The 57,671-nt window shown below is 38.0% G+C and carries 56 protein-coding genes and 1 pseudogene (1 of these 57 running past the window's edge); 44 read left to right on the forward strand and 13 right to left on the reverse strand.

All coding sequences use genetic code 11. The features are described 5' to 3' along the window. Positions 1 to 599 precede the first annotated feature (599 nt). The 3 genes from RWN13_RS16640 to RWN13_RS16650 all read left to right on the forward strand — a co-directional run bounded on the left by RWN13_RS16640 (position 600) and on the right by RWN13_RS16650 (position 1,987). Entirely contained in the window at positions 600 to 800 is a 201-nt protein-coding gene (locus RWN13_RS16640) for a helix-turn-helix transcriptional regulator (protein WP_314065917.1), read from the forward strand. Between the two features lie 3 nt (positions 801 to 803). Further along, positions 804 to 1,061: a hypothetical protein gene (locus RWN13_RS16645; RefSeq protein WP_314065919.1), complete on the forward strand. Its 258-nt coding sequence runs from the start codon at positions 804 to 806 to the stop codon at positions 1,059 to 1,061. A 266-nt stretch (positions 1,062 to 1,327) separates the two neighbouring features. Continuing rightward, positions 1,328 to 1,987, forward strand: coding sequence for a CPBP family intramembrane glutamic endopeptidase (locus RWN13_RS16650; protein WP_314065921.1), 660 nt, complete (start codon positions 1,328 to 1,330; stop codon positions 1,985 to 1,987). 460 nt (positions 1,988 to 2,447) lie between these two features. Here RWN13_RS16650 and RWN13_RS16655 read toward each other — a convergent pair whose 3' ends face one another. Further along, positions 2,448 to 3,023: a TetR/AcrR family transcriptional regulator C-terminal domain-containing protein gene (locus tag RWN13_RS16655; protein ID WP_314065925.1), complete on the reverse strand. Its 576-nt coding sequence runs from the start codon at positions 3,021 to 3,023 to the stop codon at positions 2,448 to 2,450. 100 nt (positions 3,024 to 3,123) lie between these two features. Here RWN13_RS16655 and RWN13_RS16660 point away from each other — a divergent pair, with 100 nt between their 5' ends. The 3 genes and pseudogenes from RWN13_RS16660 (at position 3,124) to RWN13_RS16670 (ending at position 6,186) form a co-directional block, all read left to right on the forward strand. Then, positions 3,124 to 3,750 (forward strand): hypothetical protein, encoded by a 627-nt coding sequence (locus tag RWN13_RS16660; RefSeq protein WP_314065928.1) that lies wholly within the window; start codon positions 3,124 to 3,126, stop codon positions 3,748 to 3,750. Next, on the forward strand, positions 3,743 to 4,885 hold the full coding sequence (locus RWN13_RS16665; protein WP_314065931.1) for an ArgE/DapE family deacylase: 1,143 nt from the start codon (positions 3,743 to 3,745) through the stop codon (positions 4,883 to 4,885). The genes RWN13_RS16660 and RWN13_RS16665 overlap by 8 nt, the downstream gene beginning before the upstream one ends. Before the next feature lie 395 nt (positions 4,886 to 5,280). Beyond that, positions 5,281 to 6,186 (forward strand): annotated as a pseudogene (locus RWN13_RS16670) (magnesium transporter CorA family protein). Between the two features lie 154 nt (positions 6,187 to 6,340). Here RWN13_RS16670 and RWN13_RS16675 read toward each other — a convergent pair. Next, a complete protein-coding gene (locus tag RWN13_RS16675) occupies positions 6,341 to 7,273 on the reverse strand; it encodes a YafY family protein (RefSeq protein WP_314065933.1) in 933 nt (310 codons plus the stop codon). Between the two features lie 113 nt (positions 7,274 to 7,386). Here RWN13_RS16675 and RWN13_RS16680 point away from each other — a divergent pair, with 113 nt between their 5' ends. Next, on the forward strand, positions 7,387 to 9,615 hold the full coding sequence (locus RWN13_RS16680) for an excinuclease ABC subunit UvrA (RefSeq protein WP_314065936.1): 2,229 nt from the start codon (positions 7,387 to 7,389) through the stop codon (positions 9,613 to 9,615). A gap of 424 nt (positions 9,616 to 10,039) precedes the next feature. Then, positions 10,040 to 10,351 carry a hypothetical protein gene (locus tag RWN13_RS16685; protein ID WP_314065938.1) on the forward strand — a complete coding sequence of 104 codons (312 nt, stop codon included), beginning with the start codon at positions 10,040 to 10,042 and terminating at the stop codon, positions 10,349 to 10,351. Positions 10,352 to 11,123: 772 nt separating this feature from the next. Here RWN13_RS16685 and RWN13_RS16690 read toward each other — a convergent pair. The 4 genes from RWN13_RS16690 to RWN13_RS16705 form a co-directional block, all read right to left on the reverse strand. After that, positions 11,124 to 11,834, reverse strand: coding sequence for a class I SAM-dependent methyltransferase (locus RWN13_RS16690; RefSeq protein WP_314065940.1), 711 nt, complete (start codon positions 11,832 to 11,834; stop codon positions 11,124 to 11,126). A gap of 777 nt (positions 11,835 to 12,611) precedes the next feature. After that, complete coding sequence (locus RWN13_RS16695; protein WP_314065943.1) at positions 12,612 to 13,001, reverse strand: GNAT family N-acetyltransferase; 390 nt, start codon at positions 12,999 to 13,001, stop codon at positions 12,612 to 12,614. A 553-nt stretch (positions 13,002 to 13,554) separates the two neighbouring features. Beyond that, on the reverse strand, positions 13,555 to 14,046 hold the full coding sequence (locus RWN13_RS16700; RefSeq protein WP_314065946.1) for a GyrI-like domain-containing protein: 492 nt from the start codon (positions 14,044 to 14,046) through the stop codon (positions 13,555 to 13,557). Between the two features lie 39 nt (positions 14,047 to 14,085). Continuing rightward, a complete protein-coding gene (locus tag RWN13_RS16705) occupies positions 14,086 to 14,475 on the reverse strand; it encodes an AraC family transcriptional regulator (protein ID WP_314065949.1) in 390 nt (129 codons plus the stop codon). Between the two features lie 333 nt (positions 14,476 to 14,808). Between RWN13_RS16705 and RWN13_RS16710 the strand changes: the two genes are divergently transcribed. The 7 genes from RWN13_RS16710 to RWN13_RS16740 all read left to right on the forward strand — a co-directional run bounded on the left by RWN13_RS16710 (position 14,809) and on the right by RWN13_RS16740 (position 20,878). Continuing rightward, positions 14,809 to 16,269: a PRD domain-containing protein gene (locus RWN13_RS16710; RefSeq protein WP_314065952.1), complete on the forward strand. Its 1,461-nt coding sequence runs from the start codon at positions 14,809 to 14,811 to the stop codon at positions 16,267 to 16,269. Between the two features lie 2 nt (positions 16,270 to 16,271). Continuing rightward, a complete protein-coding gene (locus RWN13_RS16715; RefSeq protein ID WP_314065955.1) occupies positions 16,272 to 16,748 on the forward strand; it encodes a PTS sugar transporter subunit IIA in 477 nt (158 codons plus the stop codon). After that, positions 16,745 to 17,071, forward strand: coding sequence for a PTS fructose transporter subunit IIB (locus tag RWN13_RS16720; protein ID WP_314065957.1), 327 nt, complete (start codon positions 16,745 to 16,747; stop codon positions 17,069 to 17,071). Before RWN13_RS16715 ends, RWN13_RS16720 begins: the two co-directional genes overlap by 4 nt. 15 nt (positions 17,072 to 17,086) lie before the next feature. Further along, a complete protein-coding gene (locus RWN13_RS16725; protein WP_314065960.1) occupies positions 17,087 to 18,166 on the forward strand; it encodes a PTS fructose transporter subunit IIC in 1,080 nt (359 codons plus the stop codon). 13 nt (positions 18,167 to 18,179) lie between these two features. Further along, positions 18,180 to 19,028 carry a class II fructose-bisphosphate aldolase gene (locus RWN13_RS16730; RefSeq protein ID WP_314065962.1) on the forward strand — a complete coding sequence of 283 codons (849 nt, stop codon included), beginning with the start codon at positions 18,180 to 18,182 and terminating at the stop codon, positions 19,026 to 19,028. A 31-nt stretch (positions 19,029 to 19,059) separates the two neighbouring features. After that, positions 19,060 to 19,953, forward strand: coding sequence for a ketose-bisphosphate aldolase (locus RWN13_RS16735; protein ID WP_314065965.1), 894 nt, complete (start codon positions 19,060 to 19,062; stop codon positions 19,951 to 19,953). A gap of 286 nt (positions 19,954 to 20,239) precedes the next feature. Next, positions 20,240 to 20,878, forward strand: coding sequence for an SPASM domain-containing protein (locus RWN13_RS16740; protein ID WP_314065967.1), 639 nt, complete (start codon positions 20,240 to 20,242; stop codon positions 20,876 to 20,878). Positions 20,879 to 20,985: 107 nt separating this feature from the next. On the opposite strand, the gene RWN13_RS16745 is transcribed toward RWN13_RS16740, so the two are convergent. Then, on the reverse strand, positions 20,986 to 21,378 hold the full coding sequence (locus tag RWN13_RS16745) for an ATP-binding protein (RefSeq protein ID WP_314065968.1): 393 nt from the start codon (positions 21,376 to 21,378) through the stop codon (positions 20,986 to 20,988). Positions 21,379 to 21,607: 229 nt separating this feature from the next. On the opposite strand from RWN13_RS16745, the gene RWN13_RS16750 reads away from it, so the two are divergent. The 4 genes from RWN13_RS16750 (at position 21,608) to RWN13_RS16765 (ending at position 23,623) form a co-directional block, all read left to right on the forward strand. Next, on the forward strand, positions 21,608 to 21,739 hold the full coding sequence (locus RWN13_RS16750; RefSeq protein WP_314065971.1) for a hypothetical protein: 132 nt from the start codon (positions 21,608 to 21,610) through the stop codon (positions 21,737 to 21,739). Positions 21,740 to 21,912: 173 nt separating this feature from the next. Continuing rightward, complete coding sequence (locus tag RWN13_RS16755; RefSeq protein WP_314065973.1) at positions 21,913 to 22,281, forward strand: BlaI/MecI/CopY family transcriptional regulator; 369 nt, start codon at positions 21,913 to 21,915, stop codon at positions 22,279 to 22,281. 5 nt (positions 22,282 to 22,286) lie between these two features. After that, entirely contained in the window at positions 22,287 to 23,393 is a 1,107-nt protein-coding gene (locus RWN13_RS16760) for a M56 family metallopeptidase (RefSeq protein WP_314065975.1), read from the forward strand. A gap of 8 nt (positions 23,394 to 23,401) precedes the next feature. Beyond that, positions 23,402 to 23,623 (forward strand): hypothetical protein, encoded by a 222-nt coding sequence (locus RWN13_RS16765; RefSeq protein WP_314065976.1) that lies wholly within the window; start codon positions 23,402 to 23,404, stop codon positions 23,621 to 23,623. A gap of 549 nt (positions 23,624 to 24,172) precedes the next feature. On the opposite strand, the gene RWN13_RS16770 is transcribed toward RWN13_RS16765, so the two are convergent. Beyond that, on the reverse strand, positions 24,173 to 24,805 hold the full coding sequence (locus tag RWN13_RS16770; RefSeq protein ID WP_314065978.1) for a hypothetical protein: 633 nt from the start codon (positions 24,803 to 24,805) through the stop codon (positions 24,173 to 24,175). Positions 24,806 to 25,061: 256 nt separating this feature from the next. Between RWN13_RS16770 and RWN13_RS16775 the strand changes: the two genes are divergently transcribed. The 3 genes from RWN13_RS16775 to RWN13_RS16785 all read left to right on the forward strand — a co-directional run bounded on the left by RWN13_RS16775 (position 25,062) and on the right by RWN13_RS16785 (position 26,572). Continuing rightward, on the forward strand, positions 25,062 to 25,670 hold the full coding sequence (locus RWN13_RS16775) for a hypothetical protein (RefSeq protein WP_314065980.1): 609 nt from the start codon (positions 25,062 to 25,064) through the stop codon (positions 25,668 to 25,670). Positions 25,671 to 25,700: 30 nt separating this feature from the next. After that, positions 25,701 to 26,069, forward strand: coding sequence for a type II toxin-antitoxin system PemK/MazF family toxin (locus RWN13_RS16780; RefSeq protein ID WP_314065982.1), 369 nt, complete (start codon positions 25,701 to 25,703; stop codon positions 26,067 to 26,069). Positions 26,070 to 26,200: 131 nt separating this feature from the next. Continuing rightward, positions 26,201 to 26,572 (forward strand): FtsX-like permease family protein, encoded by a 372-nt coding sequence (locus RWN13_RS16785; protein ID WP_314066083.1) that lies wholly within the window; start codon positions 26,201 to 26,203, stop codon positions 26,570 to 26,572. A gap of 179 nt (positions 26,573 to 26,751) precedes the next feature. On the opposite strand, the gene RWN13_RS16790 is transcribed toward RWN13_RS16785, so the two are convergent. Beyond that, positions 26,752 to 27,642 carry a MurR/RpiR family transcriptional regulator gene (locus RWN13_RS16790; protein ID WP_314065984.1) on the reverse strand — a complete coding sequence of 297 codons (891 nt, stop codon included), beginning with the start codon at positions 27,640 to 27,642 and terminating at the stop codon, positions 26,752 to 26,754. Positions 27,643 to 28,511: 869 nt separating this feature from the next. On the opposite strand from RWN13_RS16790, the gene RWN13_RS16795 reads away from it, so the two are divergent. From RWN13_RS16795 to RWN13_RS16850, 12 genes are all read left to right on the forward strand, one after another. Further along, positions 28,512 to 29,522, forward strand: coding sequence for a D-isomer specific 2-hydroxyacid dehydrogenase family protein (locus RWN13_RS16795; RefSeq protein WP_314065985.1), 1,011 nt, complete (start codon positions 28,512 to 28,514; stop codon positions 29,520 to 29,522). A gap of 4 nt (positions 29,523 to 29,526) precedes the next feature. After that, on the forward strand, positions 29,527 to 30,630 hold the full coding sequence (locus RWN13_RS16800) for an iron-containing alcohol dehydrogenase family protein (RefSeq protein ID WP_314065989.1): 1,104 nt from the start codon (positions 29,527 to 29,529) through the stop codon (positions 30,628 to 30,630). An 11-nt stretch (positions 30,631 to 30,641) separates the two neighbouring features. Next, the gene (locus tag RWN13_RS16805; protein WP_314065991.1) at positions 30,642 to 31,466 is read left to right on the forward strand and encodes a PTS sugar transporter subunit IIC; all 825 of its coding nucleotides are present in this window, start codon (positions 30,642 to 30,644) and stop codon (positions 31,464 to 31,466) included. Then, positions 31,453 to 32,334, forward strand: a complete 882-nt coding sequence (locus RWN13_RS16810) for a PTS system mannose/fructose/sorbose family transporter subunit IID (RefSeq protein ID WP_399553694.1) — start codon at positions 31,453 to 31,455, stop codon at positions 32,332 to 32,334. The genes RWN13_RS16805 and RWN13_RS16810 overlap by 14 nt, the downstream gene beginning before the upstream one ends. A 19-nt stretch (positions 32,335 to 32,353) precedes the next feature. Then, positions 32,354 to 32,860, forward strand: coding sequence for a PTS sugar transporter subunit IIB (locus RWN13_RS16815; RefSeq protein WP_314065997.1), 507 nt, complete (start codon positions 32,354 to 32,356; stop codon positions 32,858 to 32,860). Between the two features lie 76 nt (positions 32,861 to 32,936). Continuing rightward, a complete protein-coding gene (locus RWN13_RS16820) occupies positions 32,937 to 33,800 on the forward strand; it encodes a hypothetical protein (protein WP_314065999.1) in 864 nt (287 codons plus the stop codon). Between the two features lie 89 nt (positions 33,801 to 33,889). Next, on the forward strand, positions 33,890 to 34,330 hold the full coding sequence (locus tag RWN13_RS16825) for a PTS fructose transporter subunit IIA (protein ID WP_314066001.1): 441 nt from the start codon (positions 33,890 to 33,892) through the stop codon (positions 34,328 to 34,330). Between the two features lie 170 nt (positions 34,331 to 34,500). Beyond that, a complete protein-coding gene (uxuA, locus tag RWN13_RS16830) occupies positions 34,501 to 35,565 on the forward strand; it encodes a mannonate dehydratase (RefSeq protein WP_314066002.1) in 1,065 nt (354 codons plus the stop codon). Between the two features lie 115 nt (positions 35,566 to 35,680). Then, positions 35,681 to 36,310, forward strand: coding sequence for a bifunctional 4-hydroxy-2-oxoglutarate aldolase/2-dehydro-3-deoxy-phosphogluconate aldolase (locus RWN13_RS16835; RefSeq protein WP_314066004.1), 630 nt, complete (start codon positions 35,681 to 35,683; stop codon positions 36,308 to 36,310). 26 nt (positions 36,311 to 36,336) lie between these two features. Next, positions 36,337 to 37,011 (forward strand): HAD family phosphatase, encoded by a 675-nt coding sequence (locus RWN13_RS16840; protein WP_314066006.1) that lies wholly within the window; start codon positions 36,337 to 36,339, stop codon positions 37,009 to 37,011. A 286-nt stretch (positions 37,012 to 37,297) separates the two neighbouring features. Then, positions 37,298 to 37,780: a hypothetical protein gene (locus RWN13_RS16845; RefSeq protein WP_314066008.1), complete on the forward strand. Its 483-nt coding sequence runs from the start codon at positions 37,298 to 37,300 to the stop codon at positions 37,778 to 37,780. 192 nt (positions 37,781 to 37,972) lie between these two features. Continuing rightward, complete coding sequence (locus RWN13_RS16850) at positions 37,973 to 39,175, forward strand: multidrug effflux MFS transporter (RefSeq protein WP_314066009.1); 1,203 nt, start codon at positions 37,973 to 37,975, stop codon at positions 39,173 to 39,175. Positions 39,176 to 39,302: 127 nt separating this feature from the next. On the opposite strand, the gene RWN13_RS16855 is transcribed toward RWN13_RS16850, so the two are convergent. After that, positions 39,303 to 39,485 (reverse strand): hypothetical protein, encoded by a 183-nt coding sequence (locus tag RWN13_RS16855; RefSeq protein ID WP_314066012.1) that lies wholly within the window; start codon positions 39,483 to 39,485, stop codon positions 39,303 to 39,305. Between the two features lie 835 nt (positions 39,486 to 40,320). Between RWN13_RS16855 and RWN13_RS16860 the strand changes: the two genes are divergently transcribed. The 3 genes from RWN13_RS16860 to RWN13_RS16870 all read left to right on the forward strand — a co-directional run bounded on the left by RWN13_RS16860 (position 40,321) and on the right by RWN13_RS16870 (position 45,562). After that, positions 40,321 to 43,974 (forward strand): immunoglobulin-like domain-containing protein, encoded by a 3,654-nt coding sequence (locus tag RWN13_RS16860; RefSeq protein WP_314066015.1) that lies wholly within the window; start codon positions 40,321 to 40,323, stop codon positions 43,972 to 43,974. Between the two features lie 578 nt (positions 43,975 to 44,552). Beyond that, on the forward strand, positions 44,553 to 44,699 hold the full coding sequence (locus RWN13_RS16865; RefSeq protein WP_314066016.1) for a hypothetical protein: 147 nt from the start codon (positions 44,553 to 44,555) through the stop codon (positions 44,697 to 44,699). A 377-nt stretch (positions 44,700 to 45,076) separates the two neighbouring features. Then, positions 45,077 to 45,562 (forward strand): hypothetical protein, encoded by a 486-nt coding sequence (locus tag RWN13_RS16870; RefSeq protein ID WP_314066018.1) that lies wholly within the window; start codon positions 45,077 to 45,079, stop codon positions 45,560 to 45,562. Positions 45,563 to 47,478: 1,916 nt separating this feature from the next. Here the strand turns inward: RWN13_RS16870 and RWN13_RS16875 are convergent. Further along, positions 47,479 to 47,787: a hypothetical protein gene (locus RWN13_RS16875; RefSeq protein ID WP_314066021.1), complete on the reverse strand. Its 309-nt coding sequence runs from the start codon at positions 47,785 to 47,787 to the stop codon at positions 47,479 to 47,481. Positions 47,788 to 48,010: 223 nt separating this feature from the next. On the opposite strand from RWN13_RS16875, the gene RWN13_RS16880 reads away from it, so the two are divergent. Then, positions 48,011 to 48,802, forward strand: a complete 792-nt coding sequence (locus RWN13_RS16880) for a hypothetical protein (protein ID WP_314066022.1) — start codon at positions 48,011 to 48,013, stop codon at positions 48,800 to 48,802. A gap of 124 nt (positions 48,803 to 48,926) precedes the next feature. Next, complete coding sequence (locus RWN13_RS16885) at positions 48,927 to 49,178, forward strand: hypothetical protein (RefSeq protein ID WP_314066025.1); 252 nt, start codon at positions 48,927 to 48,929, stop codon at positions 49,176 to 49,178. A gap of 226 nt (positions 49,179 to 49,404) precedes the next feature. Here RWN13_RS16885 and RWN13_RS16890 read toward each other — a convergent pair whose 3' ends face one another. Then, positions 49,405 to 50,271: a helix-turn-helix domain-containing protein gene (locus RWN13_RS16890; protein WP_314066027.1), complete on the reverse strand. Its 867-nt coding sequence runs from the start codon at positions 50,269 to 50,271 to the stop codon at positions 49,405 to 49,407. Between the two features lie 310 nt (positions 50,272 to 50,581). Continuing rightward, complete coding sequence (locus RWN13_RS16895; protein ID WP_399553693.1) at positions 50,582 to 50,722, reverse strand: hypothetical protein; 141 nt, start codon at positions 50,720 to 50,722, stop codon at positions 50,582 to 50,584. A gap of 20 nt (positions 50,723 to 50,742) precedes the next feature. Between RWN13_RS16895 and RWN13_RS16900 the strand changes: the two genes are divergently transcribed. From RWN13_RS16900 to RWN13_RS16920, 5 genes are all read left to right on the forward strand, one after another. Continuing rightward, positions 50,743 to 50,994: a hypothetical protein gene (locus RWN13_RS16900; protein ID WP_314066028.1), complete on the forward strand. Its 252-nt coding sequence runs from the start codon at positions 50,743 to 50,745 to the stop codon at positions 50,992 to 50,994. A 173-nt stretch (positions 50,995 to 51,167) separates the two neighbouring features. Then, entirely contained in the window at positions 51,168 to 54,191 is a 3,024-nt protein-coding gene (locus RWN13_RS16905) for an ATP-binding protein (protein ID WP_314066031.1), read from the forward strand. A gap of 138 nt (positions 54,192 to 54,329) precedes the next feature. Then, the gene (locus RWN13_RS16910) at positions 54,330 to 54,986 is read left to right on the forward strand and encodes a hypothetical protein (RefSeq protein ID WP_314066034.1); all 657 of its coding nucleotides are present in this window, start codon (positions 54,330 to 54,332) and stop codon (positions 54,984 to 54,986) included. A gap of 144 nt (positions 54,987 to 55,130) precedes the next feature. Beyond that, entirely contained in the window at positions 55,131 to 57,455 is a 2,325-nt protein-coding gene (locus RWN13_RS16915) for an AbiH family protein (RefSeq protein ID WP_314066037.1), read from the forward strand. 29 nt (positions 57,456 to 57,484) lie between these two features. After that, positions 57,485 to 57,671, forward strand: partial view of a type I restriction-modification system subunit M gene (locus RWN13_RS16920; protein WP_314066040.1) — the 5' portion only. 1,415 nt of this gene lie beyond the right edge of the window; the window shows 187 of its 1,602 coding nt (coding positions 1-187); the start codon lies at positions 57,485 to 57,487; its stop codon lies off the right edge, out of view.

A 57,671-nucleotide genomic window follows, 5' to 3' on the forward strand; every position in this document is an offset into this window, starting at 1 on the left:
GATTGTCAATTAGTCACGAACATGGGCTCCAATTTCATTTTTTTGCCATAACAAACTTCCCTTCCTACTTGCTTAAAAGGATGAGAAATGACGGAATAATGAGAATAACAATACCTTCCTCTCTCAAAAAGGAATGAAAACACTCAGTTGACAAGTTAGCAAAATCACACCGTTGTTTTCTTACGACAATCAAATGGCCAATTCTCAATTGCTTTATCTAGAATAAACAGTTATTTAGAAACGATAGATTGTCAATTAGTCACGAACATGGGCTCCAATTTCATTTTTATTGGATAACGAACTTCACAGGTAGTTTACTTGAAAAGTTGTGTATATACTTAACGAAGCTAAGTCCCTGAGTGGCTTTTTTGATTGGATAATCTACCATGAGAAGCGCCAAATGGTTTTACTTTATTGTAGCGCTAGCCGGTTGCTAAAACTAACAATTGGGTCAAACCTATAGTGGTGACTGAAATCATAAACCAGTAAAGCTGGAGACATTTAGAATGATTTAGCCAGAAATGTAAAGGTAGCTTTACATTTCTTAGTTCTTGATTTATAATAAAAGTAAAGGAAGCTTTACGTAGAGGAGAGAAGTTATGGCAGTAGTCAATCAAATAAAGAGACTGCGTGAACAGGGGAATATTAAACAAAAAGATGTGGCGGATGCGCTTGGGGTTTCAAGGCAAACGATGACCGCTATTGAAACTGGTAAATACAACCCGAGTTTAGAATTAACCTTGAAAATAGCTAAGTACTTTAAGAAACCTGTAGAAAAAATTTTTAGTTTGGAGGAATAGTGAATGAAAGTTGAGTTTTTTATGCCAATCGTTTGGATACTTAATGGGCTTTTTTTGGTTTCAATGATTAATTTTTTTAGATTAGTTAAGACTCTCATAAAGAAAATGACACACCAACTTGATGAATTAGAACAAAAAACACTGGTTGATAGCCTCGCTATCAGTATGCTAGTGGTTGTAGTGCTTCACATCTTACAGGTTATCATCGGTGTTTTCACTTTTTCAAACGGTATCAAATACACGCCGGTTATTGCTCCCTAGGCGTTTATCGGACGCTTATCAATTAATTTTAGCAGGGACCCTTTTTTTGTCAGAATTGATAGCCTAACATTTGATGTGTTTGTCATTGGCCTAGTCTATTTATTCACTCAATTAAACTATCGATTAATCACGAAAAAACAAGCATTTAAGATCTATGGTATCCCAGCAGTGATTCTTGCGGGAATCATCGGAGGTGTTTCCCTGTTAATGAGATGAGATAAGTTGCTATTAATTTTTTTGTAATTACGTTGAGGAGGGCCGAGCTGATGTGTAAAATAACTAAAAAGGCAATCGTGCCAATGATGGTTGTCGTTTTCTATCTCATTTATTTGTATGTACTAATGGCCTATTTTTGGCAGAACGGTTGGGTGATTAGAGGATCAGAGCTCACAGCAAGTAATCTTAAGTTAAGGTTTTTATTCGATTTTGCTGGATATTTGGTAATGGTATTCGTGTTGATTTTAGTGACAGTTGTTCAAGAAAAGTCCACTAAAAGTTTAGGGTTGACATCACAAAACAACTACTTAACTGGAGGGTTACTGCTGCTTTATTTGGCAATGTTTGTAGGCAACCAAGATTTCACATTAAAAGGTTTTTATCAAGCTTTTTTCTATTTAGGTGTGGTTGCGTTCTCGGAAGAAGTTATTTTTAGAGGGTATTTGTACGGCAAGATAGAAAAGGAGTATGGCTTTTTGAGTGGTGTTATCATTAGTGGGATTTTTTTTGGAGTAGTTCACGCATTTTTACCTTCAATAATGGAAAATGCGAGCATCGGCGTGCTTGTTAGGGAGATGTTAAGTGAGGTAATCGGCCAAGGAATACTAGGTGGTGCTGTATTTGTTATCTTATACAAAAAGAGTGGCACGTTATATGTCCCAATTTTGGTTCATGGGCTAATCAATTATTCGGGTGTCCTTTTAAATTAGTGATGGATATATCCGTCACTGACTGTTTGGCTAAAAGAAAGTCAAAGTCGAGATATGTAGGGCTTTCATCGGTGAGATTGAAAAGAATTTAAGTGAGAAATTGCCAAGCCTTCACGCCCTTGTCTCGAAGGTCTAAGCCCGTAAGAATAGTGGCTGCAATTAGAGACAAGGGACAGCGAAGCGCCGTTGTTCTTATTGCTTTACTACGTTGACCCTTATTTCTAAGCGGTAAACCGCTAAGAATAACGGCAGCAATTAGAGACAAGGGACAGCGAAGCGCCGTTGTTCTTATTGCTTTACTACGTTGACCCTTATTTCTAAGCGGTAAACCGCTAAGAATAACGGCAGCAATTAGAGACAAGGGACAGCGAAGCGAGCAGATTTTTAGAGTGCGTCAATCGCTCAATATTCATAAAAGTATCGGAGGCTAGGACGATTGTCTTAGCCTCTTTAGCTGTATTTATGACACCATAAAGTCATTGATTGTTTGGCTGATGTCCTTAACAGTTAAAGGTAAGTCATTCAATAACCACCATTGAATAAGACTGCAGATACCTCCAGTAAGGAAAATGACACGTGATTCCAATAAGTGGTTATTCTGTTCTTCATTTAGAATAGCTTTCGTTTCTAAAAATTCCTTAATATCATCATTAATCACACTTTCTAATAAACGACGTAACTCACTACCATTTTCAAAGGAGACTAGTGAGCGGAAAAATGCTTGATGAGAAACAATGTACGCTAAAAAACGCTCAAAGAGCATCCGGTCTTTGTTAAAGTCTAATTTATTTTGTAATTCAACTTGGGGAATTGACTTAAGGTAAAACAATAACAAGTGATACTTATCGTCAAAATGATTGTAAAAATTTGAACGGCTAACAGCGGCTTCGTCACAAATCTCTTTGACTGAAATAGTGTCAAAAGGTTGCTTGGCAACCAAGTGATAAAGAGCCTTAGCTAAGTGCTTATGACTATTGGTGATAGGCATATCTAAATTATAGGGAGGAATTATGTACAATTTATCTAAAGTGTCCAAATTTATACCACATGTCCTTTCTGTCTCTATTTTTGTTTACTCCCATATTGTACTATAAGATGTGTTAAGCAACTAATAAAATATGAAAGAAGTGTTCCAAATGAAAAATGTGATAATTACATTATTTAATACAGAGAGCAACACTTATGAAGCATTATCTCAATTAAAACAAAAGGCAGAATCCCTTTCCATTATTGCCTCAGGCATTATTCAGAATAATCAAGGGTCACTTGAAATTAAAGATGGCTTCGATTTTACTGCAAATGAGGAGAATTGGGCAACAGGAGGGTTAATAGGTGGGCTTCTGGGAGTAATAGGTGGGCCAGTTGGCATTCTTTTAGGAAGTGGATTAGGTATGACTATAGGCTCTGGCTTTGATTTAGATGATATAGAGGATCACAAAAGTATTTTGATACAAGTATCCAAAGAATTAAAAGGGAACAGACTGGCTTTGATAACGATTGCAGAAGAATCTGATAACCAATTAATAGATAAATTACTAATGGAAACCGGTGCCCAAAAAATTATTAGAAAAAGTTATGTTGACGTTCAAACGGAGATATTTGAAAATCAGGAACTGGAAAATCACTTAGCCAAAGAAGCGCGCGCCCAGATGAAACAAGAAAAAAAAGCCAAGTGGCGTGCTATGGCAGAAGCCAAACAGCAAGAATTAACAGATAAATTAAAAAAAATGACCATTCACAACAAGGAGAAAAATAATGCATAGAGACGAACAAATCAGTATCTTACAAGATATCATCAAAATTAAATCAGTCAATGGCAATGAACGAGAGGTGGCTCTTTATTTGCAACGATTATTAGCTAATCATGGTATTCCGTCTAAGCTAATTGACTACGCTGAAAATCGTAGTAACCTAGTTGCGGAAATTGGCCAAGGAGAGCGGGTGCTTGGATTTACGGGGCATATGGACGTGGTTGACCCCGGCGACCAGGACCTTTGGACCTATGAGCCATTTTCTGCGCAGATTGAGGGCACTAAATTATATGGTCGAGGATCGACTGATATGAAAAGCGGTTTAGCAGCCATGGTGATTGCCATGATTGAATTAAAAGAAGAGGGGGCTCCCCTTGAAGGCAAGATCCGACTCTTAGCCACAGTGGGTGAAGAAGTAGGGGAACTAGGCGCAGAGCAATTGACCAAAGCTGGATATGGGGATGACTTGTCTGGACTAATAATCGGCGAGCCAAGCAACTATAATCTCATATACACCCATATGGGGTCCATAAATTATACTGTGACATCCATCGGGAAAGAAGCCCATAGCTCAATGCCAGTTCAAGGGATAAACGCCATCAACAACTTAATGGCATTTATGGTTGAAATCAATCGGCAGATGACAGCTATTACTGAAAAGTATCAAGATGAAGTTTTGGGTCGAACGATTCATAATTTGACGGTCATTAATGGCGGCAATCAAGTAAACAGTATCCCCGGAGAAGCGACTGTTCAAGGAAACATCCGCTCATTGCCAGAATTTGATAATGATCAGTTAATTACTATCTTGGAAAAGACTGTCGCTCAATGTAATCAAGAGAAAGACACCCAATTAAAATTGGTGATTGATTACAATAAGATCCCTGTTAAATCACCAAAAGAGTCTCATTTAATCCAAACAATCCAGTCCGTTCACCAACAAAAAACAGGTGAAACCATGCCACTTCTAGGCGTTGCCGGAACGACCGATGCAGCGGAATTTACGAAAAGTCATCACCATTTTGATTTTGTGGTTTTTGGCCCAGGGCAACCTGATTTACCTCATAAAGTAAATGAATACGTGGAAATTGATAATTATTTGGATATGATCGATACCTATAAATTAGTAGTTAGACAGTATTTATAAACAAAAGAAGGTAACCTATTAAACAAAATTGTCGCTACCATTAATATGTTAGCCGATCCCTTGGAAAAAAGGGCTCAAACTGACAATAAAACCAAACACATCTATGGACAAGAAAGGCGATTCGCGACATCAGAACAGTCATTAGAAAAGCCAAAAAAGTCAATGAGGAAATCATAAGTATCGTCGATGATCTTATCTATAAGACCGATAAGGACCCAAGATTAACTCAACAAATCAATCGACGATAACAGTGTCTGCCAGCTAAAAACTGACAGGCATTTTTGGTTTGATTATCTGTTCGAAGATTGATTAAGGTCAATAATCAGGATATAATCAAGGTTGCGTGGCATTTGCCTAAAATAAGAAGACTAATTATAAACCGAGGAAGTGAATCAATGATAACTGAAAAAATAATCAATACTCAACAAGATAAGTGGCTTAATATCAATACAGATAATAAAAATGAGCTAAAACAATTTTTTGATCACTAGGCAATTGATAATGAATTTGTGGCTTATTCTCTCGATCGAAACGAACGGGCTCACATCGATGTGGACCAAGAAACCGAGACATTTGTGTTAATCTTCAACGTACCTAATAAAGTCAAGAGCGATAACCACTATGAAACAATTCCCATGACCTTTATCATCAAAGACCGTCAGCTGATTACGGTAACCAATAATAGCAATTACTACATTTATTTGGAGATGGAGAAATATCTGGCTAAAACAACAGACATCACGTTATTCAATTTGCTTTTTGATAGCTTGTTTCTGATTTTGGATCGTTTTTTTCCTTACATTGAAGAAATGGATAGGGAAAGAAAACATATGAACAGCAAACTAAAAGAGAAGACGACCAAACAACGTTTATTACTGCTGTCAGATCTTGAGACAGGCATTCTCTACTTCGTTTCAGCTTCTAAGCAAAACGCTGTACTCTTAGACAAAATTAAGACTCATTCCATTTATCATACGTTGAATGAAAGTGAAAAAGAACGTTTAGATGATGCGATTATTGAAGTGCAACAACTTGTGGAAATGACCCAGCTATCTTCGCAGATCTTGCATCAGCTTTCTGGGACGTATAATAATGTGTTGAATAACAATATCAACGACACCATGAAGTTGTTAACGGTATTGTCATTATTACTGACAATACCGACGATAATTACTGGCTTTTTTGGCATGAATATGCCATTGCCCTTAGAACATAATATGTTTGGCTGGCTGATCACTATTGCAATCAGCACCGTTCTGTGGTTTACCTTAGCGTTAATCTTACGAAAATTAATGAAATAAGAGACCTAATTAGATCAGCAAATCCATTGCTGATTTTTTTTGTGAGGTAAAAAAGGGTCTTGACGATTTGTTCTTAACTGATAAAATCTGCCCAGATAGTGTCGCTCATTCATCCTCACATGATAATAAACTGAATCATTAACACTATGATTACTTATTGATAGATCTTTAGAAGAGTGTTGGTTTTGTCTAGGAGCCAATCAATCATTTCTCTAGGCTCAATCACTTTTGCTTCGGCACCTAGTTGGAGAACAAACTCAGCAGTATAGCTTAAATCCGATGGAGATAAGCGACCATCAATATAGCCGGTTCCATCTTTGTTAATCACAAGAGAGTCTCTCAAATAAGGCGTCTCAAGACATTTATTGACCCCGTTTTCTCCTAGTTCAACCACTAATTTTATCGTTTCTTTAGGATGATAATCAGTTTCCATCATTTTAAGCGGGACACTATTTTCAACGAGTTCCATCAATGGTGTCACTGAAAGGAGTCTGTCGATTCGATAATACCTTAAGTCGTTTAGAACCAAATCCCTAGCATATAAGTACCATAAACCGTTGCTTGCATAGACGCCCATGGGTTCAAGTGTTTTTTCGGAACGCTTGGTTTGGGAGTGATAGGTCACAAACAGTCTATTTTTAGACAAAGCTGCCGTCATTATCTCAGATAAAAAAGGCGTTGTAACTGTTTGTGGCGGTTGTCTTAACTGAAAAACGTCTGATAATTTTTCTAAGCGATTGCGCAGAGAGAGTGGGATGACAGACAATAGTTTTTCACGAGCCGCAGTGACATTTAGTTGAAAAGGAAAATCTTGAAAATCGTCTAAAGACGACATGGCAAAAAATAAGGAAACAATCTCGTCTTCTAAAAAAAGGACGGGTGGGAGTAACTGATTATCTAAGATCTGAAACCCCCCATAACGGCCTTGCTTGGATTCAATATACAGCCCCATATCTGCCAAATCTGATAGATAACGATACACACTGCGAAGAGATAACGAAAACTCATCTGCTAATTCCTGAGCAGTAAATTTCTTTTTAGTTTGAACATACCATAACATGTCATATAATTTTTGTGTCCGACTCATCTCACGTCCTCCTTTAATGGTTTATTTAAATCAGGTAGTTGGCGATAACCTGACAAGTTTTGTCATGATATGAGTATATCATGAAGTTATCACTAATAAAAAGGGGTATGCAGATGACAAAATCAATTATCATTAAAGGCGCTACAACTAATAATTTAAAGGAGGTTAATTTATCCATCTCTAAAAATCGGATCACGGCTTTTGTTGGCGTCTCAGGTTCAGGAAAGACGTCTCTAGTCATTAATACGATTGCAGCCGAAGCACAACGACAACTGGCTGAAACCTATCCTAGTTTCCTGCGCAATCGCTTGCCTCACTATGGCAAACCAGAGGTGACTTCGATTGAAAATCTTTCCCCTGTTGTAATGGTGAATCAGAAATCTTTAGGTGAAAATAACCGATCAACCGTAGGGACGGCGGCGGATATTAATCCTGCATTAAGACTGCTCTATTCGCGTTTTGGTCAGCCTTGTGTTGGTTTTTCAGATCGTTTTTCATTCAATAATCCAGCTGGTATGTGTCCTCATTGCGAAGGACTTGGTCGGGTTCATTCCTTTAAAATCGCTGAACTAGTCGATCGGTCCAAATCATTAAATGACGGGGCCATCAATTTTCCGACGTTTGAGCCAGGTAGTTATCGCTGGAAACGGTATGTGGATTCAGGGCTGTTTGATAATGAGAAAAAACTAGTGCACTACACGCCAGAAGAGATGGAGGTACTCTTATATTCGCAACAGATGAAACCACCACATCCGAATAAAAACTGGTATCGCTCTAGTCTTTATGAAGGCCTTATCCCTCGTATTCAGAGAACGTTCATCAAAAATCCGTCCAAAGGCTATCAGAAATATCAACCAGCTATTGAGCGAATTAGTCAATCTGAGGTGTGCCCTGAGTGTCACGGCTATCGTTTAAATCGGGAAGTTTTAACTTGTAAGATAAATGGTTTACACATTGGTGAGTGTCTTGAGATGGAATTACGGGAGTTACAACAATTTATGGGGCAGCTAAAGAACTCGGAAGCAAGGTCTATTGTTGAGCAACTTCAGAGACAAATAAGCTTTCTCTGTCAAGTTGGCTTAAGTTATTTAACTCTTGCTCGGGAGACTAGCTCCTTATCTGGTGGAGAGTCTCAACGGATTAAGCTTGTCAGATATATTGGGAGTAGCCTAAGCGATATGCTATACATACTCGATGAACCAAGTATTGGGTTACATCCTTACGATATTCAAGCAATCTGCCAATTAATTACGGCCATTAAAGATAAGGGCAACACTGTTTTGCTTATTGATCACGATGAAGAAATTATTCAACTGGCTGAGACGATTGTTGAAATTGGACCAGAGGCAGGTCTAAAGGGGGGCGAAATTGTCGGAGTAACAGATTACCTAAGTTGGTTAACCAATCAAAAACAAGTAGCGCATCTTAAACGTAGAAAAAGGAAAATGACAGTATCACAGTCCTTTGAGGTTCATCATGTGACATTGAATAATTTGAAGCATGTCTCTGTCTCAATTCCTAAAGAGGCCTTAATCGCTGTTACCGGTGTTGCAGGTTCGGGGAAAAGCTCTTTTGCAAAAGAACTAGCCAAAGCTTATCCCGACGAGACAGTCTACGTCGACCAAAAGAGCATTCGGGGAAACCGCCGCTCAACAATTGCCAGTTATATTGAATTGTTTGAGTCGATTCGTCAGTTATTTGCGAAAGCCAATCAAGTGAAAAGTGGGCTTTTTAGTTTTAATGGGGGTGGTGCTTGTCCTAAGTGTAAAGGGAAAGGCTTTATCGAGATAGAGTTGGCGTTTATGGAACCAGTCAGAAGTCGATGTGAGGTTTGTCAGGGTAAACGCTACAGTCAAGAAGCGTTGAGCTATCGCTATCGTGGCTTAGCTATCGATGAAGTTCTATCCCTAACATTGACAGATGCCCAACCATTTTTTGAAGATCAGCCAACGTGCGTCAACCTACTAATCTGGCTAAATAAAATTGGATTGGGCTATCTCACATTAGGGCAAACATTGGACACTTTATCAGGTGGCGAACTTCAGCGACTAAAGCTTGCATTAGAACTAACCCATGAATCCAAGCTGTTTATTTTAGACGAGCCAACAACAGGACTTAGTCGAAAAGACACAGTCGCCTTGTTTACCATTTTTGATGAATTAATTGAAAAAAAGAACACGGTCATCGTGATTGAGCATCAACTAGATGTCATTAGAGAAGCCGATTGGATGATTGACTTCGGCCCAGGCTCTGGAAAAGAAGGGGGGAAAGTGCTGTATGAAGGAAAGCCGGAAGAGGCTTCACTGTGTGCAGAGTCAGTGACAGGTCAGTATTTGGTTTAAATTTTGTGAAAACGAAAATGGATTAATAAGTAAGTCAGTAACGACAGTCAAAAACTCAACTGTGGTGTTGGACGTAAAAGAGTGGAAAAAAGACAAAGGAGTAGCCCTCAGTTGGAGGCTGAGGGCTAAGGAGATGATTAATTATCTTTGAGATAACTAATCGAATGAAAAAGTTTTGTTAGGGTTGTTTGTTGGTATACTAATATCATAACGGGAAAATATGAAGAAGTTATGAGCATATTTGATGGATAGTTGGACTTTTTTGTTAAGGAAGGTAGCTGGTTGGGAAATGATGGGTGCTATTAGCGTGGCTTTTTTAACAAAAAGAGGCTAAAAAGTATCGATAGGACAAAATGATCAAGAGTGTTCCTTGACTATTAGAACAAATGTTCGTATAATTGTAATTACTAAGGAAGTGAGCAATATGACGATTGACGAGTTTACCGAGTTGATGGAATCATTAATGAGCACAAAGGATTCATTTTACATTAAGTTTACCGAACGGGAAAACAATCTGAATGATCAACGAATGACAGCTCAACAATGGAACGAGACACAAATTGAACGAGCAGTGGATAAGCAATGGAAATTATTTATGGGTAATATTTATGATCAAGTTGCTACGAAAGTAAAAGTAACCACACCTGCTGATAAAGGTTGGCTTGAGTTTATCACCGCCGAAGAGTTTATCAGTTCCTTTGATGAGTCTATACACGAAATGACTTTTGACGATTAATACAACAAAACAGAGCGTGTCTGATCAGACACGCTCTGTTTTGTTGTATGAGTATAACCACACCTGAAATCTGGTCGTGAAGGGAATTGGTTTGGTAAAAGAGGTTCATTAATTATAAAAAAAGATGAGAGACACTAATCTCTCAGGCTCCAGTCGTGATAGGGCTAAGATGGCAACAGTGCTCGCACACGCTGAAATGAAGTCCTCTTCCTTCGTTGACATGCTCTAAAAAATCAAGAGCGCCTTGGTGTGTGTCATGGCTCTGTGCATTCACCCTGTTATCTAGCGAAGGGAGATAATCGCATTCTAGATTATGGACAACGTAAGCACCTTGCTCATTAGCATTTTTACTACAAATATAATCTGGCAATCTTTTCACCTCATTAAGTTATTCAATTGACTTTTTTTGATAACTCAATTATATCAAAATTTGATGAAAGTGTAACCAAATATACATTATCGTACGTTAAACATACCTTTTAAAAGTCGTTTGACCTTGACCTACAGTCTATGAATGTTCTCATAAGAGACAATAAAAGCTGTTTTTCCATAACTCAATCGGATGTGATTCTATCAAAAGCAGTCACATAACAGATAGCTGATGTAAAAAGGGCAGGGCCAGCATAATAAAGTTGATGCAAAGAATACAGATAAACTGAATAGATACCAAGTAGCACACACACTGAAAGTAAAAAGATAGTGGTAAAATCAATTTTAGTCATTAAGTAACCGCCTTAGTCGTTAAATTTATAGAAAGAAGCTCAGTTTAAAGCTAGCCATCATTTTGAGCAACAAACGTAATGGCGCTAGTCTTCATTTCCGTTAACCCAATTCGTCGCTCGATTGTATAAGAGAGGGCTTTGACCTCGCTGTCGATAATCGTCCATCCACTAAAAATATCGACGAGTAACTCATTGATCTCCGTAGATGATAGATTAACTTCAAGGAAAGGTGGAATCAGTTGTTGTTTTTCGATTAAGAACTCACTGACTTCCGAATTGATAATCAAATAGACACAGCCCATGGTTTTCATCGCTTCTTTGATAGCCTGTAAGACGCGGATCAATTGTTTTTTGCTTGCAAGATGTTCAAGAGTGGAAACGGAAAAGATATAGTCATAAGTCGCGGCTTGCAATTCAAAGTTAGCAATATCCCTGATGAAAAAGTTAAATGACGGTTCAATGTCCGTTTTTTCAACCGTCTTAGAAAATGAGTGAATCGCATCAGGTAGGAGATCGACACAGTCGATGATTAATTTATTAGCAGTGCCTCGTGCAATTGGAATAGCGTTACGCCCAACACCACACCCCAAATCTAAAAATCTACTTGATTGAGTTGAATTTGACAGTGAAACGCCTAAGTTCACAAGATTAGTCACTGGATAACCAAGCCAAGAGTTAGATGACTCAATGGTAAACTGCTGGTAATGGTTTGAATGATAAAACGCTTCTTCTTGCCTAATTTCTAATAATGACCTGTCCATGATAAACCTCCATTTTTCATCTTATTATACAGGATGAACGAAAAAGTACAAACAATTATTTTATGGATTGTTTAACGAAAATAAACGGAACTAAGGTTGAAAAATGGTAGGAATGTTAATAGAGAGGTGACTTAGCGGGATTGAGTCAAAAAAAAAAGACCAACTAGGATGGACTTCCTAATTAGTCAGAATCAGAATTACTTTAATAAAGTATAACATAGATGTTATACTGATTCAAATTTAAAGGGGGGGTCAAGTGAACGACCGCTTAAAGTAAAACTTAAAAGCGCAAGGGACCACTCCAAGCGCTAATGATTCAACCTACTAGGCAATAGTGACTAGAGAAAACTAAAACAGTGGTTGCCTAATAGAAAGAATCTGTTTAATTATAGCGTGGAAAAAATAGAACCACTGCTGAAAAAAGGCTATTTATAAAAAAATTAATGATTACCATCTTATCTTCGTTCAGGTAAGACACTTAGCAAAATAAACAAGCAAACCGACAAGCAGGTATATGGGGAGGACCTGGTTTGTCGGTTTGCTATACAAAATTATGGGAATGCAAGGGTAGAACGTTATCAAAATAAGGTTATATTGATAGCATATATAGAATATCATATAAAAGGCCGGCCTTAAAAAACTTTTCCTATATGAAAATGCTAGTGGGTTTTGCGAGGAAATGGACCCAGAAAGCGGATTGTAGACCTGTTAACTAAACCGCCTGTTCAGTGAAGAACGTTAAAAGTAGTCGCCCGTCAGATTTATCTGAAAAATAAGTTATTTGAACTTTGGCGACGGTCCAACTGGCCGGGGTTTGGGACGATAAGGTTGATACAAAAAGTGATACAAGGCCAATTGATGGAATCCCAGTGACTCATCGAGTTCTTTGGCCTCATTTCCATCATCTACCCAAAACTGAACCCTTTTAGTGCCACGAGCAATCAGTTGATTAACGAGCAAGGAGATAAAACTGCAACCAAATCCCTGGTGCTGAAAGTCAGGTTTGACTGCGATGGCTTCAATGGTATTCTCGAAAAGAATGGCCACAGCAATCATGTCACCCTTTAAACGCATCACAAAGCGGTTATCTTGATCCGCTAGAAAGCGACGGCGATCTCTTTCAGACGCTCCGCGGTACCAAAGAGGGGATCCAAGACGTTGACGCAAGTGGTAGAAGACCGATTCCAACAGTGACTGAAAAATCAGATAGTCCCTGTCTTAATAGGGACGTATCTCAGCCAAGGTCTCTTTGATCGGAAATAACTTGTTCCCCCGCTCCATTAAAAACATGGTCTGGTCGGTAGTTGGCTGCAAAAAAAGGCGCGTGAGGCCTCATCTTGATTTAAATAAGCGCATTTTACTCGTTCCACTGAGATGTTCTCACGAAATAGCTGGTCGGCAAAGGATAGCAAACCTGTGCCAATCTCCCTTTAACGATAAGCCGGGCCACAAAAATCGTCATTTCGGTTCCCCTTTGAAGACCATCGTGAAATAACACACCTGCTAGATGATCCTTCACATAGACCACCTAAATACACTGACCGCCATCAGCCGCTTCTTTGAACATCCCAGGGTATTAATGATAGGCCCCAAGCCTTTCTTCAAGCGGTCTTACAGTCCCTGATTGCTTCATAAGGGATGATCCTCATGTTTTCCATCGTGTTTTGTTCCTTCCTAAAACAGAAATCAGCCTTTCTAAATGACCTCATCAGGTATCCTGTTACAGAATTGGAAGATAGATATCCGTTAGACTTTTTTCTGTTAGTTTTTTTGGCGGTTCCGTGATGTACATTTCAAAGGGAGGGGCATCTCTAGATGTTCCTTTTCCTTTAAACAGCCATTCCTGATACATATAGCGCCAAGCCTCTCCATACTGACTAGCCGATATATTAAAACGTCCTACTCCAAATTTGCCGGAAATACTAGATACACAGATATTGCCACTTTCTACCACCTTTGCCTCATAAGGAATCGTCATTGCGACGCTGGTGCGCAATTTTTTTTCATCAGTAATGAAGGGATTATCGTCGTAAATGGTCAACACCTTCGTGCTCTCAGGGACGATTAACTTATTTTCAGTCGCAAAAGCAAAGAGTTCCTTAAACAAGTGCCTACTTTGTTTTCTAAATTCAGCATAACTACCTCTCATGCGAATGTAGACAATTCTTTGGTTCGTTAGTTCTTTTGTCGTGATACTAATTGGTTCAACCATAGTCATCCTCCTTCATGTTAATCCCTCTTACAACACGTATTATCCTATGATCCAATGATTATTTCTTGACAAATCTTGCTGTTTTCGGAACTTAAGAGGGCTCACGCCAAATTGTTTTTTAAAAGATCGGCTAAATGAGCTAGAATCATTATACCCATACTCCATGGCAATTGCCGTGACAGAGAGATGAGGATTGAGACAGAGAAAAATAGCCGCACGCTCTAATTTAAATCGAGTGACAAACTCATTGACCGTTTCAGAGGTGTATGTTTTAAATAGCCTGTGAAAGTGAAAATCAGATAAATGAGCATGCCTAGCCAAATCACATAGTGCAATCGGGTCTTTTAAATGTCGCTCAACAAAATCTTCTGTTTTATTAATTAATCGAGAATAGAGTTCCCTTTGGCTATTGTCAGTTCTGTTGTCCATGTCTGTCCATTCCTTTCCTAAACTAGTAGACTGCAAGTTTGTTGTGTCTGTTCTTTTAGATAGATTATATCAGGTTTTAGTAAGTTTTAGAGTCTGTCAACGGTTTTTCTTTAATTCTTTGAAAGGAGCCGTTTAAAGAGTGAGCAGTCTAGCATGCAAAATAATGTTGTATCGGACTGTTATTTAGTAAACTAATAAAAATAGCGTGTCTGAAAGGGGAAATGTCTGTTGAAGTGGACATGAGAATAAATGTAAGCGATTCACAAGGAGGTATACTTTGGTTATAGAAAAGCAACCAACCTGTTATCAAACCACTAGAACGGGGGTGAAATCATGAACTTTAGTCAGCGAGAGCTGTCCCTTATCGATTGTTTATTAAGGGAAAATGATTATGTATCAGCTCAAGAGTTGGCAGAAACGTTACAGATGTCAACTAAAACAATTTATCGCACCATCAAGCGAATCAATGAAGAGTCACCATCCCAGCCAATCCTGGTAGCAGAAAAAGGCAAGGGGTATCGCATTGATTACGATCGGTATTTAAAGACTCATTACATCATAAAAGAGCGAGTCCAAACGCCGATCGAGCGTCGGAAATACATCATGCTTTACTTACTGTTTCGGTCACCGAACAGCGTACAGATGGCGTACCTTTATGAGAAGTTTTTTTTGAGCATCGAAGCCATTAACAAGGACATCTATGACATGCAGGAATATTTAAGTAGTAAGAAACTGGAGTTGGTTAAACAAAAAAAGCGGTTAAAAATTGTGGGACAAGAAAAGCGTATTCGGGAAGAAATTAATCGAGTCATCAATGATATGAACATATTGGATGAAGCCACGTTGCTGTTAAAAGATGGTTTTTCAAAAAAACACGATGTCGCTTTTATTCGCAAACAAGTCACAGAAAAAATCGAAGTGCCTTTAAAAAAGGAAGTACCTTATCCATACAACATTAATATCATCGCTCATTTAACTATCTTGATTAATCGCTTTCGGGAAGGGCGCGTGCTATCAACGGCTTATGACCAAATTAGTGAGGATGAACAGAAACGAATTATTGAAAATAAAGCACTTTATCAGATTGCCAATCAAGTGATTGACAATGTCTCCTGTTATTTAAGTGTGGCATTACCAGAAATTGAAGTCTATTATTTGTTTCAATACCTGGTTTCTTCTGGTATTTCTTACCGTCAATCAACGAATGAAACCCTTTTGGCCGAAGCCATTACCTCGGATTATATAGAAGGTATGAGCTGGGAATATCCGCAAATCATGGAACAGCCTAATTTGTATCTGGATTTAGTTAACCATATTCGGCCAATGCTGTATCGCGTTAGTAGACAAATGAGGATTACCAATGGCATGTTAGCAGAAATTAAAGGTGAGTATGCCAATCTTCATCAGCAAGTCTGTCAGATAACCAAAAGAATTGAAGAGGATTACGACATTAAGCCCATATCGGAAGATGAGATTGGCTTCCTGACAATCTATTTCGCTAAGCATTTAGAAGCGGAAAAATACAGCAAAAAAATTTTAATCGTCTGCAGTTCAGGCGTAGGCACCTCAGAATTATTGCGAGTCAAGGTGACAAATGCCTTTCCAGAAATTGAGATTCTAGATGTCCTTCCATACGGAAAGTTTATGGACAATTTGGCGAAATATGAAGAAATCGATTTGATTTTAACGACGGTTAATTTTACAAAAGAAGTCACCATCCCTTATTTGCTAGTTAATTGTATGTTTACAGCAGGCGATAAAAAGATGGTCAAAAAAATGATGAGTGAGGTATAAAAATGACAAATATGATTTTCTCAGAAGTCTTATCTGAAAACGTAATTAACTTAGGCCTGCTAGCCACAACCAAAGAGGAGGTCATTGATGAATTAAGCCAGTTATTGTTTAAACATGGCAAAATAGACAGTGTTGAGGACTTTGCCGAAGATGTCTTATTAAGGGAACAAGAAGGCGTGACAGGACTTGGCAAGGGCATCGCCATTCCACATGGTAAGTCGGAAAGTGTCATTCAAACATCCATTGCCATGGGACGTACTCAGGTGCCAATTGCTTGGGAATCCCTTGATGACCAACCGGTAAACATCATCATTTTATTCGCGGTTAAAAATAGCGACGCCAATACGACCCACATTAAGATGCTACAAAATATTGCAATCTGTTTAGCAGATGACGAATTTATGCTTAAATTGCAGAGAGTTGGCAGTCAACGAGAGATGATACAGTTATTTATTGAGAAAGAAGGAGAGCGGTCATGAAAATTGTTGGAATAGCAGCCTGCACATCAGGTATAGCCCACACCTATATTGCCAGAGAAAAATTGTTAAAAGGAGCAGAGTCTTTGGGACACACCATTCACGTTGAAACACAGGGAACGATTGGGACGGAGAACGAATTGACTTCAGCTGATATTGCAGAAGCAGATGTGGTGATTATTGCAGCGGATATTAAAGTGAGCGGAAAGGAGCGTTTTACTGACAAACGAGTGGTGGAAATTCCTACTAGTATGGTGATTAAAGCACCAAAGGCTCTGATTAATAAGATTGAAGAAGAATTGAACCGAACATCAGGTGAAAAATAACAAAGGAGGAAGACTATGTTAAAGAAACTAGAAATTAAGAAACATGCCCTAACAGCTATTTCCTATATGTTGCCAATTGTCGTGACGGCTGGTTTGTTGATTGCTATTGGCAATTTAACCGGTGGAAATGTCATTGACAATTATAAAGGGGCCTATAGCTTGCCTGATACACTTGTTTCTCTCGGTGTTTTAGGAATGGGATTGTTGTCACCAGTCATAGCTGGCGCAATTGCTTATTCGATTGCCGATCGACCAGGGATTGGCCCAGGTCTGTTTATGGGGCTCATCGCTAATTCAATTGGCGCTGGCTTTTTAGGTGGCATGTTAGGAGGGTATCTAGTTGGCTATTTTGTCAAATGGCTGCGATTTAACTTAAAGGTGCCAAAGTGGGCTGAAGGATTAATGCCAATGATGATCCTGCCATTACTTTCAACAGTGATTATTGGTTTATTAATGTATTTCGTAGTGGGGGTGCCGATCGTTTGGGCCACAGAAAGCATGACGACTTTTTTATTAGGCATGCAAAGCAGTACGAAATTTGTGTTTGGGGCAGTTTTAGGAGGAATGGCTGCCTTTGATTTTGGGGGACCAGTTAATAAAGTGGCCTCTCTCTTCGCTGATGGCCTCTTACTTGAGGGGGTCTATGAGCCGGAAGCTGTTAAAATACTGGCTTCCATGGTCCCACCCTTTGGGGTCACTCTCTCATTGGTGATTTCCAAGCTAATTAACAAACCCAAGTACTCAGAGACAGAGATTGAAAACATTAAAGTCGCTTTTCCCATGGGGATTGCCATGATTACGGAAGGGGTCATTCCCATTGCAGCCGTCGACCCGATTCGGGTTATCATTGCTTGTACCACCGGTGCGGCCGTCGGCGGTGGGTTCAGCATGTTGTGGGGTGTTGGGTCACCAGTTCCTTCAGGTGGCATGTTTATTGTGCCAGCCATGAATAAGCCGTTGATGTTTTGCTTGGCATTGCTGATTGGGACCGTGGTGACGGCTTTGCTGCTGGTTGTACTGAAAAAAGCTCCACAAGCAACCGTTGTAGAGGTAGAAGAGGAAGCCATTGATTTGGATGCCATTACCTTATCATAAAGGAGGACACGAGATGTACGTCTCAATGAAAGGCATGCTTCAGCGTGCCAATCAAGGTAATTATGCTGTTATGGCCATTAATTGTTTTAACTTGGAAAGTGCCAAAGCAGCCATTGATGCTGCTCAAGAATTAAGAGCGCCGATTATTATCGACTTGTTACAGGATCACTTGGCTTATCACTTTGACAGTGTTATTTTAACTGAGCCAATCATCAAATTGGCACAGGCAGCTAGTGTTGAAGTGGCGATTAATTTGGATCATGGGCAAAATATGGCGGGAGTCAAGCAGTGTTTATATCATGGCTTTCGCAGTGTGATGGTCGATGGATCGGCCTATCCCATTGAGGAAAATATCGCTATGACGAAAGAAATGGTCGCCTTTGCTCAGACCTTTGATGCCAGTGTGGAAGCAGAGGTCGGAGGGATTGGTTCGGTAACTAGTCAGACAGATGCCGAGATGTTTACTGATCCGAAATTAGCCATTCGATTTGCCAAAGAAACGGGAATCGACGCCTTGGCCATTTCTTACGGTTCTAGCCATGGCAATTACCCTGGAGGTTTTTATCCCGACTTTCACTTTGACTTGTTAGATGAAATCAAAGCAGGGACTGAGATGCCGCTGGTTTTACATGGTGGCTCTGGTTGTGGTGCCGCCAATATAAAAACCTCCGTATCCAAAGGGATTAATAAAATTAACGTAGGGGCTGATTTTATGAAAGCTCAGCGTGAATCAATTGCCTTCAACTTAACAAGGGAACCAACCATGGATTACGTAGAGCTAATTCATGAGACAATCGCAGCCGGTAAAAAGGTCGTAAAAGCCTACATCGAGCTGGCTGGTTCTATAGGGAAATCACAATAATCACGCGAAAACGCGGAAAAGAGGAAATGAAATGTTAGTCAATATGAGTCAATTATTAGCAGTTGCCAAAGAAAATAAGTTTGCAGTTGGGGCCTTTAATGTAGCCGATAGTAATTTTTTAAGGGTGGTTGTAGAAGCTGCCGAAGAAAATAATTCTCCGGCTATTATTGCGGTTCACCCAACAGAATTGGCTTTTGTTAAAGATGATTTTTTCCAATATGTCTTAACCCGTATTAAAAGTAGTCATGTGCCCTTTGTCTTGCACATGGACCACGGAGATAATCTAGACAGTATTATGCGGGCCGTTCACTGTGGTTTTAGCTCTGTGATGATTGATGGCTCGTTACTGAGTTTTGAGGAAAACATTCAAACCACTAAAGAAGTGGTTGATGTCTGTCAACTTTTGGATATCTCCGTTGAAGGGGAATTAGGGACGATTGGCAATACAGGGACCACCATTGAAGGTGGTGTCTCAAAAGTAATTTATACCAATCCAGCAGATGCCAGAGAGTTTATTGAACGAACGGGAGTTGATACCTTAGCGATTGCCATTGGTACAGCTCATGGGATTTATCCAAAAGAGGTCACGCCTGAGCTGAAAATCGAGGTTTTGGAGGAAATTGAGCAATTAGTGGACATTCCTTTAGTTTTACATGGTGGCTCTTCAAACCCAGATAAAGAAATCGCCCGAGCAGTCGGAATTGGCATTCAAAAAGTCAATATTTCATCGGATTATAAATACGCATTTTACAAGAAATGCCGGGAAATACTAGCCACAACGGAGCTATGGGACCCGAATGCGATTTATCCTGAGTGTATCGAAGAGGCCAAAAAGGTGGTCACCGATAAGATGGGGTTGTTTAATTCCATTGGCAAGGCGGAATTGTATAGGGACGTCAAACCTTGGAGAGGACAGTGGGCCTAAAGAGTAGATCAGTTGATGCGGTCTGATCCACGAGAATATCTAATGTAGGGGAATAGAACCTGTAATCTTGAGTAACTCTCAAGGTTATAGGTTCTATTATTTGAAGCTAAAAGTGCACTTGTATGTATAAACATTATCCAATATATTAGTCATAGAGTCATTTATTGTTCAGAATAGAATTAGTACTCAAATTAACATTGACGGAGATCGTCAGACGCATGATGCTAATAGATATTTCTGTGGCAAAAAAGGATCGTATGATACTGTTCTAAAAAATACGGAAGGTTTGCGTAATAAAAAAATTTTGGGTGCCAGAGGAACGATAACTCCTCATCAATTTGATTTAGTGTACTTAAACGATTTTTTACATTCCAAAGATTTTGCTAATGTAGTACTGTCACCAGCCTTAAATTTGTTGTCAGATAATGATTACCATGCAATGGCTGAAGCTTATATAAATTTCTTTTTAGAATGTGAAAACCGAATCAAGAAAGGCAAAGTTGAGGAAATTAGAAATAATCAAGTATTTATGAGTCAATTAAGTGCCATACACAGAGCTAATGTTAGGAATAAGGTTTGTGGTGCGGCAAGTAATCTATATGCGATTGATATTAATGGAGATATTTATCCTTGCCAACGGTTTGTAGGCAATAAAGAAATGTCATTAGGGAACGTATTTTATAATGATAACAAGCAAAAATATTTTTTAAAAAAATCAACTTTGGATAATTTTGAGAAATGTAAAACTTGTTGGATAAGGAATCTTTGCGTTGGTGGATGTCTTCATGACAACTATTCAATGACAGGAGATATGAATGCTCCCCACGACTTATATTGTAAGTACAAACAGAGTATTACGGAAGAAGCAATTAATATATACTTACGACTAAGTGACGAAGAAGTGATCGAATTTTTTGGGGAATAGACAAATAACATATATCAGGTTAATCACCTACAAGATTACTTATACAATCTTATTGGCAATCACAATATTTAAGAAAAATTTATTTACTGTTTTAGACGCATGAGGATTCAGCTTTGGCTGTTTAAAGGGAAAGTAACTTCTACAATAGCACCTCCTTTTTCACCATTCTTAAATGTAATTTTTCCTAAGTGAGCCTCAATGATTTGCCAAACTAAACGAAGTCCAAAGCCATGGGCCGTTTCGCCATTAGAAAGATACTTGTTATTAGAAAAATAGTTTGCGTTAAACTGATCAAGTTGCTTGTCAGAAAAACCGCATCCGTCATCTAAAATGACATACTTAAAATGGGTACTAGTTAAGTTAACAGAAACATGAATTTGACATCCATTTGGATTATGTAGCACACAATTGTAGAGTAAATTATGAAGCATGCGCCCAATTAGTGAGGCATCACCTAAAAATGACAAGGTATCTAAATTAGCTGAAGCGTGGAAATCCATAGAATAATCTTCTGACAAGCCATTGTTTAATAAATCGCTGATTACTTGTCTTGCTAATTCTATGGGATAAAGAGAAACCAGCCTTACAGGTTGTTTTGAGTCATCTAATTTAGATGATAAATTGAGATCTGTAATTAATTGTCCTTGGTTTTCAATTGGAGCTACTTTTATTCAATAAGGCTAACGAGTTTGCATTAAACGGGAAATAAAAATAATGGAGGAGTTAATTATGAAAGAAAAAAAAAAACAAGAAGCAATAAAGAGTATGAAGATTTTAGGTATGCTTCCACAAATGATAGATAATTTTATTAAAGAAGGTAAAGTAGTCGCTTCAATCAGCGGTCAAGCGGTTTTGGCTTGATAGCTGATTGAAACTCTGCAACACTCCAGAGTGTAATTTTCGAAAAATCTCTCTAAAAATGTGTCTCAAATATTGACCTCATTCCATAAAAATTAACTGTAAAAAAATATATCCAATGTAAATTATTAATTTTCGTGATATAATGATAGTAAATAATCGGAGGTGACTACACTATGGATTTTAAAATCACAAATAAAGAGAAAGAAGTTTTAAAAATTTTTTGGCACGCCCAAAAACCTCTATCTGTCTCTGATGTTGTTGATATTGGAACAAAGCTAAGTAAAAATACAATCCCTATAGTTGTCAAAAATCTTTATAAAAAGAAATATCTTGAAGTGGATCACATTGAACAAAAAAAGAAAGCTTTGGCAAGAGTCTATACCCCAACCATAAGTGAAGAGCAATTTATTATTAATGATTTATCTGAAGAATCCATTCGGAATCTCTTCAGTGCTTTTATTGAAAATAATAATGAGATAGAAGAATTAGAAGAAATAAAAAATCTCATAAACCAACGAAAAAATGAACTTAAAGGAGACTAGTTCATATGAATCTAACTTTTTCTTCTGTGTTAATTTCTCTGTTGGCAGCATCAATGGTCATTATTATAATAATGATTTATTTGAGAGTAGAAGAAAGTAATAATTGGTTCAAAGTAAAGTATATATTTTTTATTGTATTATTTGTTATTGCCAGATTATTAATCCCTGTAGAATTACCAATAACATATACACTAAAATCAAAAGTTGTTTTACCATCGCTATTTTTTTTATTGAGAAAAGAAGTCTTTATCATATTCTCGCAATCGATTACCGTTGCTAATTTTATTGTTATCATTTGTTTTTTAATAGCCCTACTTAAAATTATGAAACTAGTCCGACGATATAACAAATTGAAAAAAATTATGTATAAAAATTTAACTAGCTATGATGAGCTGAAACCTTACATAGATGAAACTAAAAATGTACATGTAGCATCCACACCAGCTATTTTTTCTCCTGTTACAATCGGAATAATTAGCCCCCATATTCTAATACCTCATGGCAGGTATACGGCAGAAGAATTGCGCTTTATTATTTCACATGAACTTCAGCATGTAAAAAATAGAGACAACATGTTGAAATTAGTTATAGAAATAATAGTTTGCTTTTATTGGTGGTTCCCGTTAATTTATTTTTTCAGAGGGGCTGTAAATATTCTTATTGAACTCCGAGTAGATTCGCAAGTCACTAATAATATGGAACCTGAAGACGTTTTGTCATATCTGGCGGCGCTTGTTAGCGTCAAAGAGAAAGCTTTATTTATTAACAAAAATATTGACCCTCTCTTTTCAAATTTCACTTACTATGAAAATAAATTACTACTAAGAAGGTCAAAAAGATTATTGAGTGGGAACATTAGTAATCAATTTCAATTCTTTATTTTTCCAATCATTTGTTGCTTACTACTTGTCCCTTTTGTTATTGTAGAACCTTACAAAGCGGACGAAAGCATTTCCTCAGACACTTTTTTTATCGACAAAGAAGTTGATAACTATATATTGAAGGATAAAGATAATATATTTCACTTAATAATATCAGGCAAAGATGTAGGTCAGATTGATGACCCTCATGATATATCTGTTAAGAAGTTAAAAATAATTGAAGAAAGGTGAGAATAGTCATGAAGAGCAAATTTTTATTAATGGTAATTTTGGGAACTGTATTGCCATTTAACTCGGGTGTTTTGGCAGTAGAAAAAGGTGACAAACTAGAGCCTAATTCCCCTCTTATCGAAAGAGCTAAGATAGTTGAATGGCGATTTAAAACCGTTGATGGTAAGGTCTACAAAAGGTTATTTGATTACACTAATCAAAAATGGATTGGCGATTGGTTAAAAGTTTAATTGTGTTTTCAATATCGAAAAAGAAAGTGGTGAGAATATGAGCTCAAGCATGCGTCCTAAGTCCAAAATACTGATATTTATTACCTGCTTATTAGTAGTACCTTTGAGCATCTTCTTAAATAGAGAAGAACCTGTAATTAATTTGCTACAAAATTTTTTTATTCCCATTCTTTGTATTTATATAGTTTTGTTTTTTCGAAATAAAAACAAAAAACTCTTTAATTTAGTTTTTGTAATCGGAACTATCTGGTTCATATATTTGTGTCTGTATTATCTGTTCGGTTTATTTAATCGTCATTGGTAAAATTTGACCAAAGGACTCAAAACTGACTCTCCTCTGCGTAATTAATTTACGAATTGCTCTCTTTGAAGGTAATTATATAAAGCGGAGAGTCTTAACTAGTGAAAACGCATTCGTTATAACATAATTTGTAGTGGGAGATTGATAAACTGAACTAACCACCAACTATTGTAGAGAGAAGGTTGCATTTTTCCCCATAAAAATAAGTCATAATCAGAAAATGGTCTGATTATGACTTATTTTATTTACTATAATTTTTGAATTTTGGCTTGCGATGTTGAACCTATACTTGAAATTGGAAATTCTTCAGTAAGAGTCATACGTACCCCACCCTTAGATGAGCCCACATCAATCCATCTTTTCATGTCGTTGCTGCCAGAACTGCATCTGTCTGCAAAGACACTTGAGGCCATGAAACCAAGAATCGCGCCTGCTAGTCCACCAAGAACTGCTCCACCTACCACACCGTTAGCTTTCAATAATGTTGCTGTTGTAGCCATTTCGGATCTAAGTGTACTCATTCCGCTCTTAGTAGTGGCAAGAAAATTAGCTCCACCATTTACAAGTTTTGACTGATAGGCAGCTGCTCGGTTTACGTAAACTGTGGTCTCGGCACCATCATATTTTGCCAAGAGTGCTGCAGTTTCTTCTTGTGAAAGAATCGGATCTCCATTCAATGCTTTCAAAGAGCGTTGCCCCTTAAGTTTTATTAAAGCTAACTCTTGTTCAAGTTGTTTCATTTTTTCATTTTTTACGATGACTACTTCAGATTTACTCGAAGCAACTTCTTCAGCTTGAATAGTATTACCAAAAGAGACTAAAGGTGAAACAAACAGGATAAACGACGCAACAACACAAACTAACTTTGACTTTTTAAACATATGACTCACTCCTATCTATTTGATAAATTAACTATATCATTAAATATATCGAATGTAAATAATTATTTTCGATATATTTAATTGTTACGAAAGTGGCTTCTATCGTGAATTGGACTTGGTAAATGAAGAATTTGTTATTGTAATTTATCACAAAGATGCGATTGAATTATTCACAAAAGAGGAGTATAAAGTCATAAACAAAGGCAAATAAAAATGGTATGCTATTCATTGACAAACGAAAAAGGGGAATCATTCAATGGATACTTTGACAGAAAACATAGAATTACTACAAAGGCTGCGCAAGGAAATAGATCGATTGGGGATTAGTGAATCGCCATCGAAAACCGACTACGACAAGAATAGAGATAAGAAACTGTCTCCGCCGTCAACTACTGTTATGGCAAGAACTGACTTAACATGGAGTCAAATCATGCAACTTATAGGGGTGAGATATGATGGACAAGTTCTCTTGAAAGATAGAGAGTATACATCGGACGACTTCCCAGACATGACTCAAGACGAGAAGATTGATTATTTTGCAGAGAAGGTCAGACACATTGGTTTAACACTTAATGGTTGGTACAGAGTTTTAAACATCGTAGATGAAGGGGCTATGGCTAATAAGTCTTCTGCAAGTAAAAGGGATAAGTATGTTGATCCAGGCTTCAAGGAAATGGACAAGGGTGAGCAACTGGAATACTTGTTGAAATACATCGATGAAAATAAAATCACCAATACAACAGAATACAACAAGCGGAGAGACAAAGAGAAAACTCCGTCAATGACGTTTATAGTAACAAATCTAGGTGGATGGAAGAACATCAGGAGTGAATACAAACTAAAATATGGAAGGGAGCTTGGATAGTTTTTATGAGCTTTAAAAGGGATGGTGTACGTGAATAAGAAGGTGAACGAAGTAGTGCAAGGAGGAATTTATATTGCAAACTTTGGTGATAGGACTGGAAATGTAAAAGCTGGAATAAGACCAGTCCTAATCGTATCAACAAATAAGAATAACGCATATAGCAACGTGGTTTTGGTAGCGCCAATTACAACATTAAAGGAGAAACATAAGAAGAAGAGTTATTATTCGGATATTGTTCTGGAGAAGACAGAGAGGAATAAACTAAAGGCAGTGTCGGTAGTGCAATGTGGAGAGATTCAAACATTAGACAAAGAAAGTGTATTATACAAGATTGGATCATTAGATGAGTTTAAGAAAGAGGAGGTCAATAAGGCGTTGCTATCCTCACCATCTGGATAGAGGAGACACATTCTGGCACTACATATCTTGGTTCTGAAGATTTTTCAATTTGGAGTCTGCTAGAAGAGCAAAAAGAGCAGAAATTAATTCAAAAAGCGATATCGTTTGCAGTATATGGAGTCGCTAGTCTAATTGGATTAGTTGGAATTATTAATGCATTTACCACGATTACAAATAATTTGTATTTACATAAACGAGATTATGCTTTATTAAGATCTGTTGGTTTGACACCATCGGGAGTAAATCAATTGTTGCTACTGGAAGGTTTGTCATTTGTTATTAAACCATTTGTGATTAGCTTGCCAGTCATTATGTTAATTTGCTGGTTTATGCTCAACCTAACATTGATAAGTTGGAGAGAATTTTTGTCAGCTCTTAAACTGGGTCCAATTTTACTTTATAGTGGAGGTGTGATTGCTTCAATTTTAATTGCTTACTGGCAGTCAGCCAAAATAGTGAAAAACGGAAATATTATCGAAGTCATAAAAAATGAGATAGTTTAACCCAATCAAGTGATGCAGTTATATGTCCCTTAACTTTAGGTCACTCTTTATGATAGCTGACCATTTCTCTTACGCAGAAAGGATACCTTTTTTGAATTAGTTTAGAAAATGCTAGCATGGTTTTAATGCAACCTGTTTCGTCAGATTAACAGTCGAAACAGGTGCAACAGTATTTAATCCTAAGGCGTAAAATTATAAGGATTGGTTTTAGTTGTGCTAATATTATCCCTAATTTTTTTGATTGATTCGATATTTTGATCATAGTTGTGATGCATGACATTGGTATACAAGATATCCATAACAGTTAAATAACTGATGCGTGAAGCCAAGGATTCGGTTCTAAACAAGGTTTCTTCCGTTAGAACGATAATCGCCTGATCTGCCAAACTCACCAGCTCCGAGCCACTATTGCCTGTTAACGCAATAATTTTAGCAGGTGTTTTTTTTATTTGGCGAGCCAAATTAACCGATTCTTTCGTTTGTCCAGAATGAGAAAAAATAAAAACACAATCCTCGCTAGTCAGTTTAGTGGCAAATCCTAGCTGCATGTGATAATCAAAAATATAGTTACACCGATAATTAGTCCGAATAAACTTATGAAAACTGTCAAAGGCCACAATGGATGAGCCGCCAAGGCCAAAAAAGTGTAAGGTTTTGGCTGAATAAATAATGGATAAGACCTTACTAAGTAATTCCTCTGTCAAAAAGTGAATCGCATTGTTCAAGGAATAGATATTGGATTGCAAGACTTTTTTGGCGATATCGATGCTAGAGTCGTCAGGATTAATATCATCTGCACCGGTCATGGAATTTAAATTGTGAAAAGTCGGTTGATAACTAAAATTGTGAGCGATATCAATTTTAAAATCCTGAAACCCACTGTAACCAATCTTTTTGACGAACTGATAGATGGAAGATTGAGAGACATGACTATCATTAGCCATTTCTTCTAGGGTTTTTCGTGATAGAACTTCATCTGAATGGACAAAGTAATCCGCGATTTTTTGTTCGGTCTCGCTTAATTTGCCTTTTTTTAATCTGATTCGTTGATCTAAATAATGGTTTTTCATTGGAACCTCCTTTTGGACATGGCGAGTCCTTTTTATTTGTTTGGAAAAAGGCTTACAAAAAATGGTAAACAGGGAATACTCATTGATAACGACTTAATCATCAAAGGTGAAAGGTCCATAAGTCAAAAAGAGACTCATTTGACTTATCCATCATTATAAAGAAAGAAATCAAAAAAAACAATTTTTAATTTATAAGAGAGAGAAAAAAATAAATTTAGTGGTCACTCTTGAAAATAAAAAGCAAATCGGACTAGGAGTGTCAGTTGGCATAAAAGGGCGTCACCCCATGTTGCGATACTTTTTATCCCTTTGGGTTCATTAATTGAACGAGGGGGATAGAGCTCAAATTTTTGTGGCAAGAGGGAACGTCAATAAAGAGGATTAGGTAGGACCTGAATAAAGACCGGATACAAAGGGATCTGACCTGTCTGAAACATGACTGGTGGTAGCATCTTTAAAGTAAATGTGACTCAAGCTGTCAAAGTAAAAGGGAGAATGGCAAGTCAGTTGAGGCGAGAGAGACGTTAATGAGAAGGGCTAACTAACAAATGAGGTCATCTTCTTTCCTTAAATTAACGAACGATATAGATGAAAGTGTTAGACATGAGAGATTCTGCTAATTGCGGTGTTTTCATGGCTTTTCAGGTTGGAATGATGACGTTTTCAGGTTGGGTTTATGTGATCGTTTTATCGTAATAATAAAAAATATTTTTTATTATGATAAAGACTTTACATAATTTTTTTTATGTCGTAGTATTTAGGTATCGACAGAGGCAAGTTGATAAGAGGAGGTAACGGAATCGATAAACAGGAAGGAGATGAAAACGGTTAACTTAGGGTGAAGGATGTAAGAGGAAAGGAGTTTAGTGATGACGACCTATCGTATTGCAATAGTCAATTCCAGTAGTTTTGGGAAAGTTTTTCCCGATCACATGAGACGGTTAAAACAGTTAGGCGAAGTCAGTCATATGTCAGTGGAGGGGGATCTACCAGGCAGAGAGTTAGCAGAAAGACTTCAAGGATACAACATAATTATTGCCAGCGTAACCCCCTTTTTTACTCAGGAATTTTTTGATTATAAAGATGAGCTGAGACTGATTTCCCGTCATGGTATCGGCTACAATAATATTGATCTAGAAGCAGCCAAAAAGCACCAGACGATTGTCTCAATTATTCCAGCACTGGTGGAACGGGACGCAGTAGCCGAAAATAATGTCACTAACTTAATGGCCATTTTACGGCGAACAGCCGAAGCCAATCAAAGTGTCAGAGACGATAACTGGGAGGAACGTGCCCAGTTTGTTGGACGAACCTTATTTAACAAAACCGTCGGCGTCATTGGGGTGGGAAATACTGGCAGTGGTGTGGTAGAAATTGTTCGTAACGGTTTTCGGTGTGAGGTTCTGGCGTATGATCCCTATAAATCGGCCCTTCATATCCAAAGCTATGGAGCCAAGAAAGTGACATTAGATGAGTTACTTGAAACGTCAGATGTGATTTGTTTATGTGCCAATCTGACAGAGTCTAATTATCATATGATTTCACACAACGAAATTGCTAAGATGAAGGATCATGTCTACATAACCAACAGCGCCCGCGGTGCCTTAGTTGATGAAGAGGCGATTGTAACCGGTTTAAAGAACGGCAAAATTGCTGGCTTTGCCACAGACGTCCTTGAGGAAGAGCCGGGTCGAAAAGACCATCCTTATCTCTCAATGGAAAATGTGGTCATGACTCCCCATACGTCAGCTTATACCATGGAATGTCTGGCAGACATGGGGGAAAAATGTGTGCAGGATGTGGAGGATATGGTCAAGGGACAATTACCGGAACGAGCGGTTCAGCCCACTAGTCATTATATTCCAGCAAAAGGGAGGTAAACGGATGTTAACAGAATTGAAAGTCAAAGTAGGACCACAATTTTATCTCTACTCCCAAGGAGCAATCGATGAGGTACCGAACCTATTAGCAGAATATGCTGCAGGTCATATTTTAGTTGTTCATGGGGGCGTTTCCTGGGAAAAGGCTCAACCCTTTATGGGATTTCTCGAAGATCAGCAGTATCAGGTAACCTATCATCGATACACAGGAGAATGCAGTTATGTGGGTGCCGAATTAATCGCAGAAGTGGTTAAAGCAACTAATAGTGATTTCATTATTGGCGTCGGTGGCGGTAAATTAGCTGATTTAGTTGGTTATGCGGCTCACCTTGTCAATCTAAATTTTGGTGTGATTCCAACATTGGCCAGTAATTGTGCCCCTTGGACGCCACTTTCAGTGATGTACAAGGAGAATGGTCAAGCCGAAGGAAAGACGGAACACTTTTTAAGACAGGCAGCCTTTATGGTAAGCGATCCAAACTTAGTCATTGATGCTCCGGTTGACTATTTTATTGCAGGTTTAGCGGATACCTTGGCCAAGTGGTATGAATCCGATGCGATTTTGCAACAGCCCCATTTGAAAGGGTCTCCATTTTTGGCATTAGCCAGAGAAACCGCAGTTCTTTGTAAAGAAGCGATTATGACGGATTCTGCGAAAGCGATTGCCGACATGAAGCAAGGCCACATCTCCGCTGAATTCAACCGTTTGTCAGAAATTATTTTTGCAGTGGCAGGAATGGTGGGGGGATTAGGAGACAAATATGCCAGAAATGCGGCCGCTCATGCGATTCATGATGCCATCAGTAAGTATATTCCTGAGAGTCATCAGTTTTTACACGGTGAAAAAGTGGCTTATGGCATCTTTTATCAATTAGCCTTGGAGGGTAAGTGGGCAGTGATTGATGAGTTGCGGCCATTTTACCAGGAGTTGTCCTTACCCCAGTCCTTGCATCAGATGGGGATTTACCCCAAGGATCAGACCGTGATTGACGCGATCATCACGTTTATAGAGTCAAAAGAAAAAGTTCATCTTATTCCCATTGTCATCACTGAGGAAACCTTGCGACAGTCGCTTGATCAGTTGGAAGACTATATCGGGAAGGGATAGAAGGAGGACATATGGAAACATTAAGTGTCATGCAAAGTTTTTTAATCGCCCTGTGGACAGCGGCGGTTATGTCGAGATGGCTTGGAGGAGGCGCAACCTTAACCTTGCGTTTCTCGCCATTAATGACCGGGTTGATTGTTGGGATTGTGATGGGTGATGTGCCTCAAGCGATGATCGTAACCGCGGCCTTGCAAATGATTTATATGGGCGTCTTTTCACCTGGCGGATCCATGCCAGCAGAGCCTTCCATCGCAGCCGCAATTGCCGTCCCTGTGGCGTTAATGGGCAATTTGGCACCAGAAGCCGCAATCGCCGTGGCAGTACCAGTTGGGTTATTAGGTAGCTATTTATATCAATTCAGATTTTTTATCAACACCTTTTTAGGAAAGTATACAGATAAAGCAGTGGAAGAGCTTAATGGGAAAGCCATTAGCCGTTCAGTGATCACTTATCCGACCATCGCTTCATTTGTTTTATTTGTTCCCTTGGTGTTTATCGCCTTATACTTTGGGGCACCTGTAATTGCCGATGTGATTACGGCCTTAGAGGGAACGGTGGTGATTCACGTTCTAGAAGTAGTCGGTGGTGGACTTGCTGCAATCGGAATTGCCACAACCGTGTATGTCATTGGTCGTAAAGATTATATGGTATTCTTCTTTCTGGCATATTTCATGAGCATTGTCTTTAAATCACTAGATGTGACCATGGTAACCTACGCGATCTTTGGTGTGATTATTGCCTTGATTTTTGTTCAGGCAACAAAAGGCAAGCAAGTCGTCAAAGAGACTGCCGGTGGCACATTTGATGATGAAGATGATTACGATGACGGATTTTAAGAAAGAGGAGGCGAAACTAATGACAAAACAAACAAATCTGGCACCAGAAGAAATTACCAAAAAAGATGTGACTAAAACCTATCTGCGATGGCATTTTGCCAATGAGATTCCCCATTCATTCGAACGCTATTTGGCCCCATCCTTGCTTTATGCCATGATGCCGATATTGAAAAAATTATACAAAGAGGACGACGCCTTAAAAGCCGCTTATAAACGGCAATTGCTGTTCTTTAACACTCAATTAAGTTGGGGTGGCGGAGTGATTACTGGCTTGATGTCTTCCATGGAGCAACAGCGTGCTCAAGAAGAATACGAAGAAACTGATATTTTAATGCAAGATGATTTAATGTATAACACAAAAGCTGGATTGATGGGCGCCTTAGCTGGAATTGGTGATGCCATCGATTCAGGAACGGTTCAATACATCTTTATTGCCATTGCCGTCCCTTGGGCCGAACAAGGCAGTGCTTTAGGCGCGTTGTTCCCATTTGTGGCTTTTGCCTTGTACCAAGTCCTGTTAGGCGTCTTCTTTGCTCGCCAAGCCTTTTCTATGGGACGTAATGCCACCGGCTTGATGCAAAGTTCAGGCGTTCAAAATGCGATCGAAACCTTATCCGTTCTCGGACTCTTTATGATGGGAATTCTGGCAGGAAATTATGTGAAAGTATCCTCGGCCCTGCAGTTTAAAATTTCAGGTCGCGAGTTTGTGATACAGGAGATATTGGATCAGATTGTGCCTGGTCTCTTGCCTTTAGCCGTCGTCATGGGTGTCTACTGGTTCTATACCAAAAAAGGCTTAAAAGTTACCCAAGCCCTGTTGTGGTTAACAGGCATCTTGATCGTTTTAGCAACAATTGGCATCTTATAGAAAAGGAAGTGAAAGTATCATGGGAGAAATTAATTTAGCACGAGTGGATGAGCGTTTAATTCACGGTCAAGTCATGATGACCTTGTCACAAAAAAGCGGGGTAAACTCGATCTTTGTCGTCGATGAAGTTGTGGCCAAAGATCCATTTATGCGAGACTTATACAAAAGTGCTGGTGGACGAACAGGGCAAAAAACAATTGTCATTACACCAGATAAAGCCAAATTTTATTGGGATGAATTTAAGTTTAAAGAGTACAATTGTATTTTAATCGCTAAGACAGTGAGTGTCATCTATGACTTAGTGAGTCACGGTGTGCCAATGAAGGAATTAAACATCGGCGGTATCGCTCAAAAGGATCCGGAAAAAGATGTATTGGTAACCAAATCGGTTTATCTGAACAAAGCAGATGCTGAAAAGCTAAAAGAAATGAATGAAACCTATGGCGTGGAAAACATCTATTTTCAAGCGACACCTTCTGCACCAAAATCCACATTAAAAGACGTGTTAACCAAGTTCGGGTTATAGCAGATATGAATCTGTAACTAGGAATTGTATCAATCACTCATGGTCAAATCAGAGCTATCAGTAGGAGGTAAGTCAATTGGATCAAGATCGCTTAAAAGATTGGACATTTCGGTATCAAGCTATCTACCCTGTGCGACGGACGAATAAGCAGAAACAGCGTTTTCTGTCAGCCTTAGCTGCTGACATTATCAAGATGCGTCAAGATATCAGTATCATTGAATACAAACAACATAAAAAGTACGTGTCAAGTAATCTTTATGTAGGTGATATCGAAAAGGCTGATCAGATCATTTGTACCTACTACGATACACCTCCTCAAAGTATTGGGGCCTATGAGTTATTTAATCGGGAGAAACAACGTCAATCGACCATGGCCTTTATGTTAATCAGTGTGACGCTTAGTTTACTGATTGGTTTAGGGGGAACCTGGCTATATATGAGCAACAGCCATCAAGCCTTTAAGTTAAGTTCAATCAGTACCTTAGCGGCAATGGTGGGATATGGTCTTTATTTTTACTTGTTAAGTAAGGTCGCTAAGGGATTGTCTACTAGAAGGACCCTTGTGCGGAATACCTCATCTGTTTTGGCCCTGTTGTGTCTGATGGCCCAAGTTGATCAACCCAAAATAGCCTATGCCTTTATTGACGAGGGCTGTTTCGGTGAACGAGGGTTAGAAGCGATGAAACAGTCATGTAAGAAGTCGGCTCAGATCTATCTATTGGATTGCGTAGGAGCAGAGACACCACTCCATGTTAGGGGACCCGCTCTGCCAAAAGAGTTAGCAGAGGTCAATGTTCACCAGTCAAAGGGTCCCATTACGACTATTTTTGGTGCAAAGGTGAGACCAACGGCTCAAGGCAATCAGTATTATCTTGAACCCACAGATTTAAAAAAGATGTCAACAGACAATCTGGCTACCTTGATTAAATTATTTACGTAAGAACAGGATCGAAGGTATCGTCTCAGATGGTTAAGGGTTATTCGAATGAAGTAAAGGTAACACTTATTAACGGAAAAGGAGAACAACTTATGCTAGGAATCGTTATCGCAACCCACGGAACCCTTAGTGACGGCTTAAAAGATGCTGCCCAGGTTATTATGGGCAGCACCAGTAATATCGTCACAGTTAACTTGACTCAAGGTCAGGATATTCAAACCTTTGGAAAGGAAATTAAAGCAGGGATTCAGGAAGTAAATCAGGAAGATGGCGTCATTGTCTTAGTCGATCTGATTAGTGCCAGTCCTTATAATCAAAGTTTACTGGTTGTGAGTGAACTGGAACCGCCTTTACAAGATCAGGTGTATGTCATCGGTGGGGCTAATCTGCCCACCTTATTGGAAACCATCAATCATCAACTACTTGGAACAGAGGTTGAACGAGCTGCCGACGGGATTGTTGCCCAAGGCGTTGACAGTGTCAGTAGTTGGCATTTATCAATGCATGCAGCAGATGACGAAGATGATTTTTAAGCCTTAAATGGATGGTGATTCTGACGATCAGCTAGTGAAACGATCTGTCTGATTAGTTAAGACAGTGTCGATAGTAACTAGCTGGTTCTATGATGATCAGCCTTATAGGCGGACTGAAGACAGTAGATGTTTATGGGGCAATAAAAACTAACAGTAAAGGATGGGTCAACATGAAGTGGGGATTTAGATGGTACGGCCAGGGAGATTCAATCCCATTAACACATGTTAAACAAATACCTGGTATTAAAGGTGTAGTTGGAACCTTATTAAATAAACTACCAGGGGATGTATGGGAAGTAGCTGAGATTCAAGCCTTAAAAGAATCAGTCGAGTCAGGTGGTTTAGAACTCCTAGGCATCGAAAGTGTGGCAATTCATGACGCCATTAAAGCGGGAACACCAGAAAGAGATCGCTATATCGAGCATTATAGACAAACAATTCGCAATCTCTCAGCCTGTGGGGTTAACTTAATTTGTTACAGCTTTAAACCGATTTTTGGTTGGGCCAAAACAACATTAGCTCATGAAAATTCAGATGGTAGCTTTTCACTGTTGTACGATCAGTCAGTGGTTGACAACATGGAAGCCAGCGACATGTTTAAACTGATTCACAGTCAGTCAAAAGGGTTCAGTTTACCCGGCTGGGAAGAAGAACGGCTGAAAAAATTTGATTCACTGGTTAACATTTACGAAGGGGTAACAGAAGATGATTTATTTGACAATCTACGCTATTTTTTAGAAAAAGTCATTCCAGTCTGCGAAGAGATGGATGTGAAGATGGCGATTCATCCTGATGATCCACCATGGGAAATCTTTGGCTTACCAAGAATCACTAAAAATCTATCAGACTTAGAAAAAATCATTAAGATCATCGATTCTCCTTATAACGGCATTACCTTTTGTACCGGTTCTTTAGGCGCTGACCCGAATAACGATTTAGTAGAGATGATTCAGGCTGTTGGGCACCGAATTAATTTTGTCCATTTTCGCAATGTGGGCTATTTGGGCGAAAAGAAATTTATTGAATCGGCTCATCTAAGTACGGAAGGGTCCTTGGATATGGCGGCTATTATGGCGGCTTTAATTGAGGCAGGGTTTGATGGTGTTATTCGTCCCGATCATGGTCGCACCATTTGGGGCGAAATATGTATGCCAGGTTACGGTCTATACGATCGGGCATTAGGTATTTCTTACCTTCAAGGACTTCACGAAGCCATAACGACTCTCAAAAAGTAATCAGCGAAGCCATCTGTTTGATTAGTGAATAGGATAAATAGAGTAAAGGAACGACGAATCACTCATTTGCTATGTGAAAAAAAGAACGAACTTAACCAAAGAAAGAGGTGTTAAGATGGAAAACCAACAGACAGTCTATGAGCTGGTGAAAAAGGCGAAATTATTGCCTCTCTATACCGCAACGGATTTAACGTGTTTACCAGTCTTGGAAGAGATTCTGGCGAGTCACCTACCATTGGTAGAAGTGACATTCCGCAGCCCGTTGGCTGGAGAAGCTATCCAACAATTAGCGGCATCCGGCCGGCTAACAGTTGGAGCAGGCACCGTCAGAACGTTAAAGGAAGCCAAAATTGCCGTGGCAAATGGCGCTAAATTCATTGTGTCACCAGCGATTGTCCCAGAGGTGATTGACTACTGTTTGGATCAAGGAATTCCGATTTTTCCGGGAACAGCAACACCGGGAGATATTCAGCGAGCGACAGCGTACGGCCTTACGATTGTCAAATTTTTTCCAGCCGACATTTATGGTGGCATCAAGGCGATTAAGGCTCTAAGCGGGCCGTTTTACGACGTTAGCTTCTTACCTACAGGTGGCATTGATGGGAGTAATGTTCTGGAATATTTGGCTCACGACCAAGTCATCGCAGTTGGTGGTTCCTTTATTATTTCTGAAGCTGCCTTAAAAGAAGATGAACAAGGGACGAGACAAGCCTTGGTTGAATTAGTTCAGCTAGTTAACAATTAATCATGAATACAGAAAGGAGTGTGGCAATGACTAAGGCAAAAATAGCAGGTGTGATTTTTGATATGGACGGGTGTTTAGTAGACACGGAGACCGTCTATAAAATTGCCTGGAAGCAAGCCTTTGAAAAATACGCTGTGGCCATCTCACCAGCTGTCATCGACTCTTGGGTAGGGTTAGGCTGGGACATCATCGCCAAAGAGATTGATCAGTTGACTCAAATCCCACAACTAACCCAGGCGATTCGTCAAGCCAGGGAACTTATATTTTTTCAAATGATGTCAGAAGGGCTAGTTAAGTTGATGCCTGGCGCATTGGACATGCTGGAATTCGTCACCAGCAAACAGTTGGTCGTTGGGCTAGCCTCTTCAACCTTTCAAGAAAAAGGTCAGCGTATTTTGGCTCATTTTGAACTGACAGCTTATTTCGATTTTATCGTTTTTGGAGATGAAGTGGCCCAACGCAAACCAGAGGCAGATATCTACCTTAAAGCCATTGAAAAATCAGGGGTGGCACCAGAAGAACTAATCGTGTTTGAAGATTCATTGACGGGGTGTGAAGCCGCTAAAAAAGCCGAGCTACAGACCATTTGGGTACCGGAAGCCATGGCGAAAATAAGTGAAAGCTATCCTGAGACAATCTGTCAGGTTGTGCCGTCAATGGCGAAAGGACAAAAAGTATTGGCAAGGATGTTGAAGGAATGAGTAGTGGGTAAAGCTGAGCAATCGGTTTTGCCCTTTTTGTGTGGTTCCAAAGATCGAGCTGAATTAATGGGCAGAAACCAGCTCGTATCTATGTCGTGAAAAATTAGACTTGCTATTTATCAGAAAAAGGCGCATGTTGTAACTAAGGAGTGTAGAAATGGCCTCAAGTAATCGAGACCCAAGTCTCATCTATCTCTTAAGTTAAAGATATCTGAAGTGTTCCGTTCACTTGTTTCACCACGATCTGTGCCGCTCAAGCGGAGCGCGACACAGGATGGAGAGTAAGATGCGAGATAGGGTAGAAACGAATCGCCAGCTTCACAGTTGGTTATCAGACAGTCATTTGTTAACATTAAAACATGAAAAGACCAAGAATTACACCTCATTTGAAACGGATGCTACGCCAATGTCAATGGAAGTTCCTACCAATAAAATAGTCGGCATTGGCAGATTCTATCGAGCGACCAACTGGTTAGACGTTTACAATGCCTATTTGGGGATTGGCGATAGCCAAATTAATTATTCTGATGAGAAATTTTCCCACTTAATCGAGTTAATCAATGACCAAGGACCGGCGGCTTTTGTGAGAATCGCCAATCGGGAAAACACCATTGAACCTATATTGGCTGTCTATAACGGCCAATTAGATGAATATTATGTTTATGGAAATGGCAGCCACCGAACATACTTAGCCAAACTACTAAATATTGAATGTATCACCTGCCAGGTGGATATTTACAGACCCGCCAATCTAATGGTAGAACCATAACGTAATCTACGATGGCCTAAATTAGTCGGAAAGGCTAGACAGTTCTAGTAAAATAGGATAAAGTTTAATAAATAACTACGATCGAAAGGGGTGATTCCGTGAATTTTTACGAATGGATAAAAATCATGATCCCACCATTTCCCAACAAAAGATGTTTTTTCCCAGCTAACTAATTAATTTAGGAGAATTTTTATGGAAAAAAACATCGAACAAACTCAAACAACACCGATTAATGTGGCTTTACTTGTCTGCCTTGTGGGCTTTCCGCAAATAAGCGAAACCATCTATACGCCATCTCTAACAGAGATTGCCAGCAGTTACCACATCACGCTAAATGTGGCTCAAATGACCTTAAGTATCTATTTCTTGGCCTTTGCCTTTGGGGTGTTCTTTTGGGGTATAAGTGCCGACTATTTTGGCCGTCGCAAAGCCATGACCAGTGGGATTTTTATTTACATTATAGGCTGTCTCCTTTGTCTGATTTCTAACAGTGTGGGGCTCCTCTTCCTTGGACGCTTTGTTCAAGCCTTCGGTGCGAGTACTGGCTCAGTTACCACCCAGACAATTTTACGAGATAATTATCAGGGAACCCAACGACACCAACTATTTGCGAAAATATCGGCGGCCTTGGCTTTTTCACCTGCCATCGGCCCCTTAGTTGGTGGTGTTATCGGTCAATATCAGGGCTTTCGAGGCGTCTTTTTGGCTCTAGTCCTAATGGGCCTAGCCTTACTCTTTTGGACCTTAAAAAGCCTGCCAGAGACAGGGAATGCCCGTTCTGTGAATTATGGACCACAACAAATCTTGACCATTGGTAAAAAAATGGTGAAGGATCCCTATACCATGGCCTTTGGTTTATTGATTGGGCTGTTTAATGGGCTTCTCTTTAGTTACCATGCAGAAGCCCCCGCCATCTTTATTGACACCTTTAAGGTTAGTCAAAGTCAATACGGATTGATGGGATGTGTCGTGGCTTCAGCTACTGTGTTGGGCGCTTGGCTCTCCAATCGAGGGCTCAAGCACCAATCGCCAGAGATCATGATCGAAAGAGGTATTTACCTGTCCCTAGTGGGCTGTTTAGCCTTGACGGTAGTGTCCTTAGCACCCCTTTTTAACCTTGCCTTGTACATCAGTGGAATCGGAGTGATCCTAGGGGGAATTGGCATGGCCCTGCCAAACTGTTTGAGCTTAGCCTTAACTAAATTTTCAGATACAGCAGGGACGGCAGGTGCTTTTTTAAGCCTGGGGTACTACGTAATTGTCAGTTTGTGTACCTTTTTAATTGGGATCTTCCATACAGGCTCCCTGCTGCTATTGCCGCTCTTTTGTTTAGGGTTATTGATACTATCACTGGTATGCATTAAATTAGCCAAACGAACAATCAGTCATAGCTAAAAGAGAATGACAAAATGTTTAAATAAACGAAATACCGCCACATCAAGGCCATTAAAACCTTGATGTGGCGGTATTTTTTCGATATCAGATAGCCTTCAACGATCGGCTGCCGAAAAGCATCCGTCAGTTAACCTAACGTTCTACCTTTAAAAATTAACACAGCTAAAAGGCCAACCATCGCCCCTATGGCACCACCTTGAACAAACATCAAAAACGTATAAAGTTTTCCTAAATCCTTTTTTTGAATGATGGGCAACACCATTGTCAAACCAAAACTAATGATGGATAACACAAATAATAACATTAACATAGCGCTCACGTCCTTATCTCATTATTTTAGACAGATTGAAAAAATGATGGCAGTTTTACTGGAAACAGCTAGGGAATAGTTTCTCAATCTGTTATAAGTTTATTGTAGCAAAAATAAGAGAGTCATTGCCGAAATTGCCTAAAAGGTAGCGGATTACCCCTAAACGGTTTGAGTTCTTTTTAGCCATTAGAGGAGCGTGTCAAGAGCGCTCTTTGATTTTTGCAAGAAAAGACTAATGGAGTGGAATTCAAGCTAGTGAATAGGAGAGCAGAGATGAATCGTGACAGAAGGGTTGAAACTGGGGGAGTAACTAATTATGGCAATAAAAAGGTAAAGCAGCGGTTATCATTAGTGTACCGAAATAGAAAGAAAATATGCGTTTAGGAATAACTGAATCAATTTCATCCGTCACTTTTTTTACGACCTTTCTGATTTAATTCTTGTGACCCAAACATTTCCCCATTATAGGTAAGCTGTTTCATTAGACTTTTATCGACATGTTGATAGCTTTTTTGGGTGTGACGCCATGATAATAAAATAGTGAAAAGATGTTTAGTTCAAAAAACATAGTTTTATTTATGTAAGTTGACGCTGAATTCTCTGTATTTTATAGGTTTAGTGATGAACGGCCTGTGGAATCTGTAATTGGTGATAAACCCTCATTTTTTCAAACCAAAAAGAAGGGTTGTTTTTTTGAAAAAAGAAATGATTTTGTTCTTAAATTGAGCTAATCTTATGACTGATCTCATTTTAGATTTAGAGTGGAATAAGGGAGGATATAGGTTTAACTTTTGGAAGAAAATGATTTGGTGACCAACATTAGGAGGAATAGGACATGAAAAAATTTAAATTAACGGTATTGAATTTAATGCTAATCAGTACAACGGTTTTAGGGCCACTACCTGCTCTGGCAGTTGAAGATGAACAAACAAGTGAGGCAACAATTGAAACAACCACTGAGTTTTCTGAAAATGGAATCGAGGATCTGATTCTGACCCCGGATGTGTCAAGGAGTTCGGAGGAAGAATCGGAAGTGGGGACTAGAGGTGAAACAAGGGCAGTCAGAGAAGTAGGGACATTTGCCGAATTATTATCAGCCTTAAGGACGGCATCAGTGACTGAGATAATGCTAACAAACAATATAACCGCTACCTCACATATTGATAAATTGCCAGTAAGAAATGTCAAAATTTATGGCAATCAAAAGACCTTAACGATGGGGAATTATTCCATGACTAATTTCTTAGTCGGCACTGGGTCACTTAGCTTTGACAATATGACGATTCAGGGTGTTTATGGTGTCGACCCGATCATTATGAATGTGGGCCAAACATGGAATATCAATTTTAACAATGTCACGATTGATTCTGCCCGTTTGAATTTAGCTAGAAGTAGTGTGTTTTTTGCTGGCACTAACACGATGACCTTGTCTGTTACCTTGCCTATCGATCTTATTGGGCTTTCCGTAACCAAACTCACGATTGAACAAGACAGCACCTTAGCGATTAAAATTCCAACAACTACAAGCGGAGAAGTCATTTCTGGCGTGACTGGCTTGGCTTTAGAAAGAAATTCCCAATTATTAATCGGCCAGGATGGTGATTTATCAATTAAGACATCTTCACATGCTATCACTAACTTTACGTCGATCAATTTAGCAAGCGGGTCATTATTGAAATTACGAACAACCGCTAAGGGCATCTTTTCGAAAACGAATCTGGTGGCGGAGTCAGGATCGGTTCTCGATGTCGTTTCAAGATCATACGGTTTATTTCTAGGCGGTGGTAGTTTCTATTTTAGTCCCGGTTCGACTTTACGAACTAGTGGCGGCATTTCGGGCATTTATGGTCTTGGTAAAGTGCATGTCAATCAACCAAAAGAGCTGTTGATTGAAAATACTGACGGTAATGAGGTAGTTCGAAGTTATAGTCATATTGACACCATAGAGTTGACCTTTACTCAAGTGGATGTATCGGCATGGAATAAAAAAACGAACCCGAACGCAGCGCCAAGTTTTATTTGGGAAAATCTCAATCATAAATCCAATATTATTCTTACTGACACAACGACAATTAGCAGCAACAATCAAGAGGCTAAAACAAAACTACAATATAAGCTATTTCGTAAAATTAACGGGGTGGGAACCGGTTATATCTCAGAAGTAACTGTTTCGGTTAATACGATCACCGATCAAGATAAAATCATTACGGGAACCGCGACGCCTGGTGCAAACCTTACGGTTGTAATTGGATCAGATAAATATACTGGCCAAGCAGATTACAACGGTAAATTCCAAATTAATATTGGCAAAACCTATCCTGCCAATACAGAAGTTAAGGTCAATGGGACTCTTAATGGGATTAGCAAAGACACGGTTCTGGTCATCAAAGATTTAACCCCACCAGCAAAGCCAAGTTTGAATTCACTAAATGACCAGTCTAGGGAAGTTTCAGGAAAAGCAGAAGCAGGTGCAACCGTTGTGATTAAACAGGGTGAAACGGTACTTGGCGAAGGAGTGGCAGATGGTAATGGGAACTTCCTTATTACAATTCCTGCTCAGACAGAAGGAACTAAGCTAACAGCCACCGTTATAGACGAAAGTGGCAATAAAAGCACAGAGTCGACAGTCGTTGTGACAGGAACCAAACTGGCTGATCCGGTCTTTAATGCCGTGAGTGATAATGATGGTCTAGTAACCGGAAAAGCGCCAGCGAATGCCTTGGTGACCCTCTCCATTCCTCAAGCCGCAGGTGGAACCATGAGCTATAGTGGAACAGCTGACAGCATGGGCAATTTTTCTATTCCGATTGCCAAACAAGCAGCAGGGACAACGATTAATGGTGTCGCAACCTTGGGAGGTAAGACCAGCGGGACAGTGAGTCTGACCGTCATAGATAAAACGGCGCCGGCTAAGCCAACGATTGAGGCACTGAATGATCAATCGACCGCAGTCAAAGGAAAGGCTGAAGCAAATTCAACGGTTACCCTTAAAGTGAATGGACAAGTCATTGGAAGTGGCAAGGTAGATTCTTCTGGTAATTATCATGTGACGATACCGAAACAGGCCGCAAATACGGTTGTAGTAGTCACCGCAACGGATCAGAATGGAAATCAAAGTCCGACAAACCAAACGACGGTGATTAAAGTGGTGACGGCTGGCACCCTAACAGCCAATGATTACATCCTTTTACCCACAAAAGAGTCCAACTTAACAGGGAAAGTGACAGGGGATATTAAGTCACTTGGTTACAGCATTAATGGCGTGCTAGCCACAGGTGGCACACTCAATAGTGATGGAACATTCAAGATCTATATCTTAAACAAAATCAAATCCAAAGAGGATAAAGTGATTGTTTTTGGCTATGACCAATACGGCAAGCAAATAAGCCAAGTATCAGTTAAAATCGTTGATAAAAATGACACGTCCGTTGGGACAGGTAGCATCACCCCTAATGTATTTACGGTGAAAAAAGACACTTATTTAACGGGGACAGTCACAGGAGGCGTGACCTCCATTCGTTTGGTAGTTGATGGAACACCTTTTAATGGGGGAACCTTAAATGGGGATGGAACCTTTAAGTTTTATGCGTTGAGAACTATTACCAGTAAAAATCAGACGGTTGTTATAGAAGCTTATGATAAAAATGGCAATAAAATCAGCTCTAAACCAGTGGTAGTCAAAGATACGACGGATACTCAAATTGGCAAAGGAACAGTTAAAGGCAATGAGTTTGTGATTGGTCGTGATTCACAATTAACGGGTACGTATACAGGAGATGTCCACTCACTTATTGTGACCATCAATGGCGTTGAATACAAAGGAGGAACCCTTAACAGTGACGGCACCTTTAAATTCTATGCTTGGGACAAGATAAAAGCTAAAGTACCAGTGACAGTGGATGGCTACGATAAGAATGGCAATCATGTGGCAACCTCTGCCGTTGTTGTGAAAAATTTGAGTGACATCTCAGGTCCAACGGTGGGAAATCTGATTTTGTCTGAGCTGGTCATGCCAGGAGATACCCATATTAAAGGGTCTTATACCGGGGATGTCGCATCAGTTGCGACCATTATCAATGGGGTCGAACAAAAAGGTGGTACCTTAAGCAATGGACAATTATCGATTTATATCTGGGGTAAAGTGAAATCAGTTCGGGATATTGTTCAAGTCGTGGCTTATGATAAACAGGGCAAGGAGCTCTCACGTAAAAATGTGACAATCAAAGCGTCGACAATTGGAACAGGTGGTTTAAAGGCAACCACTTATAAAATTGGCACGAGTAATTTAACGGGTGAATACACAGGCGATGTAAAATCGATTAAAGTATCCATTAATGGCACCATTTATTCAGGTGGCACAGTAAAAGATGGGACCTATAGTTTTTATATTTTCCGTAAAATAACGGCTTTGACAGATGATGTTAAAGTGACCAGCTACGATGCCAATGGATTAAAGATAAATGAGAGTAAGGTGACCATTACACAGTAAGGATAGGTGAAGGTTAGATGTCTCTCAATTCGACAAAGGGTTGAAGATAAGCCAAATGAGACGTTTTTCATAAAAAGGCAAGAGGATGAGACAGTTGTCTCATCCTCTTTATTAATCAGTTTAGTTGTGGCTATTGTGGAAAATGACAAAAAAATAACCAATCATAAGAATGTATGAGCAAAAAATGCTCATCAATTGGTTCATAACTTTGAGGAGTATTAAACTAATTGGGTAAATGGAGTTTTAATTTTTTTCCGCCAGAATATAAATACCATAGGACTGGCAGCAATAGTAAAGAAACATTAATCAGCATGAATAAGCTAATTGTATGAAGGTTAGAAAACAGGACTAGTTTCTGAGTAAGGATATTCAGGTATACAGAAAATAAGGACACTTCAAGTAGCACACCTATTAAACGCTGAAAAACGCTATAATTCCTCATAGAATGACTGATCAAATTAATTATTGAATAGTGTGATAAAGATAATAATAGTAAAATGATCGTTTGATTTGACTGGTAGTCAACATCACGACGTTTAGTTACATAAATAATTATTAAAAATAAGAAGGAAAATAATATGACCTCAATAATTCTTTGGACTCTAATTCCTTTTTTGATTAAAGAAAAAATTAGCGTGATTATTATGGGGGATATATTGACTAGTAGTAACCAGTTGTTAATCAGCATGCCATCACCTCTCTATTTCCAATTTGCATTAGTTTAAATTCAATATCTTAGCAAAATTGCTGATACTTATTATACCATTGCTAATTGGTAAGTTAAATTGATTTTGAAAAAAAGACCTCACTAACATAGATAGCGAAGTCTTGTATGGAGAGAGTAACATGTGGTATGTTAAGCACCATTTATATTTTGAATGAGTGTCAATTAATTTGCTGTTAAGGAAGTGAAGAATGGCTCTAGGCTATATTGATGAAAATACAAAGAACACTAGCAGAGAAAATGACCGGATACAAAGCGTTGGCTTCCTGTACTTGTAACTTTTCAATTTAACCCTCTTTTTTATAAAAAATGTTACTAAATAACGGTTCAATATGATACTATGTAGATTGATTATATTATCAAAAAAGGAGAGTTTTAATGAAAGAAGAGTTGAAAAATGCTAAAAAAAATATGAAAATGGGAATGCGTCCGTATACGACATACGGGTATTATTTAGCACTTCCAATTATATTTATAGCCATATTTATTTTAGGATTAGTAGGAGTCGAGTTAGATAATATAGGGATCATTTTATTAGTATTTACAGTGATGGCTAATATTGATGCTAGCAAGCTAACAAAGATATCAAAAAGAAAATATGTTGCTCCAATATTAGTTTACAGTCAAAATATTTTAGGTCTTATATTAGTAATACCAATGATTATCACCGTATCATCTAACGGATTATCTGAAATGAGCTTAGTGCTTGTAGGGTTGGTAGCGTTACTGACATTGCCTATTCATATTGTTGCCATAATTTTTTTCTTTCTAACTGCAAACGATATTAAGAAAAATTACCCTGATATGAAAATGTTGGCTAAAGAAGCTAGAGATACTTATATGATCATTAAGAAAAGTAACTAATAACCATCTACTCGAACTGTATGTTAATAATGCCTAAACGTGACTGAATTAACTTGCTATTCTTTACGATATTAAGCATTAATCTTGGTTAGATTTTAGGATATCAATAATCTCGATAACCGTGAGGATACAACCAAGTAGGAGACAGATAAAGAAAAATAAAATAACCACCTTAAAGTTAAAAAAAGTTGCATAAAGAATATAACCAAGAAGAATAATGAAACATAATTTGACTAGTTTATCTTTTCTTCTTTTACGTCGCCATTCTTTATCAGACATATGAGACCCTCCTTCAGGAAAAGTGTCCTATATTCGATACGCTTTAACACTTAATAGTATGTCATCATTTACATAAACCAAAATCTGAATAGTTGAAACATCCTGAATACCTTAGATGGAATTGAATCGTGTACGATAAAAAACCATGGTATTTCAGATCTTTTCGTATATATAAAGATAGGTACTGATATGTTGCATCGATATTTACACTCGGGAAAAGTAAGTGTAAATATCGATGCAACCCATTATAAACAAAGCAAAGCACAAAATGGCACTGAAAAGAATCAAAAGGATTTTTTTAAAAGACATATATGTCCAGTTACTGACCATAGATTTGACACATGCAACGAAAAAAATACAAGAACCTGTTGTAATTACACCAGTGAGGTTTCCGCGGGTTCTCGAAGCATAAACTCCGTAAAAGAAAAGTTCAACTCCCTTAAGATTTAAAGTCAAGTCAAATAAAATACCAACACAGAAACTGACAATCCCTAAGAATAATAATGCAACTTCGATCTTTTTTATCTTCAAGTCGGCTCACCTCACTAATTAGTTTAGTTATAATTAAATGTACAATAAATATATTTTAGTGGATAATGGTTCAAAAGAATGAAGAGGTAAGTAGACTAAAGAAAATATAAAATGAAATGCCTAACAGGGATACACACATAAAGTAGACTGTAGAAAAATGACTATTGTTAAGTTTTTTGGAAACTTTTTGCAACACAAATACAAACAAAGGACTTACGAGCCCTGCTGTTAGGATAGAAACGATTAGTTTCAAAACAGGTGAAATGGAAATTAACAATAAGAGTCGGTAAAGTAAATAAAACATAAATAATAATCCTCCGATATTCTATCCTTAAGTATATTCCAATACGTTCGCTAATGCCAGAAATAATCCGAAAAAGAACCAGAATGAGACAGAAATCTCACCCTGGTTCTTTTTCACGACTATTACGCAATAAACGCGTTCCGTCACTATTTACTAATTTTAAATAGACTGGTTAGCAGCTTTATGTTTATTATACTTGTCAAATAGACTAATAATGACAAATGGGATGGCGAAGAAAGTGGCTAAGACAATAATGCTGAGGCTAATTGTTGCGATATTTTGTAGGAGGTTAATTTGCGAAATAACCTGATGATGTTTCATAAGATTGCTTGCAATTACGAATAAGCTAATTAGAAAGGGAATGATAAGTGGATACCATTTTTTCCTCTCTTTTTTTTAAGCGACATAGACACTATGACCAATCCAACAAAGTAGTAATGTTTCCATTTCATGCTCTCCTTTAAATAAATGTTGTTTATTCAAAAATGAGTGACTTAACCGCTTTCGTCTTTTGGGATAAGGATAATTACCCTCTAGGATAAAATCCGCCCTGGCTGACACGATTTTTTCATGTGAGACGAAAATCGGGCGAGCAAACGTTAAATAGGTATTCGCCCAATCTAGAATATCCAAAGCTGAAATAAAACTGCCGAAGTGGTAAACGGGAACGGAAGGCGACAGAGCAGTTGCACAGGAGCCCCTAACTAATGACTGATATCAAATCGGCTTCAGCTCCTCTAGTTGGTTATATCCCAGTAAATGAAATCAAGATCCGCGATTTCCATAACGGCTCTTAATCAAACTAAGACGCCTTAGTTTGAAACCTATAAATGACAATGCCGATTACCAGCAATCCCCCGAGTATTTTCGTCACCACTGAGTCGTAAAAAAACAGTAAAAGCGGTAAGGCAACGGCACAGAGTTTAAACGCAAATGCTGAGAAAGCCAGACCAACTTGACGCTCCGTTTTATTTTCCTCAGTCGGCTCATAATCAGAAGCTTTCCAAGGCATCCGTGCCAAAAATAACCCACCAGTGGCTTTTGTGTAATAGGCAAGGGCGGCAATAAATAGAAAGATAAAAATAAGCACCACAATTAACGCTTGATTCATAATTGAATTCCCTCCAAATCAGATGTTACTTTAGCTTCATTATATCAACAAACTGATTGGAAAACAAAAAATCGAATAAAGAGAGTTTTGTTTTAATTAAGGGTTATTTTATGTTGTTTATCAATTGTAATTTAGGTTATAATGATCATTGACTGATTTTTTTTATGCTCCATAAATAAAAATATTAGCAATTGTTAGTCGATTCAGGAGAGGAAATCAACAGATGAGAAAGATTCAAGGGATAGTGGTTAGTATCATGGTAGTTGTCTTGTTAAGTGCTTGCGGTGCATCCACTCAACCCCATAGCGAACAAGGAAAAACAGACAAAACATCGCCTTCTGAAGAGAAGACAGAGGGGTTAACGGATCAACAAGTAAGTGAGCTTTTGTTAAAGCTGGCCAATGAGACACCCATCAACGATAACGTTGAGGTATCAGAACTGAATAAATTACAAACGTCAACTAACGGTGTGATTAAGCAAGTTGGATTAGCTGGTAATCAAGTGGAGGTCGGCTACAAAAATTACAGTGTTCCTTCAGATTGGAAAATCTATGAGGCAAAAACAGTAAAAAAAGATGCAGATCTCACTTGGCAGTTTAGTTCAACTTCAGGATTGCCTTATTTTCTTCAAATGTACATGTTACCAACCTATTCTGGTGATATCGCCAACCTAACCGGTGAACGTTTAACCGAAGAGGACTTGCCTGCTATGATGGAAAATGATTATTTGATATTTAATGAGACAGGTACGACGAAGATTCAAGACGTCGAGTGGCATGTTGGAATTGAAATGGGCATAACAGATGGCTTTGGCCGACTGTCATTTTATCGCATGGAAGAAGATAGAGGCAGTTTTGATGAATCGGTTATAGTCGCTAATTTAATTTTTGGTGTGACCCCAATCGTCAATGAGGAACAAGGGGCCACAGATAGTCTAGCCGAACAAATTGGTGTTCTGAAAAGAGTTTTATCCACATTTGGCGATACTCAAAAAGAGATTGTTGAGATGGATTAATTTTGGGAGAGTTACTTAAGAGTGAGAGCTCGATAGTGAATTAGTGATGGTAGTTGATTCACCTAGGGAGAATGAATGAACGTTTTTCCATTAAAAGATTAATGAGTGAAAAAGGAGAGTAATTATGTTACTGGCGATTGTTGTGACATTTGGTGTACAAATACTGCTAGGCTGGCTACAGTATCGTTTTGGGAAGAAAGGATATTCAACGGGGATAGGAATCATTATTCCAGTTGTTTATGTCATAGTCAGATTAGGGACCATGGTTTACCTCGGTTCATTGAGTGTTCCGGGAATAATCGGTTCCATAGCGATTGGATATCTCTATTATTACCTGTATACCAAAGGGAAAGTATCAAGTGCTCCGAGTAGTTGATATTAATATAAAGGATAAAGACTAATCAGCATGAATTTTTGTGCTGATTTTTTCTATAGAAAAACATGTGATTGTTTGGATAAATCTGCCTTTGGACCAAGTGAAAGATAGGTAGAGCGGTAAAGAGCTCGGTAACACGTTATTCTTATCGTAAAGCTTAGCCTATCAAAATAAAGAACCTAATGAGCGTTTATCTCGACGCTCATTAGGTTCTTTATTTATACCATCAATCCATAAAATCGGCAGGCAAAAAGGCAAAGACTTCTTGTAATAACTCATCTTTAAAATGAGCTTCACCCACAGTATCAGCCAGTGTGATTCCTTTGTTTATTTCATCCTTATTTTTAGTCGCAATACCATGGCGGACTAATCCAATCATCAAGAAATCATAACGCTTTGCCTTTTTTGCGGCAGCAATGGCTTCGCTTGAGACTTTTATGGAGGTTGAAAGTTTGTTGTGTTGTAAACATAACAGTGCCATATTGAGTTTAATGGAAATAGTAAGTGGTTCGATATTCCGAAACGGCTGATATTTTTTGATTCGTTTAAGCACTTCATTGCCAATCTGAATCGCGACTTCATTAGGGAAATGAAACAAAATATAATTGATTATCCGAAAGTCAATGATGTACCAATCGTCTTGTGCAGCCAGTCGATACCAAATATCTTCAACAAATTTTTGTGAAAGAGGATCAATTGACTCTGGGGCATTTTTCCCTAGCTGTAAGATAGATTTCATTATTTTAAGAATACTTTCAACATACCAGTCGTTTCCGCTGACTAAAAAAGCCTCGCATTGTTTAATGATTGTTTTGATTTTTTTAGTATCAAGGTTAGAATGCAATGAGAAAAAAGCCTCCAAAATAGTTGTTTTAACCGTTCCTTGATAGTTATTTAAAATAAAATCAAATTCATCGTAAGACATATCCAATTGTTTTAAAAAGAAATGAAAATGAGTTAATGAGACATCAACTTTGCCATTTTCGAAACGTGATAATGTGGTTCGGGATATCTTATTTTGACAAATTGCGTCTTGAGATAGTCCTTTATTGAGCCTGATTTGTTTATAAACGATTCCTATTGTCTGTTTCACCTTAACCTCCTAAAAAAATGATGTGCATATAGTTTACAATTTATTAGAATCAATTGCAAATTTAGTATGATAAGTAGTAAAGGAGTTGAATAAAATGACAGGAATCTATTTCATAATTGGCTCTTAAAAAAGTAAACACTCATCAATTTTAATTGACTCGTTTTTGAAATTAGGAGGCTTTTTCTTTTTGATTGGTCTTCTTTGTCAATCGTTGAATGGCAAAGTTCGAGGCATAATAAGCTAATTGGATCATTAAGCTTTCAATATGAGCTTTTTCCCCTTCAACAAAACGAGTTTGATTTAATTGGAACTATTCTTTTAAATAGGCATTGACACGCTCAACGGCACTTCTCTTTTTATAAAGACTCTTCCAAGCGTTGGTTCCACGAGCTGGATGAGCATAACGGCGAACATCTGTGGTCTGTTTGATTGTAATGACTGTTTGACACATACCTTCATGCAGAAGGTGCATTGGCATTATTTAATTTAGACGGCCAACATTCAAAAGTAGATTTTGATGTTGGGAAAATTGATTCCAGTGGTCTTGAGGATGTTAAGATGAAAAATTATTTGGATGGTGAAATTAGTGAACAACATAATCTGTCTGCTCAAGTCCCTTCTATCCACTTTAGTATCCCAACAAATGGTGCTAAAAGTCTGAAGATTCAATTAGTCGATGGCTCATCAAATTTCGGCTTTTGTAATATCGTGTTAATTAAATAACCATTAATTTATAGTTGAGGATTAAGTTCTCAACTATTTTTATATCATTAGCTAGGGCTAATGTGATTTAGAATTTTATTATATGACATTATTCGGAGTTGTGGCTATATAAATAGTATAATAACATCAAAACATCATATTATAAAAAGAGCATAGAAGCGAGAGGTAGCCATATGAAAGAACAAACAAAACGTGTGATTGAGAGTTGGTTAGTCATTGAATATCTAAGTACGGGAAAATTGCCCTATAAGGATGACCAAAAACCGCTATTTACTGGGGCCCAGACCCCTTTGGAAAGTTTTTCCAAAATTAAGAAGGGAAATAAGAGTTTTATTTATTTTGGCATCTATCGTTCGTATCAAATGGCTGAGACTATTAGACGTTTTTTTAACGATGACTCAGAAATCTATAATGAGGATCCGTCACTAAATTATTCCTTATCCATTCAAATCAATGATGAAGGTCAATATATACCTACCAGCATTTTTATCCCGCAAATTCAATTTTTGTTAAAAGAAATTCTGCCTTCTTCTTTTAACCAGGCTTCCTTAGAAAGTTTGAGTAAGGCTACTCAGCGAGCATTGGACACTCTTGAGAAAGAGTTACAACTGATTTTTAGTCTGGGAGTGACGGAAGAGGCACTGAAAAAGACCCAAGACTTAATCCTTCTTCATTTTGGATTAGAAAGCTTATTGGATCAAGAGATTTATACGCTACTAAATCGATCGCCGAACAATGAACCTGTGGAGGTCAATAGTTTGATTGTCTCAGATTTGGAGACCATATTGAACAGTGATCAGTTGTCACCAGCATTAGAGACCTACATTAATGGCGAACAAGATTTTCAATCAATCGATGAAAATCAAGACTTAATCACGGAATTATTAGACATTGACAAGTTGCCTGATGGAAGGTGGCCATCGAATAATGATTATAAATTATCATTGATGCAACAAGTAGCCGTTAATATTATCGTCAATGAGAAGAAAGATATTTTTTCTGTTAATGGGCCGCCAGGAACCGGGAAAACAACCCTTCTTAAAGATGTATTCGCTAACCTGATGATTGAACGGGCACAACAGATGGTAAAATTTGCTGATCCTACAAAAGCCAAGAAGCGGACGGGTGCTTTTGATTTAAAAGGCTTTAACATTCATAAGTACCAATTGGATGAGAGTATCAAAGGGTTTGGAATTGTGGTGGCGTCTTCTAATAATGGCGCTGTTGAAAATATTTCAAAAGATTTGCCGAAAAGTAAGGAAATGATTCACGATAAAGATCGTTTTGTCAAAACGGATGCGGGATTCTCTGAAATGATTAAAGAGGCGAATTTATTTCCAGAATACGTCAATTATATCTTCAACGGAGATGCCAAAAGCAAGCCTGACAATACCTTTCAAGATCATTGGGGACTTTTCTCTGTGCCAATGGGCAAACAAGCTAATATATCTAAGGTGTGTGACGTGTTGCTAACTGATTTTCAATTAGAAGATGGAACAGATGAGCTAAGTCTTTATAACCAATTGAAAAAAGAGGGATTCGAGCTAAGTGAATGGAAGGAAGCCTGTCAGACCTTCGCTGAGATGCAACAACAGATTCAGCAGGAAAAAGCAGTTATAAAGCAACATGCCGAAGCGCTAGTTCAACAAAAAAGATTAAGCTCTCAGCTAGGGGATTGTACCCAAGCAGTGGCGTTAATTGATGAAAAACTGTTGATTCTTCAGAACTTAATTGATTTGAATGAAAAAAAGATCACGACATTTAATCAGAAAAAAGTCCTTTTACCGAAGATTGCTTGGTACACAAAACTGCTCTGGCTAATTACGGGCAAGAATGACCCGCTTCTCGAAGAGTATAACGAAAAAATTCTGGCTACTATGAATGAAATAGAAGGGAAAGAAGCAGAACTACAGAAATTAAAGGCAGATAAAAAAACCATTAGTCAAAAGCAAGTAATCATTGAGACGGAACTAGATCGAAGTAATCAACTGCTGGCTGACTTAGCCAGTCATTTTGATGGAGATCAATACAATCTCTCTGATGATGAAATGTGGCAAGAGGAGAACTATGATGAACGACAATTATCTGTCCCTTGGTTGACAAGGCGTTTGAACTATTTGAGAGCGAGTTACTTTATCCAAGCGTTAAAAGTTCACAAGCTCTTTAACCAAGCAAACTATCCGATTTTTTTATCTGCTTTTAATGTGATTAATCGCCGCAAGGAATTAAATCTGAATAATGAAGAAGAACGAGAACTATTAAGAGACTCATGGAGTATCTTCCATTTGATAATTCCTGTCGTTAGCACGACATTTGCTAGTTTAGGCAATATGTACCGTGGAATGGGAGCTGACACTCTGGACTATCTCTTTATCGATGAAGCAGGACAGGCGACACCACAAGCTGCCGTAGGAGGGATTTGGCGAGCGAAGCATGTGATTGCGGTTGGTGACCCATCGCAAATTGAACCCGTGGTTACTTTGGAAGACTCATTATTTAAAACGGTTCAGGAGGCTTATGGTCTTGATGATCGCTATTTGAGTCAAACAGCCTCTGTTCAAAGTCTGGCAGATACGGCCAATCAATACGGAATGATTAAACCAAACGACGAGCGAGTGGGCGTTCCATTATGGGTGCACCGGAGATGCTTAAATCCGATGTTTCATGTGTCGAATGCAATTTCTTATAACGGTAAAATGGTCCAAGGGGCAAAACCAGAAGAGGCGGTTAAAGGAAAAATCACCTGGCTAGACGTAAAAGGAGAGGTTAAAAACAAGCAGTACGTAGAAGAACACTCTCAAGCGCTCTTAGACAAGCTTATGAACGAACCACATCTAAACAACATTTACGTCATATCACCTTTCAAAGCGGTTGTCGATCAAACAAAAGCTTATATAAATAAACATGCCGATAATTTTACACAAGTTACAATTCAGGATGTGAAAGCGTGGAGTAAGACCTCCATTGGAACGGTTCATACCTTTCAAGGGAAAGAGGAAGACATTGTTTACTATATTTGTGGAACTGATGAAACAACAGAAGGCGCGGCGAATTGGTCATGTCAAAAGGCTAATTTATTGAATGTGGCAATTACTCGTGCGAAAAATGAGTTTATTATCATTGGTGATTATGCTAGGTTTAAAAATAAACCTAATTATCAGACGGTGGCGATGTATACGACACAAGTGGAGGATTAAGTATATGACTATGTGCATATGATAAGGATAGTACTAAGCAAATTGAAGTAATCATTTGCTTAGAAATGTATAAATGATTGATCTAACTAGTTAAAAATTATAACGAAAAAGAAAAAAACTAAAGGATTGGTGAAGTCAGTGAATTTTATGGGTTTAGTGAATAGTAATATTGAGTTAATAAAGTTATGTTTTATTGCAATTGGGGGTATTTTCGCTGCTTATCAGTATAAGAAGAACACGTCTTTGGATAGACTCAAAACAACGCCTATTATCTCGATAACATTTGCTTATGAGGATTTCACAAATTTGAATGAAAAACAGGTGTCCGAAAAATTTTCGGAGTTTTATCACTTTAATTTTGTAGATGTATTTAAAAAGCAACATGAAGATTTTTATTTATACCAAACTTTAGAAAAATTATTAAAAAATGTGACTAGCTATCGTAGAATTGACTTGATTACTACAAATAATATGCCAGCCTACAATACTTGGTTGACATTTTCAGAAAATGATTTGCCTGCAAGAGAGTTATTCGAAAAAGATTCTCATTACTCGATAAATAAAAAAAATAAAGAATCGGGTGAGTACAGCGCCGGAGGATTTTGCATTAGTGACGAGGAGTTTCAAAAATTAATTGGATATAGAGTTTATTTGACGTATCAAAATACTTACAGAGAGAAATTTGCAGATGAGTATATTATTACTGAAAATGAAAAATTGAAAAAGGTTGATAGTTTTCGGTTGAAAAGTCATTGTTTTGGATTAGTACATATGAAAATCAAATTAAGAGCTTAATTTTGGACGGATTTTGATATAGTAGTCAATCTATATTATGTCATGAGGAATCTACTTGGTCATAGTTATCTTTTTTTATGATATTATTGTTATAATAATCATTTTAAGTATTTTTATTTATTTGTGAAGTGGAGGAGCTACATATTGGAAGATTTAGTTGAGTTGTCAATGTCAAATGATGAAAATAAGAAAGAGAATTATATTATTATTGGTAATGGCTTTGATTTGAGTATGGGAATGAAAAGTTCCTATAATGATTTTTTAGAAGATGTTATTAAACATTATAATTTAAAAACTAATGAACAAATTTATGAATTTAATCACTTATTTGTCAAAGAATTCCAAGGTGAACAACTCAGTTGGTCTGATTTTGAGACGCTCTTTGAACTGCAAATGCTTGAAATAAATCAGTCTCCAGAACATAGCAAACATGAGCAATTAAAGAATTATCGTGTCAAAAAATTGAATGAAGATTTACGACAATTAGAAGTTCTTTTTTATTACTATATAAAGAAGGAATATGCTAGATGGAAATTACATTGGAAGGAAGATCAGCTTAGGCTTAACCCATTGTATAGTGCCTTGTTTGCAGACGAGAGATCACATATTTTGACATTCAATTTTACTGGTGTATTGCATGATATTTTCAAAAAAAATAATATTGAAGAAAAGAACATTTATCAGTTGCATGGTTCTTTAGAAAACAATAATATTATTTTTGGTGGAGGGTTCACTGGTAGAGATGATATTGAAAAAGTAAATCTTAGTGGTTCCCTGATGAATGACAAACTAGTTAGAATAAAGAAGGATTCATTACTTTTCGGAAAACGAGAAGAGTTGATTAGTCAAATTACAAAAGCTAAGGAGGACAGTTGCAATATCTTCATTTTAGGACACTCAATTATGGGAAGTGACTTTATTTTTTTGCGACCCTTTTTTGAAAGAGCTGAAAAGATATACATGTTTTATTATAGTCAGGATTTTTCTGAAAAGTTGCAATACTTCATTAAAACTTTAGGAAGAGAATATGCTGAAAAGATTTACTTGATTCCATTTTTTGATATTTTATCTGGAGATGATGATAAACTAGCAATCGATGGTTTAAGTGATTATGAATTAGTAAGAGACATTTTTAATTTGCCAATCCCTCAAGATGAAGAAGGAAGTGTATTGTTTGAACATCTTCAAATTTATCATGGCAGTTTTATGTTACAAGATATTAAACAAATAAAAATATCTACTAGGAAAGAGCTTGAAAAAATAATTGATATTTTTAATAAACTTAATCCTGAAACAGTTCGTTTTTTAGATAACTTCCAGATTAAAATCAATGATATTACAGGTATTAGAGAGGATGGACTTGAAAGTAAAGAGTTGTTATCTAAGCTTTTTGAAGAACCTGTATTTAAGGCCGCTTTGAGTAAGGCAGCGATATTCGAAATCAACAATTGTGACATTTTTTGGGATGATTTTATCGACACTCTTGATGTAAATGTTTGTGAGGAATTGAAGTTAACCAGGAATAACATTTTTTATACGCACAAGAATTCTCGATTTGATATTGGGCAGTTGAGTTTGCTAAAAGATATCGAGTTTGAGGGTAATGAATTGGTATTAATAATAAATGAAGTGGGGAGTGAAACTAAAGAGCAAGCTTTTAAAATAGGTATGCAAGTAGAATTGAAGATGTTACATAGCTTGGTTATACTTAATAATACAGAAGTCGAGTTGGATGAGACTTTTAGCCAACACCCTATTCGAGGATATCGACTTAAAATGGAGATAGATAGTAAAATGTCGAAGCTACTATTGCCTGAGGTTGAAGATTTAGAGTTAGTAGCAATAGAGAATTGTTTACTGCCCAAGTTAGAAATAAATCAGAAAATTGAAATGATGAGATTTTCTGATTTTAGCAATGAAAAGATACAATTGTCTGATTTTTTTAGTAAGGGAATACTACAGTTAAATGCATTACGGGAATTATCATTTAATAACATGACAAATATTAATGAATTGCATTCAAATATACTTTGTAATACATTTAATTATCAGCCAGTGCTAAAATATGAAAATGATGAGTTTTTATTTAGTGATATTCAAAGTGAACTATTATCGTTCGATGGTGTTTTTAATATTCAAACAATATTCAGTAAGTCTATTCAAGAACATATTAGTTTGCATAATGAAAAAATATGTATGACTGAACAAATGCTGAATATTCCTGATTTGAAAATTCAAAATTTTGCCTCTGCCTGGGGAGTGAGACTCGAAGACTTAGAGTTCTTTTTTGAAAACTATAAATTTGATCAGCCATTAGGTTATCAGAATGGTTTCAAAGCATTGAGAGCTAGAGAAGTGTATAATAGATATAAAAAAGCTGATGGAAAGATTGATTCATTTCTTAATTTTAAAAATGGGATCAGTGAGGCTTTAGAGACCTTAATAAAAACACACTCAGTGAAAAAATAAACTTTATTTGAATAGGGAGTATCTGACAAATGACAAAAGAGGCAAGAGCTGAAAAATTATATGAAAACTTATGGGAGTCAGTGGAAATTTTACGGTCTAAGATGGATCCCAATGATTATAAAAATTATTTACTAGGATTAGTTTTTTATAAATATCTATCAGATAAACTTCTTTATTGTTCTGCTGAATTATTAGAAAAAGAACCTAAAAATCTTA

Source organism: uncultured Vagococcus sp. (assembly GCF_963518325.1).
GTDB lineage: Bacteria > Bacillota > Bacilli > Lactobacillales > Vagococcaceae > Vagococcus_D.

What these genes read in the sequence shown, in the direction of transcription:
- RWN13_RS16640 (WP_314065917.1), top strand. Translation starts at nt 600, where the DNA reads ATGGCAGTAGTCAATCAAATAAAGAGACTGCGTGAACAGGGGAATATT.
- RWN13_RS16645 (WP_314065919.1), top strand. Translation starts at nt 804, where the DNA reads ATGAAAGTTGAGTTTTTTATGCCAATCGTTTGGATACTTAATGGGCTT.
- RWN13_RS16650 (WP_314065921.1), top strand. Translation starts at nt 1,328, where the DNA reads ATGTGTAAAATAACTAAAAAGGCAATCGTGCCAATGATGGTTGTCGTT.
- RWN13_RS16660 (WP_314065928.1), top strand. Translation starts at nt 3,124, where the DNA reads ATGAAAAATGTGATAATTACATTATTTAATACAGAGAGCAACACTTAT.
- RWN13_RS16665 (WP_314065931.1), top strand. Translation starts at nt 3,743, where the DNA reads ATGCATAGAGACGAACAAATCAGTATCTTACAAGATATCATCAAAATT.
- RWN13_RS16675 (WP_314065933.1), bottom strand. Translation starts at nt 7,273, where the DNA reads ATGAGTCGGACACAAAAATTATATGACATGTTATGGTATGTTCAAACT.
- RWN13_RS16680 (WP_314065936.1), top strand. Translation starts at nt 7,387, where the DNA reads ATGACAAAATCAATTATCATTAAAGGCGCTACAACTAATAATTTAAAG.
- RWN13_RS16685 (WP_314065938.1), top strand. Translation starts at nt 10,040, where the DNA reads ATGACGATTGACGAGTTTACCGAGTTGATGGAATCATTAATGAGCACA.
- RWN13_RS16690 (WP_314065940.1), bottom strand. Translation starts at nt 11,834, where the DNA reads ATGGACAGGTCATTATTAGAAATTAGGCAAGAAGAAGCGTTTTATCAT.
- RWN13_RS16700 (WP_314065946.1), bottom strand. Translation starts at nt 14,046, where the DNA reads ATGGTTGAACCAATTAGTATCACGACAAAAGAACTAACGAACCAAAGA.
- RWN13_RS16705 (WP_314065949.1), bottom strand. Translation starts at nt 14,475, where the DNA reads ATGGACAACAGAACTGACAATAGCCAAAGGGAACTCTATTCTCGATTA.
- RWN13_RS16710 (WP_314065952.1), top strand. Translation starts at nt 14,809, where the DNA reads ATGAACTTTAGTCAGCGAGAGCTGTCCCTTATCGATTGTTTATTAAGG.
- RWN13_RS16715 (WP_314065955.1), top strand. Translation starts at nt 16,272, where the DNA reads ATGACAAATATGATTTTCTCAGAAGTCTTATCTGAAAACGTAATTAAC.
- RWN13_RS16720 (WP_314065957.1), top strand. Translation starts at nt 16,745, where the DNA reads ATGAAAATTGTTGGAATAGCAGCCTGCACATCAGGTATAGCCCACACC.
- RWN13_RS16725 (WP_314065960.1), top strand. Translation starts at nt 17,087, where the DNA reads ATGTTAAAGAAACTAGAAATTAAGAAACATGCCCTAACAGCTATTTCC.
- RWN13_RS16730 (WP_314065962.1), top strand. Translation starts at nt 18,180, where the DNA reads ATGTACGTCTCAATGAAAGGCATGCTTCAGCGTGCCAATCAAGGTAAT.
- RWN13_RS16735 (WP_314065965.1), top strand. Translation starts at nt 19,060, where the DNA reads ATGTTAGTCAATATGAGTCAATTATTAGCAGTTGCCAAAGAAAATAAG.
- RWN13_RS16745 (WP_314065968.1), bottom strand. Translation starts at nt 21,378, where the DNA reads ATGGATTTCCACGCTTCAGCTAATTTAGATACCTTGTCATTTTTAGGT.
- RWN13_RS16750 (WP_314065971.1), top strand. Translation starts at nt 21,608, where the DNA reads ATGAAAGAAAAAAAAAAACAAGAAGCAATAAAGAGTATGAAGATTTTA.
- RWN13_RS16755 (WP_314065973.1), top strand. Translation starts at nt 21,913, where the DNA reads ATGGATTTTAAAATCACAAATAAAGAGAAAGAAGTTTTAAAAATTTTT.
- RWN13_RS16760 (WP_314065975.1), top strand. Translation starts at nt 22,287, where the DNA reads ATGAATCTAACTTTTTCTTCTGTGTTAATTTCTCTGTTGGCAGCATCA.
- RWN13_RS16765 (WP_314065976.1), top strand. Translation starts at nt 23,402, where the DNA reads ATGAAGAGCAAATTTTTATTAATGGTAATTTTGGGAACTGTATTGCCA.
- RWN13_RS16770 (WP_314065978.1), bottom strand. Translation starts at nt 24,805, where the DNA reads ATGTTTAAAAAGTCAAAGTTAGTTTGTGTTGTTGCGTCGTTTATCCTG.
- RWN13_RS16775 (WP_314065980.1), top strand. Translation starts at nt 25,062, where the DNA reads ATGGATACTTTGACAGAAAACATAGAATTACTACAAAGGCTGCGCAAG.
- RWN13_RS16790 (WP_314065984.1), bottom strand. Translation starts at nt 27,642, where the DNA reads ATGAAAAACCATTATTTAGATCAACGAATCAGATTAAAAAAAGGCAAA.
- RWN13_RS16795 (WP_314065985.1), top strand. Translation starts at nt 28,512, where the DNA reads ATGACGACCTATCGTATTGCAATAGTCAATTCCAGTAGTTTTGGGAAA.
- RWN13_RS16800 (WP_314065989.1), top strand. Translation starts at nt 29,527, where the DNA reads ATGTTAACAGAATTGAAAGTCAAAGTAGGACCACAATTTTATCTCTAC.
- RWN13_RS16805 (WP_314065991.1), top strand. Translation starts at nt 30,642, where the DNA reads ATGGAAACATTAAGTGTCATGCAAAGTTTTTTAATCGCCCTGTGGACA.
- RWN13_RS16810 (WP_399553694.1), top strand. Translation starts at nt 31,453, where the DNA reads ATGACGGATTTTAAGAAAGAGGAGGCGAAACTAATGACAAAACAAACA.
- RWN13_RS16815 (WP_314065997.1), top strand. Translation starts at nt 32,354, where the DNA reads ATGGGAGAAATTAATTTAGCACGAGTGGATGAGCGTTTAATTCACGGT.
- RWN13_RS16825 (WP_314066001.1), top strand. Translation starts at nt 33,890, where the DNA reads ATGCTAGGAATCGTTATCGCAACCCACGGAACCCTTAGTGACGGCTTA.
- uxuA (WP_314066002.1), top strand. Translation starts at nt 34,501, where the DNA reads ATGAAGTGGGGATTTAGATGGTACGGCCAGGGAGATTCAATCCCATTA.
- RWN13_RS16835 (WP_314066004.1), top strand. Translation starts at nt 35,681, where the DNA reads ATGGAAAACCAACAGACAGTCTATGAGCTGGTGAAAAAGGCGAAATTA.
- RWN13_RS16840 (WP_314066006.1), top strand. Translation starts at nt 36,337, where the DNA reads ATGACTAAGGCAAAAATAGCAGGTGTGATTTTTGATATGGACGGGTGT.
- RWN13_RS16845 (WP_314066008.1), top strand. Translation starts at nt 37,298, where the DNA reads ATGCGAGATAGGGTAGAAACGAATCGCCAGCTTCACAGTTGGTTATCA.
- RWN13_RS16850 (WP_314066009.1), top strand. Translation starts at nt 37,973, where the DNA reads ATGGAAAAAAACATCGAACAAACTCAAACAACACCGATTAATGTGGCT.
- RWN13_RS16855 (WP_314066012.1), bottom strand. Translation starts at nt 39,485, where the DNA reads ATGTTAATGTTATTATTTGTGTTATCCATCATTAGTTTTGGTTTGACA.
- RWN13_RS16860 (WP_314066015.1), top strand. Translation starts at nt 40,321, where the DNA reads ATGAAAAAATTTAAATTAACGGTATTGAATTTAATGCTAATCAGTACA.
- RWN13_RS16865 (WP_314066016.1), top strand. Translation starts at nt 44,553, where the DNA reads ATGACCTCAATAATTCTTTGGACTCTAATTCCTTTTTTGATTAAAGAA.
- RWN13_RS16870 (WP_314066018.1), top strand. Translation starts at nt 45,077, where the DNA reads ATGAAAGAAGAGTTGAAAAATGCTAAAAAAAATATGAAAATGGGAATG.
- RWN13_RS16875 (WP_314066021.1), bottom strand. Translation starts at nt 47,787, where the DNA reads ATGAATCAAGCGTTAATTGTGGTGCTTATTTTTATCTTTCTATTTATT.
- RWN13_RS16880 (WP_314066022.1), top strand. Translation starts at nt 48,011, where the DNA reads ATGAGAAAGATTCAAGGGATAGTGGTTAGTATCATGGTAGTTGTCTTG.
- RWN13_RS16885 (WP_314066025.1), top strand. Translation starts at nt 48,927, where the DNA reads ATGTTACTGGCGATTGTTGTGACATTTGGTGTACAAATACTGCTAGGC.
- RWN13_RS16895 (WP_399553693.1), bottom strand. Translation starts at nt 50,722, where the DNA reads ATGTGTCAAACAGTCATTACAATCAAACAGACCACAGATGTTCGCCGT.
- RWN13_RS16905 (WP_314066031.1), top strand. Translation starts at nt 51,168, where the DNA reads ATGAAAGAACAAACAAAACGTGTGATTGAGAGTTGGTTAGTCATTGAA.